Genomic DNA, 57,671 nt, shown 5'->3' on the forward strand with positions numbered 1-57,671 from the left:
ACTATAGGAAATACTTCAGACGGGGCAAAAGAACGAAAAGGGTAAAAACGGCATTTTGCATCATATATATATTCATTACTAAGTGAAAGATACGAAATAACGTGTGCCGACAATTCAGAATAGATAATTATGCTGGTGGTTTTTACAGTAGTTTTTGATTGAACATAAAACCACTATGCAAACGTTGTTTGGTTCTGTTTTCGGGTTGAAAATGTTATAACCATAGCGTTTCCTTTCACATCTAACATGTCCAAACCTGACAAACTCATTCTTTCAATTAAGACATTGTGCAAAAGACTTTCCGAGCAAATGGTTTTTCTTCGTTATAGGTATGTCTCTAATTAGTCTTCTTTGCTTTAAAATCAATCGGTAATATCAATATTGCATTTTTACATCATTAGACGCCAAACTCGTGAATGATACTTTTTCGCCATATAATCCGGGAGAACACAATGAGAACGTTGATTTACGCCATTTCCATTTTTTGCATGTCCTCAACTTTGGCACTAGCATGTTCGACACATTCAACTTTTTATTTTGAAAACAAAAATGCCAAAGTGAAATCATCACACATTTGCCCGAAGGGAGAACTCCCGTTCCATTCCCATCAACATCCACGAGTCATAGTTTCTGACCGAGATGGCGAACTTGATGTGGTTTATGAAAGCGGTAGAACTGACAAAATTATTTTGAAAAAAGGCATTCCTGTTTATTTGGATACAAAACAAGGTCTAGAGCCTCATAAGGACATTAATCCGGGGGCTCATCTCCTGAATATTACGGTTGTCGAACTGATGAGTGCACAATAAGAGTCAATATTTTTCGACCGCCCCAGAAGGAAAAGCGGGGCGGTTGTAAATCAGTCAGTACGGATTATTCCGTAGTTGCGTAACTAACCTTTAAGCTCTCTGGCGCATTGCTGAAGTCTCTGAAATGATGCAAAGCGAATATTATGATGTTCCCGATGGGATTCGTTCGGTTCGTATGTACGATCAATATTAGAAAAACGCGGCATCGCCTCACCAACACTCTTACATATCCCTCCGGCAACTGCCCCCAAAATAGCGGAGCCAAGTAAAACCGGTTCACTTGCCTGAGTTGCAATAACTGTCATACCACAGGTATCTGCAATGAGCTGTCGGACTAAAGGATGCTGACCCGCACCTCCGCTGATCACAATATTGTCAATTGTAGCGCCTGATTGCGCTTGTGCTTCGATTATTTGTCTTAGCCCGTAACCAATACCACATATACCGGCAATATAAAGTGAAAGCAGATTATCAAGGCTATCCTCCATCCCCAATCCTGCTATGACAGCGCGTACATGAGGATCAGCAAAAGGTGCTCTGTTTCCCAGAAACTCAGGAACAACATGTATGCCTTCTGCCAGTTCTACAGCTTGAGAGGCTGATTGTACTTTTTTCAGAATCCTATTGGCTAAAAAAACCGGCAAAGATTTGTGTTTTTCTTTTGCCATCGTTTTGGCTGCTATTGCGGCAGGGTGCAAAGACAATAGTTGATCAATGGCGGCCCCAGCTGCACTTTGCCCACCTTCGCTGAGCCACATACCGGGTACCATTGCAGAAAAGTATGGCCCCCAGACACCGGGTATAAATACCGGCTCCAGAGTTGTTGTCATCGTACAGGAAGAGGTGCCGAATACATAAGCCATATTAGGTGTTGCATCACCATTGATACCAACTGTCCCGATTCCTCCGGCATGCGCATCAATCATTCCTGTTGCAACCGGTGTTCCTGTCAGTAGACCCATTTGTTTTGCGGCACTTTCTGTCAGTCCCTGACCACAAGGCGTACCCGGTTCAACAATGTTCTGTCCAATACGATAAAAATTTTCATCTGCCAGTTCAGACAGACCAATTTTCCTGAAATAATCCTCATCCCAACGCTTTTCATGTGCAAGGTAAGTCCACTTGCAGGTGACAGTACAAGTAGAGCGGGAAAGGGAGCTGGTGGATTTCCAGGTCAGAAAATCCGCCAGATCAAAAAATTGCCATGCGCTATCAAATGATTCGCGGAGATTTTCTTTCAGCCAGAGAATTTTTGGTGTTTCCATTTCTGGAGAGATTTTACCGCCGACATAATCGAGAACAGAGTGACCTAACGCATTGATATACTCTGCCTGTGCTGTTGCCCGGTGATCCATCCAAACAATAATATTACGATTCGGATCATTACTCTGGCTGACGGAAATTGGTTCCTGATCTTTTCCCAGAACAACCAGTGAACAGGTGGCATCAAAACCAATACCAGCAACTTGTTGTGGGACACAGCCAGAGTGCGACATGACTTCCCTGATGCAATAGCAGACGGCATCCCAGATTTCACAACTGGACTGCTCGACAAAATGGGTGTTATCACGATAAAGCGTTATATCGCGTTTGGCAGATGACAGCATGTTACCGTTCATATCAAAAATACCGGCACGGGCACTGCCCGTACCGACATCAATACCAATGATGACTTTGCCATTGTCCGGTTTATTTTCTAGGTTAATGTTCATGGTTATCCTTACTATGTAGCTAGAGATCTACACTGTTCGGTAGAATAACCAAATCACGGATGGTGATATTTCTCGGGCGAGTTAGCATAAATAGCACCGCTTCTGCCACTTCAATAGGCTGCATCAGGCTACCATTTTCCAGTGCCTCTTCCATTTTCGCTTTAGGCCAATCATCCAGTAAGGCCGTGACTACAGGCCCCGGAAGTACGGCACCAACACGAACGCCATGCTCAGCCACCTGACGACGGGTAGAGTGAACAAATGCCTGAACTGCAAATTTAGAAGCGGTGTAAATAGGTTCCCAGACCACCGGAACCACACCAGAAATAGAACTTGTAAATAATACATCGCCAGATTTCTGCTCAATAAAATGGGGCAATACAGCACGAACACTACGGAATGCGGCATTAATGTTCAGGTTGAGTACCTTATCCCAAACATCGGGATCACCTTCAGCAACAGGCCCACCGATATAGGCACCTGCATTTGCATGGAAAATATCAAGACGCCCGGCTTTTTTCAGTATTTCATTAAGTATGCCGTCAACCTGTTCCGGCTTCATCAGATCAATAACCAGCGGGATGGCATTTTCACCGAGCTCAGAAACGAGTTGCATCAGGCGTTCTTCGGCGCAATCAATAAGAGCCACTTTAGCACCAGCCTTAATAAGAGTACGTGCACACTCAAGACCGATACCTGATGCTGCGCCAGTGATGGCAGCGACTTTATTTTCCAGCGAGATAGCCATAAAAGAAAACTCCAGCAATTTTTTGTAGGGATAAGAGGGTGTTGCTCAATCTATGTAGCAGTATTGCGACTTTCCCGCTTTAGTGTCAATCTGAGGATTTGAGATTCAAAGACGCACATACGGAATGGTAGTTCTGTTAGCTACATATCTTAAAATTCATTATGTAAGGAAGTACTGCCGATAGAAAAAGATAAGGGAGAGGTCATTTATGTTCTCTCCTTTATCTTTTGTATTTTTTATAGGAGAACAACAAATTAATTTCTTTAAAAAATATAGGATTCTCCATTTCTAATGGAAAAAATTATATTTTTACTCATTCATGCTATAATAAATAACGTGTGCTGGACTTAAAATTACACTATAAACATTGAATTCATCCATGCCATCATTTTAAAAAAATAACTTTTCATTATTTAAATTCATGGTGTAATCGTAATAACCCGCTTCATTCATATTTAAATAAATGAAATACAACAACTTTACCTTCCAATGATAGAGCTAATTTTCTCTAGCTAAAACTAATGTTTTCAAAACATTAAAGGAATTAATTATTATGAAAAGAATATCACTTAGGATATTGATTTTTTTATTATCGATATTTGTTTTTTCTGCAAATGCAGATCCTTCTGCAAGGTCAACAGACATTACCATTTATAACAATACAAGTAAAACTCTCACAATATCATCAATGGAGTTGCTTCATGGTCAGTGGGCACATAAACCACCATACAATATTTTCCCCAATGGTTCTGGCTATTTTCGATCAGAGTCTAATGGGTTTCTCACTGGTACAGAGGGAATAGCAAAGTACAGATTACGAGATAATAGTTCTATGTTTACTATTAATTGGGATATTCCGTATTGGGGATTCGTTTCCTATGAAATTAATTCATCTTCTCCTTTTTATAAGATATCCCGTGAAGGAGGAGATCATGGAGATAATGTTCACGTAAAAATTACAATAGAAAAATCTGCTAATTTAAAGTCCCTCTGATTTTTATGAATGTAGCTATTGATTTAAATACTAATTAAACAAACTGAGCTGACTAAAAATATTTAAAGTGATGAGTCAGCTCTTTCATCATTAACAATTGTTAATTACCAAAGGTAATGATAAGATTCACTAGATGATATTTTTATCACCATAAATCTTAAAGTTTTTTCAGGGGTTCCTATAATATGCCATGGACATTTTCACATCCCGCAGCTGTTTTCCCTTTGAAGCATCTTCCGGGAGGAAGATTATTAAATTTACCAGCGTTAATTACTGGTAGTTTGTCTCCTGATCTTTTTTACTCTGTTGGCTTATATGGTATTGCAACAACTGCGCATAGTTTAACTGGATGGTTTTATACTGCATTTCCCTTATGTTTATTGATATTATTAATTGTACACCTATTATCATCTCCTTTATCTAGCCTTTTCCCAATATCTTTTTCTCCGAATAAAATTTCGGGTTATAAGGATTGGCTTATTTTTGTGTTTTCGTTATTTTTAGGGGCAGTAACCCATATCATCTGGGATTCATTCACCCATGAGACAGGATTCCTTGTCGAAAAAATCTCTCTATTACAATTTCACCTTTTTCAATCTGTAACTAACGGGCCGGGGGTTGGTGTCTATAAGATACTGCAACACCTGAGTTCATGCTTAGGGTTGCTATATATTGCCATAATATACTGGCGCTATCAGAAAAGGTTGCATCTCACTGAACGAAAAGAAAACATAAAAAAGCTTTCTCGCCTGATCATTATTGGTTTTATTTCAGGTACCTTTGTATGCCCGATAGCATTGTTTTTATCATGGGATATATCAGGAATCAGTATAGGTAAATTTATTTTTAAGGAACTCACTTTATCTGTTCCTGTTTTTTCTATTGTTTTGGTGGCAATAGCATCATGGATAAAGTATCAGGAATGGTGTAGCCATCGGACCAAAAAATGGAAATAAGACCACTGACGTGTTTAAAATCTACGATACACTTCTTTTGTTAGAACGTTCACAAGAATGTTTGCACTAGGAATGCCGTCTCCAAAACGTTCACCGGGAGCAATTTCTTCAATTACCCGCCAGATTGTGTAAGAGCTATCACTAAGTGCTTTTTGTCCACATTATCTGTGGATAAGGTAGTAGATAAAAATGTGGATATACAGGCTATTCAGTGTGGGACGGAGGAAAAGGACAAGTTTATCATCTGTACAAAATTACACCAAAAAAGCAATAAGAGACGAAAGCGCTGTTTAAGGTTAATATAATCCCACTAAAAGGTTTGATTATTTGAAAATAGTCGGAATATTTTGAATTGAAAAAAGATGAAATTGAGAGGAGCCTGTTATGCCTATATGGGTAGATGCCGACGCATGTCCTAAGGTGATAAAGGAAGTATTATATCGTGCGGCAGAACGTGAAAAAATACAGGTTACATTCGTCGCCAATCAACGATTAAGCGTTCCTGCATCTGCTTTTCTACGTACTTTACAAGTTCCTGCGGGGTTTGATGTCGCTGACAATGAAATTGTTCGTCGCTCAGAAAGTGGTGATCTAGTGATTACGGCGGATATTCCTCTTGCTGCTGAAGTCATGGAAAAGGGAGCTATCGCACTCAATCCGCGCGGGGAGCGTTATAGTGATGCCACGATACGTGAGCGCCTGACTATGCGTGATTTCATGGATACGATGCGAGCAAGTGGAATTCAAACAGGGGGACCCGCTACGCTAAACCAACGTGATCGTCAGCGATTCGCCAATGAACTGGATAAATGGATATTGCAGCAAAAAAAATCCTGAAACGTAACTGCCTCCAGATAAAAAGGAAAAGACACAGACTATTATTAAAGGAATTATCACGTAGGCCTTTTATTATTTTTTATCATTGCCACTTAATAACCACCTACTAAAAGTAGGTGGAGCCTTTCGTATAGAAGAAAAATATCTGATAAACTTTATTTACACACAATTATGTGAATTAAAGCACATCAGCGTTAATTTTAATTACATTTTAACTTAATTAAAAATCGGAATGATGTAATCATAGAGAAATGTCTATTTTCGAATGAAAATAAAAGCACAAAGTAAATATATTCATAGTAATATTTTGTTAAAATCATTGATGGGTGCCACTTTATTTTTCACGGGATTTTATTTTCATGGTTTTTATGGGGTTAACAACTAATATAAAAGGGTGGTTAACATTTTTATCTACTATTTATATGATTGCTAGGTTACTTTTATGAAAAAAAATATTGCTAGTGTTATCGTTGATATCCTTCAAAATTCCGGTGTGAAACATTGCTATGGTATTGTTGGCGATACTCTTAATTATGTAACAGATGCTATTCATGCCAGTGATATGGAATGGATCCATGTTCGTCACGAAGAAGTTGGTGGTTTTGCAGCAGGCGCTGAATCATTCATTTCTGGGCAGATTAGTGCATGTGCTGGTTCTTGTGGACCGGGAAGCTTACATTTCATCAACGGATTGTATGAATCTCATCGGAACGGAGCGCCAGTAATACTAATCGCAAGCCAGTTAGCAACAGACGTGAATGATAGTTCTTTCCCTCAGTATGTCGATTTTAAAAAAGTTTATAGTGAATGCTCTGTGTTTTGTGAAGAAATTAGCAGCCCAGAAAAAGCGATTGAAATTACAAAGAATGCAATTAGTGCTGCACTGAGTCAAAAAGGGGTGGCTGTCATTATATTACCTGTCAATATTAGTAAATCGGAGATTGAATATCCATCAAAAATTGCTGTTAATTATCATCCACCACAAGTAATTCCTACTTTAGAAGATATTAAATCACTGGCTGATTTATTAAATAAAGGTAAAAAAATAGGCATTTATGCAGGGATAGGCAGTAAAGATGCAAGAGATGAACTGCTTCAGCTTGCTGAAAAATTGCAAGCTCCAATTGCACATACTTCTCGCGTAAAAGATTTCATTGAATATGATAACCCTTATAATGTGGGAATGACAGGCATGCTTGGTATAGAGTCTGGTTTTACTATGCTAAAAAATTGCAATGTTTTACTCTTGTTGGGTACTGATTTTGCTTGGCCTCAATTTTTTCCCAAAAAGGCGACTATCATACAAGTTGATATTAATTCAGCTAACATAGGGAAACGCCATTCTGTTCATTTAGGAATTAATGGTGGTGTTAAAGAAACCCTGTTAGAACTGCTTCCTCTCATCGAAAAGAAAACCGATGATGGTTTCTTGCATAAATCTGTCGAATTACATAAAAAGACATTGAAAAAAATAAATTGGTTGGATAAGGGTGCAAAATCAAAAATTATTCATCCTCAATATTTAGTTCAGTTGTTGGATAAACATGCTGATGAAGATGCTATTTTTACGGCAGATGGCGGTTCTGCGATGGTGTGGTTATTGCGTTATATTAATACCAATGGTCAGAGGAGAACATTAACTAGCTTAAAACATGGCACAATGGCGAACGCAATGCCTCAGGCACTAGGGCTAAAGAAAGCGTTCCCTGAACGTCAGATTATTTCTATTTCTGGCGATGGTGGTTTAGCGATGTTATTGGGTGATTTACTGACAATGACACAAGAAAAACTCGCTGTGAAAGTAGTGGTAATTAATAATAAATCACTTAACTTCGTAGAGCTGGAACAGAAAGTAGAAGGGCTTCTTAATAACTATACTAACTTAGATAACCCTGATTTTAGCAAACTTGCGACATCATTGGGGATCTTTGGTGAATCAATTGAATCACCTGAGAATTTAGAAGAATCCGTTATTCGTTTTCTAAATTATGATGGCCCAGCCGTGCTAGACGTACATACTTCGCCAAATGAATTGGTGATGCCACCAAATGTAGAATTAAATAGCGTAGTTGGAATGGGGTTATATACTGCAAAAGCTATTTTACATGGGCGTAGCGAAGAAGCGATTGGGTTGATCGTCGATAATTTTATTCGTAAGTAAGGTTATATGTTACTTATAGGATATCAAACAGACTTGATATCCTATAAGAAAACCGTTCCTGAAATATAATTTTCAGAGGGAAGGGGATGTACAGCGCAAAAACATTTCTTCTAGGGTTTCAATAATCAGCTCTGCATAATAACCATCTGGATCTAAATCAGGATCGAAAACGGAAACAGTCATGCCACAACATAATGGATTATTAATTAATTGTGCACCGATATTTTTTAACCAACTTAGTTCAATACCCGGGCTCCCGGGTGAATCAACCGCTGGCATGATGCTTTGGTCAAGCACATCAACATCTAAATGTACCCAAAAACGCCATGTTGGTTGAGCACCTAATATTTGCTCAATTTTGTTGAGGATCCCTTTTTCACCTATTGAATTTGCTGTAAATACATCAATCTGTGAAATAGCTGTTTGGTTAATATCAGGCCACGCGAAATCAGCATCACGGTTCTCGCGTTCGCCTAACTGGAGTACCTGCTGCTCTGGCACTAATGGGCTTTCTATATCTGGCCAATCTGTTAATAGCGCCTCACCGCGACCTGTTGCCAAAGCCAAATCCATCCCTGCCACTGCACCTAACATTTGATTTGTATCGTAGTTGTCTGGATGACGATAATCACTGTGTCCATCAATGTGGATGAGAGAAATAGGCCCTGTACGACGAGAACCAGCCAATGCGCCTAATAGAATTGAGCAGTCACCACCAATAACTAGTGGAAAATTGCCACACTCTTGTATCTTAGCCACTTCCTCCGCCAACTGTAAATTAAAGTCACGAATACCATAACCATTGCGTATACGTGTCCCAATTTGAGCTTCAAGCGAATATGCTGGAGGCATTAATTTACTGATAGTATTAGTTCGCAGCTTTTTCGCTAATCCATGTTCCATCAGTACTTGCGGAGCCCGCCATGTCCCGGGTATGTGTCCTTCCCATAAGGGACTTAATCCAAGATTGGTTGGTGCAAGAATGATATGAATCATGAAAGCCCCATTGATAAATAAATCATAAGCGAATGAATTAATATGGAATCATAGATAGAACAATCAGAAGAGTAAATACATTAGCTCCAGTGTACTAGAGGCGGTGCTTGTCGAGTCACCTGATTTCACAAATGTTGTTCTACTTACTTTACTGTACGGATAAAAAAAGAAGCGTTACGTATCTCAGAGGCTGTGCTCGGCAACCTCAGAGTTTTTGAGGTGGAAGAAAAAAGAGAGGGGTGAAACTCGTTACCCACCACCAAAATAATGCAGCGCTAGTTCACGATATTCTCTGCTTGGCAAATGTCATTCATGATGGAACCCGATATCTAATTAACTTCTTTAAGAGAAAATAAGAGGTAGGGTAATTGTATTATTGGTAGTGGAGTCTGACGTCAGTCATGACTAAATGAATGTCGACAAATATAATTTAACATAATATAGATTATGCGAACCCATGAAGCTTTTAAAAAAGTACTGAGGTTTGACCCTGAGTACCCGATCTTTCTTTCCCTAAAAACGCTCTCAATTGGCGTTGTATACAAATCACTAATAACATTATCTATAGATAGTAAACATATCACATGTTTCCTGTCAACATGTCGTAGGCAACTTGCACACAAATTTTATAGAATTAAAGATTATGGTGAACGGAGGCTGCTAATGAGTCATGCATCTACATTGAAAACTACCATCAGGTTGAAGAAGTCGGAATCTATCGATTTACAGGAAAAGGCATTCCTCTTAACAAAGAAAAATATCATGAGCGGACGGCAAAAAATTTACAGTGAGGCTGATTTGGTGCATTACGCAATTGAACAAATGCTGTCCATGATCACACTTGATGAACATGGTCACCTAATTTTGGAAAAAGACAGTTAGAATTTAATCTCAAGATCATGAATAGACTACTTTTTCACTCTGAGAAAGGATCTGAAATGAATAGTAATAAGAGTAATAACAATGAGTTATGCAACCTACTCCGTGAATATTCTACTCCTCATGTTAGAGATAAAGAATATGATCTTGATTCGTTATTAGCGGATGTGAATGATAAAAATATTCATGAAGAAGTGGATTTCGGTTCGCCTGTAGGCAAAGAGACTACCTAACTAAAAAACCGTTAGGTTTTGTTCAGGTTCACCGGAAAGCCCGGAGATAACCTTAGACTACCCCCGTAGTACAGCACGGGGGTTTTTCCACGCTCACCATCCGAGATAAAAACCATAACTGCTATAACTGTAAAAAGGATAAGAAATGAAAAAAGAGATTATAAAAAAATGGCTTCAAGAAGAAAGTAACGATAACCCTGTAGCAAGAGCCGAAATAGCAAGATTTTTAGTAAAAACAGTATATGACTTTGTGAAATTTGACAGGCCAGGAGGTGAAGGTTTAGATGGTTGTGATGGAATAGAAAGACAGAGCTTGGCAAAAATTGTTGATGCCGCTGAATATCATTATTCAGCAATGATAAAAGAAAAACATAAAGATAAATTGACAAATAAATAATCTGTTAAACGATAGTTCACTTTTAAAAACCACTACAACATTCTATTTTGTAGCGGTTTTTTAGCATGTGAGCTCAACTGATTGTAAACCATTATTCTGCCTTTTTCAGGTATGACCAGTACGCATATTAGACAACAATATTTGTTGTTTATTAGTATACTAATAATACATAGGAAATACTTTGAACCACATAAATAAAAACATATGCCCTGAAAATTTTGATAATTTTTATTCAGCCAAAGATGCAAAATATGAAGCTGATAAAGCTCAAAAGCAAATGCAACAAGCAAAATTAGCTGCGTTATCATTTCAATATATCCATGAAATATATTCGCTTATACATCAAGCGGCAAAACATGGTAAATATATATTAGATTATGATTTCAGAACGCTCCTGGAATTTGGTGTCGAGGAATATATAGAAGAATTTATTCGTTATTCTGGATACAGAGTTGAAAAATCCAAAGGTGAAAATAAAATTGGTTGCACACTAACCATTTCTTGGATTTCTGTACCAAATACTATGTAATCAAACGAGACAATTTTTTTCTTACCCGCTGAACATTTCTTTCGTCTATTCGACGGTCACACTTTCGTACTCTTTGATGGTTTAGTGGTTCGCTACGCTCACGGCTTTGCAGAGAGTGAGATGGTTTTCGCGCTCCCTGATTCAATCCCCCTTTTGTATCGGCGGATTAATAGCAGTGTCTCCATCGGCTTTCTCATGCCGCCTTACATGCCCTTACGGGCATTTACCAACAAAGTTTTGATACGGTGTCACATGAATTTTTTTGAAGAATTGAAAGCATCTTTTAACGAATCTATTGAAATTAAAAAGAGTAATAAAACGGCATTACGAATGATCCGATATGAATTATTCACCGAAAACAAAATGACGCTATCTGCGCCTGAAAAGCCTGCCTCCTCGCAACGCTGCGGGGGGCGGCTTTTCAATGCTCGATAACGTCAAATAACTTTTACCTGTAATAATACGATAATATCAGTCTTTGTATTAGCTTTTGACTTGCCCGTTAAAAAGCCTTTCGGCAGGAAACTGAATCCTGTTTCACCCTCTTCTACCTTATTTTCAGCCAAACCACCCAGCACAATAATTTCACCGCTTTTAACAGAAACGTCAGTGACAATGTCACGCTTAATTAGGGTTGGTGACTGGTTAACACCCGTATCTGTTTTGACAAAGTTGGATAATTGCTGCTGTATTTTTAAATCAATCGCCTGACTTTTAATCGTGGGTTGAATATCGAAAATCACCCCACTAGAACGATATTCAATCGACTGTACAGGCCGTCCATCCTGATATGTCACATTCGATAACACAGGCACATCAGACCCCACGCTAAAATTTCCTTTTGAACCAGATTTCACACGCAAAGTCGGACTGCTCACCACATGAAAACGTTCATCACGCCGGAACAACTCAACCATTGCATCAAGGCTACCCGTATTAATCGTAATGAAATTTTCATAGTTTTGTTTTACACCAATATTGATCCCTAATTTTCCTGAGAGTAATTTAGCCAACAGGTTAATCCCGCTACCCTCTTTTTCAATATCCTGAACCTCAAAAACATAACCGGTTACCACAACCTCACGAGAGGGCATATCTACCGAACTTAACACACTCTGAACCCGTGTAATTTCATCTCTAGAACCATAGAAAACCAATTTATCACCGCTGGCAGCTACTTCCCCTTCTGATTTTAGAAATCCCTGTAAATACTCAACATCCCGATGGACAGGGCTATAAACGAAACTTTGCTTAATCACCTTCGGTTCTGGCGGTTTCACCTTAACGAGATAAACGACACCGTGTTTCTCATGAACGTTAATATTCATGTTCTGGAAATAACGAACAATAAATTGGTTAAAATCCTGCTTATCGGTGGCATGAAAACTTATCAGGCTGGTATCACTGACAAGATTCGGATCAAGCATATAAGGCTTTTGTAAGACTTCATCATAAATGAGTCCAATCGCTTTGGGTAATGGTACGGCTTCCAGCTTAAAATCCACATTTTTAGCCTGTGCAGACAGGGCCAGTAAGGAAAAAATTAAACATAACCCTTTTCTCATTATTGTATTCCTCCAGAGTAATAATTCACGGTCTGCCCTTCAATATCCCCCTGCAAAAGTCGTCCGCTGTATTGGAACTGGCTTCTAGGCTCAAGGCGTAATCGACCTTGCTTGTCAGCCAGAATCACATATGCCCTGCCATCTTTAACTAACTCACCTGTAATGCGCCATTTATCCGATAAAGAGATCACTGGCTTTACAGGACTGATTACTGAGCTAACAGTCTTTGCTGTTGTCGATGTGGATTGACGAGTAGAAACTTCTTCCACCTTGCTTTCAGAATTCAAATATTGATTGAAATAGTTATAAACAACATAAGCTGATGCCAGAATAAAAACAGGGACAGTTAGAATAAGCATTCGAATCATTTTAGATGAAAAGATAGACTGACGTGCATCCGTTCTCTGCTGATTCGGGTTATTACCCTCGACCGATTTATATAACTCAAAAATAGCCTTATCGTATTTTTCCTGATAATAAGTCATCCGGTTAGACTTAGTGACCTTTGCGCCCTGAAAAACATCAACCCGATAACGATTATTTAATCCCAATGCAACATGCTTCTGCATCCGGTACGTGGTTTCTATACGCCCTTTGATAAAACGCGGAATGTCACTAATGGTCTGGTTAATCACGACTAAATCAGACATAATTCCCGTGTCTTTATCAACAAAATGACCATGTTCAGCAATAAATGAACGATGATTTTTAGGAATATCTTTATCACTACCCCAGACACGCCACACTTCATCAATAACAACTAAATCCCCCGCCCGACAAAATGTGTCCAAATTATCCATTGAAGGTAAAAAATCCTCATTCAGGCACTGATTATTTTCAACATAAATCAATTTCCCTAAATTATCAGGAGACATTTTTTTATTTTGTTTCAAACAATAGGCTTTGATTTTTTCTTCATTTAACCCGTAAATATTCGAAACTACGCGCCGACCGGACGCAATCGCCGGAACAATCACCGATTTAACGACTTCATAGGATTTACCTGAACGCGGTACACCCACATAAGCTGTAATAGGCATCCTGACTCCCTATTTAACCAATGATGGGTAAGCGGCGAATGATAAACCGCGTCACCATCGCAGAAATCACCAAAGGCACACCTAGCGGAAATTGCAATAAATTAAGGAAATACCAAATGGCATCGGGCAAAGCGCCAAAAAGATCCGCTAAATTGGTTGATTTAGGCAAAAACCAGTCAATGACAATGGGGATAAATTCAGTCGTAACATAAAATAACGCAAAGAACAGGAAAAACTTTGCGACAATGCCTTTAAATATGAAACTAAACGCCCCGCTAAATAATGTTGTGAGTAAACGTCCCATTTTATCTCCTATGCACTGAGTAACCTACGCAATGCGACAAACGCCCAAACCAATGAAAATATAGATTCAATCACCCCTCTGTTTTCCTCAATTAATGGGCAGTGGGAATCTATTTTTCCACGAAAATTCATATAAGGAATATTGATATCCCAAACAGGACACTGAGCACTGCGAGATGGCATAGTAAAATCCTGTAAAAAAGGAAAAAATAACTTATAAGGCGCTAATATTTGTTCTGCTGTAGGCATATCTAATTCAGGGTATTGAATGTTTTCTGCATCAAGATCAGTTTCTTCATCAGGTTTAGGACGTGGTTTTGGATTAGGTGAAGGCTTTGGATTTGGTGCTGGATTTTCTTCAAAATCAACTTTAATAACATTCCCTGCTCCTGCTTTCGCTAACAAATCCGAAAAAGTCACCCTATCAACACCCAATTCATTCAGTGCAGTCTGAATCTCAGTCTCAGTTATCGGATTTTCCTGACTGAAAGGAACGCCGTCATAACCCTGCTGTAAAGCAGCCTCCAACAACAAACCGTTAAATAATGTCGCAAGGTTCTGTAAAGGTAATGTTTTATTTTTATATAAATTCAAATTTAAATCAGCAATCGTACCAACCTGAGTGTCATCATCTTTTTTTTCAGTATATTCTCGATTTATTAATAACAAAGGAGATGAAACGCTAGTGTCTTTATAATAATCATAATCTTTTTCTAAATCAGGCTTATTAAATATTTTAATTGTTTCAGTGCCAGTGAAATATTCAGTTAACACGTCAAAATCATATTTGAATTCAGTTATATTCCTTGTAACCCGAACTTCTGCTTCAACATAAAACTCACCGATAGAATGTCTTAAGTATTTTGTTTCAATATCCACTCTCCTAATTAAATATTCATATTTTTTATCATCTATTTCAACGGTTTCGTTTGTTACTTTGTTACCAGTGTCATATTTAACCAAGTCTTGATATGCGTGATGTTCTGCTAACTTTGGTAAGTCATTTGACATAAACAAACCACCATCATTAGATTTGTAATAATATCTATAATCGTTACTTAACTTATCATTCTCATACACATCTACTTTTTCTATTGGATTAACGATATTATAACTATATGTATAAATAACAGGATTATTCAAAGATGGTTTATAAGAGACAATTTTTGTTTTACCATTTACATTAATAGCATAACGGCCATTCTTTAATTTAACCGCTGTCGGTTCAAAAAAAACACTAACCTTATCATTACCATTAACATTCAAATCAAGTAATGTTATTGCACCTGACGATAAAGCCAAAGAAACCCAAGAAATATCTTTCGCATGACGTAAAGAACTCACTTTCGCTAGTTTATAGACAGAATCATTTGCCGCAACACGTCCCACATAACGCATCGTACCTGAGCGCACTGTATTTAACATGACGGCATCATTCGCTGCTACCATACCTGCGCGGCGAGTAACAATAGACTGGAAAACACGAGTGATTATCGGACGGGCAACAATAGCCACAGCCGGATTAGCGTAAGAATGATAAAGAGGGAAAAATAATACAATAAACATCAAAGGAAAAATGAATATTTTCCTTTTCAAAGAATATGGATTCATGGAAATAACCTGTCATTAATAGCTATTAAACCCCTGTATTACAGCCCATGCACATAATACCCCTGTAAAAAAACTCATTAATTCCCACATAATCACCTCTAAAAAGGGGCTGTAAAGCCCCTCATTAAAACGCTTTTTAATTAAAACGATTTTATCATGGCTGATACTTTTTTTAGACCCATAATAGTAACAGAAATACCCATAACTATTGCCGCCACACCAACAACCCCCGTAATTATCGGCGCAACATCAATCTGTTTCAAAAGTACATCAAGATAGCCTGCTGATGGTTGTGAAGCATCATTAGCAAATGCCGCAGAACTCAACGCCACAGAAGCTACAACACTCGCTTTTAAATAACTCCTAGAAATAATATTTTTAATTTTCATAATAGACCTATAAGTTAACCATTTTTATCATGCGTCCTAATCCGTAACCTAATACATAAAAGACTAAGACAAGCCCTAATCCAGCCCCTAAGATATTCATATTAAATTCACCTAAAGGCGGACTGTTTGAAACCATCGAAGATTGAAATTTATTAAATTCTGATTTCGGTAATTTCAAAATCACATCGTTACAACTACTATTATCAGCCATCATATTTATATGAGGCTGACAAAATTTAGTTGTTATTTTGGTATAGTCATCCATAAAACAACTATTCCTGAAAATTAATTTATAATTTAATTAAATGCTTAACTGTTTCCATCGGAACATAAGAAACATTCCACTGGTTAAACTCAAGGCGAGGTGGATTATCGCCAAATGGTTTACCTGGATATAAACTAGAACCAGAAATTAGATATTTTCCCTCTGGTAACGGATTTGGCTCTGACAATGTGATAACTGTCTCTGACATTGAGCGTGGCCCCATATGTGCAATAACACGCTGTGTATAATAGGGAGTGATTTCGCCCGTATTTTTATTAGTACGTGTCTTTTGTTCTATTTTCACATCAGCGGCAGTAACTTCTATATAAAATGGAATTTTTTCTAAAACGGACATTGTGATACTCCTAATTTCTCATTTATGAGTGTTTGATATATTGGGGGCAAATCTAATTTCAGGTTTAAATCAGAAATGTGATCATCACGTACTATCATTGATAGAACGGCTTGAGTGTCCCCTTCAAAAAAGTGAATAAGTTTTGCGATAGAAGAAGAAGCCTGTTTCCTAAGCCATTTAACTTTAGATTCAATAGCATCAATGGCCTTGCGACCTAAAAGAATCGGAATTGGTGCAGGCTTCGTCGGATTAATGGAAGCTGCATAAGGGCACAACCCTGTATAAGTTCCTTGTGTATTTAAAAGTACCTCAATTGGTACGCCTTTTAATTCAGCCTCAGAACGATACCAAGTGCCGGAAACTTTTTGCTCAAGGGCTTTATTGTAAACGCGCCAATAAACACGAGATTGCCGAGAACCTACCGTTACTATTTCTTTGGTATAGCACCCTGTTGCATCTATTTCATGAGCATTGCCTAATTTTGGCTTTGGACCCATACCACCATAAAAAGCATCATCTTTATAGGCTGATAATGCATGATGGCAAGTGAACACACCGTCGTAATCATCAGTGGCGAGATCCAAGCGTTTTAATGATGTTATATCTAAATGTTTAAGCCACTTATAGATTTTTTCCGGTGTTGTGCCACTCATAACATGTGTACAGCCCTTTCCGCCGATCTGAACGTAAAAAGTGCCATTGTTCCCACCCCAGTAGATCATGCCGAAATGCTCATATCCACCATCTTCAGAATAAAGAATGGCTGAATCTTGATAAGCAAAACCACCTGCACCGCGAGCAGGACCAACAAATAATCCAAATACAGCAGCGATAAAACGTCTCAGGCGTGAATGTAAACAGGACAATAATTCTCTGTTATAACGTTCAGCCTTACGGTTGATATCTTCAATCGAAGAAGAAAACACCTCACCTGAATCAGGTAACGCTTCGTAATCCCTGCCTAATACTGATTCAGTAAATTGGCTGTGTTGATAATGTCGATAAGATGGCAAAAATTCATATTTACGCCATTCATGCCCTTTTTCCTGAAAAGTATGAACATCTTTCATACATGAAAGCGGCGCAGAAAAGGCCAGATAATCGATAATAACGCTCCTATCAGTCATCATTTTAAAGATTCCTGATAGCCAGTGAAATTACCAGAAGTAGCCGCCGTAGAGACGAACACGATTTGATTGCCGTAAAGGGAGGTGCATTCATACATCAATTCATCAACAGACGGGTAAAAATCCCATTCATCGGCAACAAGAGCATTGATGCCAAAACCTGCGATGTAATCGAAATAGATGATCTTCATAGCCCCTCTCTTGTAACCAAGAGAGAGCGAAAGTTAGGGGTTATAACTGTATGATCGGCGTGGGATTCGCATAATCCACGTTATGTCTAAATTACTGGGCTGCCATGCGATATTTTGGCAGCCCGCAATTCAACATAACGCGGTTCGAGATTATGCGAATCTTTACCACTAGACGAAAAATCAGATGGTCTGGGCTTAGTCTGCATCCTTTATATCTCTCAAAAGAAACCTCTTGAACACTCATAGTTAAAGCTGGCCTGTGAATCCTGCATAAACAATGCGTACTGAAAATGCAGCAACCTCGTTATCAATTCCGATTTGTAAAATCGGAATCTACGTTTAGCTAATTTGAAGCGACGCGGGAATATTTGAAAAAAAGATTCAATAGTCATTACATGGCTACTGGAAGATATTATTTTTTATCGCAGTAAAAAATATTTCTTTTATATCATTTGGATAAATAATTTCCACCGTATTGGCAAGCTGGTCAATTTCCCACCAATGATGGTGTTTAATAACTGATTTTTCATTTTCAATCCACTCAGTGGTGTTGATGTCTTCTTTATCAAACTTGACGATATAAAAATGTTCTTTTGCTAAAACAGCCTCTCCACTAGGGAGAATCATTTCAAATGTTCTTTGAGCAACACATTGTCCAACGTTATCTTTTCGGATACCTGTTTCTTCACGCAGTTCTCTAATCGCGGCTTGTTCAAAAGATTCTCCTTTTTTAACGCCTCCTCCTGGCGTGGCCCAATATGACCGACCGGCTAATGCACCTTCATTATGTACAAAATTAAACAATAATACTCGATTAGACGGGCTAATGATCAGTAAACGCGCTGAACAACGAATACGCATATCTTATTTCCTTTTAGTTATGATACACCGGTCACTGAACCAGAAATGCACCTTACATGGGGTGTACTGGATATTTACTTTAAGTAAGAGATTTAATTCAATTAATTCATTTTAGCTTATAATTTTGTACAATTCTAAATAAATATAGCGAATATCAACTTTATTATGGAATAACGGCGTATTTATGATGAGGTTTTATGATATGTAATTACAAAAAATCAGATGACGAGGAAAAGAACTAAGCGGCATAGTAAAATCATCTGTATATCGAAAACTCATTACCCTGTTCTATCAAAACACTATTAACTAAATAGTGTTACTTTTGTAGTTGCAATAATACTTGAAATTATTATGGGTTTAATATAATCTAATTAAGCTAATGATTTAATTTAGCTTAATTTTCATAGGAACTAAAAAAGACAAGGTGTTATTAAACATTATGGAAAAATTAATTAAAATTGTATTAGTAGGGACTGTTTTGGCAACATTGACTGCATGTACTGGTCGTGTGGAAAATAAAAAAAATAATTGTAGCTATGATTACTTGCTGCATCCGGCAGTATCTATCTCCAAGATCATTGGCGGCTGTGGCCCAGCAGCAGATCAATAAGATTACGAGTAATAGTAAGGTCGGATTTTCCGACCTTATTTTATCCAAGTCCACTCACGAACTATGGCATATCTGAACCAAATATTTTTAAGCAATCCTGTGTAAACTCTGGTATTTCCTCCTTATGAGATATGCACTTATCAACAGTCAGTAGACAACCTCAGCCTTCCCTTCATTCATTACGTCTTTTCAATCCCTAACTTTTTACTTAATCAACGCACATTTGCAAAACTATCAAAAAATACATTAATGTCTGACGCAGCTTTTATAGAAAATAAATTCCACTTAACAAAGAAAAACATCATGATCGGGCAGTAAAAATTTACAGCTAGTCTGATTCGATTTTATTATGTAATTGAACAGTTCATGGACAATAATACGGAGAAGTTTAAAAACGCTATGACAAATTCAGCTAAAAAAGACTACTACTACAACCCTAAAGAATTCCGAGGCCGAAACAAATGGCATGCCAGCCAACATAAGCAAAAAGGAGAATGCAAATACAAGATAATGTGGTTTTTAGCGGGTATTATTGTGGGAATTGTCATTGCAATCCTGTTAGCAATTAAAGAGCCTGATATGATAAATGCGATACTTAGACAAGTTCATCACTGGTTATTGCTCGGATAATAGTGTCATTTTTTATAAATTGGTGGCACCCTATTTAAGCTCACCAATTTAATATAATGCCTTACTCCATATATGCAAATTGAGTATTAATTATGAGTAATGGCTGGACTTTAACAAAAAACGCTCAATATTTAGCCCAGCCAAATTATTTACAGCAGCGCTTTATCGAGTTTATTTTCCAACACTTTTAGTGGCGAATTTTCTGGCGAAGCCATTTTAGATATTGGCAATAGATAAGTCTGCTCCAGCATAAATTGCCCTGACATCGCCGCATGGGGGGTCTGATCTGAGTAGCAAATCCAGGTACTACCAGCAGGAAATTGAACTTCTAACTGAGCCCCCTGCTGCTGATATTGCTGGTTGGCTTTCATCGCATCATGCAGCCCAAGCATCAGATGATCATAATGGGTACGGCGGCTTTTGGTTATCCCCAGTTTGTGCTGTAGCCAGCTATTAATACGGGAATAGCTACGGGTCGCAGGAAGAAATTGATCGGCTATCTGAGGGAATTTATCACCAACTCGCCATACCCTAGGTTCGCCGACTGGGTTAATGTTAGTGAATATGCGAAGAATACGCTGCCCCTGAATCGGTCTGGAAGGAAATGCATCTACATGTAACCGGCTATCATCTTTACGCCAGGAGTTACCTTTTTTCCATGTAGTTACCGGATGAACTCGCAGCGAATTGACGGGTGTATGCAGTACTTTCGTATATATTGGCAACAGATGTTCAATCAATTGTTGACAGTGTTCATAATAACGTTGCATCAGCACATGCACCAGTTGTTCATCAGACTGCACCGCTACTCCTGCTATTTTATGTTCATCCGGGCGGTAGCTGATATTCTTACGCCCTGCTTTTACCGCGTCTTCTCTGAGTAACTTCTGTTCTTCTGGCATCAAAGAGAAACTCAGTTCTGGCAGATAGAGAACCTTACCCAGTTCCAGAGAAGTAAGCGCATTCTGCTGTACTGGATGAGATACGTTTTCCGACCAACTGTGCAATGGCAGCGTTTCAATCACTTCATCAAATTCAAGCTGCTGTTCAGCCATCATATACTCCACTTTGTAAAATTTTTCGGAATGATAAAGCCTTTTTATTCAACCAAATCCACGATGAATTGAATGCTTTACAGTTTAGTCGGTTTATTCATTTATATGGCTTAATGGCTTTTATTTTTCATTCCTAGGGTACATCCCATTTAATGGTGGCATTTGCAGCAAGTTCGTTATTCTCAGTAAGAAGGATTAAGCGGTTATTGTGGTCGCTGTATTGAGCAATTATATTGATACCAGCTCGTGCAATAGCATCAGCTACTTCACCCAGTTCACCTGACCGTTCCTGATTTAGTTTTCTGATTAAAGGCTTAACTACATCGCGTACATCTAAACCAGCAGCCATCAGAACCTGACGGGCCAGCTCTCCATCTTCAACTAAAAAATGGGCGTGGCTTTCATTGTCAATCGTAAAAACTCCACCACCTTCCAGGCTAACGCCATTTTTACCAAGTAAAGAACCGAGAAAAGCAAGAGCGCCGGGAGTATTACTGAGAACAACATGAATATCATACATACGAATATTTTCCTTTTTCAGATTAATAGCCACAAAAGGCATGGGAAAATAATATAAGGGAAGGTATTGCGATGCTTCGGTGGCAAACGAAATGTCAATATTTACTCGTCGGTTTCCGGTAACAGTCCCCTTCTATGCCTTATGAGCAATTTTTGAGATCTGCTTCAAAAATCCACATTTCTGCATCATGACCAAGTCTTTTAAAGATGCTCTCTCGGTGACATAGTAAGGCGATTAAGGCCTACGGCTATAGAAAGCTTTTACCTCCTCAACCCTATCTAATTTAAAAATAACATTTATCGATTTTGTGATTAAAAATTATGACCAGAATAAATCTTATCCAGCCAAGTGAATTGTGTGATCAACACTTACTTGCCGAACATAGAGAATTAACCAGAATTCCCAATGAGATAGTTAGGAGGAAAGGTAATGTGACCTTGAGTACATCGGAAAAATACCTGCTAGGAAAAGGACATGTGATTTTTTTCAGAGATAAGCTGTTCTTTTTGAAGAAAAGATATGAAGCTATACATCAGGAATGTTTGAATCGAGGTTTTTCCGTAATAAACAGATGGCCAGAGAGTGTCAGTGTTTATCACAATTTATGGAACGATTATCAGGTAACTGAGGAAGATATCAGCGTTAATATGGCAAGAATTAAGGAGCGAATGCCCATAAAGGCTCGATTCTCTCCTTATTTTGATAGAAAAATTAATGAATAAAAACCACATACATCTTCTGTTATGGAATTAAATTATGGCATTTGCTATTACTTATACCGCCATATAAAAATTATCATTAAGACGATTAGCATTTACACTCACATCAATTTCAAGGCATAGATTAACATCAGCTTCAAACCCTCTTTCTTTCAGCTCAAGTGCAGATGAACAGTTATAAAGTGATGATAAACCATGCAGCCGTTGTTGCTCATAGACAGCAACGGCTGCGTATGCTTCAGGGGATAATTTACGATCGCCAAGAAACGCAATAATTCCACCAGCAGCAACATAGTCTTCAATAGAAAAACGGATACTCCCATCAGGCCAACGCTCTCCGCTTGGGATAACGAGAATGCGTTTAAAATCCTCACAAGCTCTTGCACACGCAGTTATGTTCCTAAAGCAACCACTAAAAACCGTAACACCATAATCTTTTGCTTTGAATGAAATTGATGAGCCATTAGGTGATGGTAGAACCAGTTTAGTACCTTCAGGAATTGCCTGAAGAGAAGCTGGTGAAAGGCTGAATTGACTGTCAGCACATTTTCTGTTGTAGCTGGCAGAAAGTGCCCCTAAATTTCTTGCATACTGAATAGCTGTCTCGTCTTTCCACGAGTAAGGATAAACATAAGCATTATTGTCGCTTGCTATACTGACACAGGTTGAAAACGACATAACATCAACAACAACCACACAATCAACATATTGCGCCAGATTTTCAGCAGCGTGTAATCCCCATTCCAGACGAACTTCAAATTGATTCTGACAATACCAGCTCATGCGTTTTCCCAAAGTTAAAAATTAGGTTATCAAGAAATACATTTATCAGGCAGCCGTATATTTCCAATATGTAGAGTCGGCGAGCGGATCAATAAAAGTATCTGTCAAATTTAATTCAATAGTCAGTGCCGTTTCCCTTAAAGATAAAATAATCATGATTAAAAAACTTTAATGATTAAAAAAATTATAATGATGTTTTTTAATATGGGTATCAATCAGTTTTTCATTATTTTATATCGAACTGGAATAACAAATCGTTCCTCTTGCTAATTGTTTGATATGAACGTAGCGTAAGATTATGTCGCTCTATATGCTGGGTGAGAACTTTACCGACTCAATATTTTCGGGTTAAATTTCCTTCGCATAACTTCGCCTGTTATTTTTTGTCATAGAACAAATATTAAAACATACCAATATATTTTAATATCACAGCACAACGATAACAAAGAACATAATTCATTTTGTTAAGTAAACACCGCCAATAGAGCCGAAACTTGGAAGATGAAAGACATAAATAACCTACCGCTACTTTTTATATGGAATATCAAACATGCCTGAAAATAAAATTTATAAAAAACCGAATGAAAATATTGAACCCACAGTAACAACCATCAGTGATCTCTTATTACAAGCGGTACAACAGTATCCTCATTCCGGCCTCCGCTTTATTTCCGGTGATAAAGCCAACGAGAGTACATGGGTTACGTACCCCGATTTGATAAAAGAAGCACAGCGGGTACTGGGAGGATTGCGTGCTCATGCGCCCAAACCTGATGTTCATGTCATTCTGATCCTCGAGCATGCCTACGATTTCGTTTCCGCCATATGGGCTTGTATTCTTGGGGGATATGTTCCTTGCCCTGTTATTCCTATTCGTAATGACCCTGAACGTTGGGAAAAACATCTTAATCATGTTAGCTCTCTACTCGGAAACCCACTGCTGATTTCCACCAAATCACTGCAGAGGGAACTGGTTGGGCTCTCTGATGCTATCGATGTGAATAAATTACGCACGGCAATGCCGGATGATAGTATTCATCAAGCGAGTATTGATGATCCTGCCATATTTATGCTGACTTCAGGATCAACTGGTAATTCAAAAGCCGTAGTGCTAACACATGGGAATCTACTGTCGGCAATGAAAGGGAAAAATGAGCGTCAACGCCTGACGGCAGAAGATATCACGCTCAACTGGATTTCTTTCGATCATGTAGCCGCTTTTTCAGAAGCCCACCTATTACCTTTATCTGTTGGAGCTGAACAGCTCCATGTCCCACCCGAGACCATTCTTGCTGAACCTCTATTGTTCCTGCGCCTTATCAGCGATTATAGAGTCGCTATGACCTTCACACCTAATTTCCTTTTAGGCCAAATTAATGCTGCATTGAAATCAGGACGAACAGTTGCTCTAGAGCTTGAAAACAAACCGTTCGATCTCTCCTGCTTGCGGCAAATCATTTCAGGCGGAGAAGCTACTGTTGTTGAAACAGGAAGAAATTTCCATCATCTCCTTGCCCCTTACGGACTGGCAAACAATGTCATCTGGCCCGGGTTTGGCATGACAGAAACTTGTGCAGGCTCCATCTATTCATGCGAATTCCCTGATATTGATGCCAATAAAGAATTTGGTTCACTTGGTTTTCCTATTCTCGGCTTGCAAATGCGTGTTGCTAATGAAGATGGTCCTCTGTCACAAGCCGATGAAGTAGGAGAACTACAGTTGTACGGCCCGATGATCTTCACCCGGTACTATAATAATGAAGAGGCAACTCGGGAAGCGTTCACTGAAGATGGCTGGTTCCGAACAGGTGATCTTGCCTTGATCGAAAATGGGCGACTGAATCTAGTCGGAAGAAATAAAGACAGTATTATTGTGAGTGGAGTGAACTATTTCAGTCATGAACTTGAAACTACACTCGAGCAGCTCTCAGGCATTGAAAAATCATTTGTTGCGGCATTCCCGATACGGTCTGTGGGCAGTGATACCGAACAGCTTGTTGTTGCTTTTTCCGCCTCATTCCCACATTCCGACGATAACAAGCTGTATCACTTGCTCACTGCTATCCGCAATACCACTATCCTGCTTTGGGGCTTCCGTCCCACACTAATTTTGCCTCTACCACAAGAAGCTTTTCAGAAAACCAGTCTGGGTAAAATACAACGTGCAATTATGCGCAAGCGTCTGGAATCGGGCATATTTGCCGATGAAGTTCGTTATATCAAAGAGGTGAGTGATAAGCATACGGGCGGCTATATTCCACCAGCAGGTGAAACAGAAGAGATAATTGCCAATATCTATGCTGAACTGTTTAGTATTGAAACCGACCAGATAAGCGCAACAGAAAACTTTTTTGATGTGGGAGGTACTTCCCTCGATATCGTCAGACTTAAACAAGCTGTTCAACAACAGTTCAACATTAAAGATGTCCCTATCGTCACTCTTATTCAGAATCCAACAGTACGAACACTAGCGGCTCGTCTAGCTTCCCACGATAGTGGTATCTATGATCCTGTGGTTACCCTACAAGCCACAGGTAATAAAACACCAGTTTTCTGCATCCATCCCGGAATTGGTGAGATACTGGTTTTTGTCAATCTTGCAAAATATTTTATCAATGATCGTCCTTTCTACGCATTGCGCGCCCGCGGTCTTGAAGAAGGTGAAGAGCACTTCACATCATTCGAAGAGTTGGTCAACGTGTACCTTGAAGGGATCCGCTCACGTCAGCCACATGGTCCGTATGCAATCGCAGGATATTCCTATGGTAGCCCTGTGGCTTTCGAAATTGCCAAGCGCCTTGAGTCACAAGGTGAGCGTGTGGCTTTTGTTGGTAGTATTGATATGGCTCCATTGCTTATGCATCAGATGGCCGCAGTTGACGAAGCCGATATCGCCACCACATTAGCCTTTTTCCTCTCCTTAGTTGACAAAGAGGAAAAAGATGGATTAGCAGCCAAGATCCGTGCAGCCGCAGGGAACCAAGAAGCTTGTGAATATCTACTGAAAGATGTGTCATCTGAACGTCTGCAAGAACTGGATTTAAATTTAGAGAAATTCAAAGCATGGGCAACATTAACCCAATCATTATTGAATATTGGGCGTTCATATGTACCAACTGGTAATGTTGAATCAATTAGTGTCTTTTATGCCGATCCACCTCGCGGATCAAAAGAGGAGTGGTTTACTCACCTCAAATGCTGGGATGCTTTTTCCCGTCAGACAAATAATTATATCCCGGTAGCAGGTGACCATTACGACCTGATGGGGCCAAAAAATTTAGCAACATTTCAGGCGATCTTACGTAATGAACTTGACCGTAAGTTAGGTGATAAATAAACGATTGGGTGAAAGTTACAAATGAACATGAACACTCATATAAAAGCAACATTGGCCATTGATGTCAAAAACACAATAGGAGAAGGACCTTTGTGGGATGCCAGAGGAAATCGCCTTCTCTGGTGTGATAATGCGCTTGGTATCGTGCAGGAAGCCCAATCGAATAACAATATAGACTGGCATATCGGCAGGCGCTGGACATTAAACCGTCATATTGGTGGTGCTGTTCCCCGTAAAAATGGTGGCATCATTGTTGTCGCGGGTATTGATATTTTAGCGCTGGATGGTGACGGTCACATCACACAATTTGCTCAACTCGACGCAGACCCCAAAAAAGTACGGGCGAACGATGTGAAATGTGACGCTAAAGGCAGGTTGTGGGTTGGCACACTCGGTAATGATATTCTCACTTCTACCGGTGAGGTTATTGAAGGCCAAGGAGCACTCTACCGGATCGATCCTGATGGAACAATCACGACCATACTGAGCCATGTGACTCTCTCTAATGGACTGGATTGGAGTCCTGATGGCACAACGTCTTTTTATTATGTTGATTCACACACGCTGGCCGTGGATATCTTCGATTTTGATGCCACTGAGGGCACACTTCACAACCGGCGTTGCTTTAAAGCATTCGCTAAAGGTGAAGGAATACCAAACGGTTTAGTTGTTGATCATGAAGGGCATGTCTGGCTTGCTTTAATGGGCAGCGGAGAAATACACCGTTACTCTCCTGCAGGGGAGTTAATAGCGAAAGTCAGAGTATCCACACCGGCGGTCACAAGTTGTACATTTGGTGGCGTTCACGGTGACAACCTGTTTATCACTAGTGCAGGCCGAAAATTACCGGATATCACTAATAATTTGTATGGTCTTTCTCAGGAAGTTGTGGAACATTCTGCCACAGCCCCCGGAGCAGGAGGACTGTTTATTTGCCAACCAGGTGTTTCAGGGCCAGCCGCAACACCATTTGCAGGTTAGCTATTAGATAAGCATCATGGAGTTAATCTTCGCCATGGGGAATCGAGTCTCCATGGCGATAATTCATTGTATATCACCTTACTACTACAGATTTTTTATGGCTCATTCTCCCAATAATCAACACCCTCGCCCATAAAATTCATGGCACGGAATTGTTTCATCCCATTTACATCAGATTTTGCTTTAGCTAAGTATTTATTTGAATCGGGGTATTCGCAGATTTCAGGACTTTCCATTGTACTGATGGAAACATAACGCAGCATTTCATTGGATGTATTAATAATCTGATGGGGATACTTATCTCCCGGAGGAATGCAGATAACATCTCCTTCTTTTATCGGTATCATGTCACCAGCAATACGAAGTGTTCCAGATCCGTTGATAACAATGAACATTTCTTCTTGTGAATAATGGAAATGATATGGTACTGCGCGTTTTCCGGGAGGAACGCAGTCAATAGAAGCGCCTAGTTTAGAAGCCTGAGTCCCCTCTGTGAGAGAGCCACCATGAGATGCATACAATGGAGAACGTTCAAAATTATCCAGCTCAATTTCATTTATATTTCTGATTATAAAATTTTTCTTTGGACTATTATCTGTCACTCGTTTTTCTCCCAAATATATACACAATGGATTTGTAGCTGATGGTGTTGCTGACACCAGATAGCATCAATATCTCTATCACGTGCAGTATCTCTTTCTTCTGAAAATGCAACTGTCCTGTTACAAATTTCAAATTCTTACTACGATGATAACTTGTCCGTACTATCAACGATTCGTTCTTTTACCTACTAACCAGCGTGCTTTCTGGAAGGAATTTTCCATGAAGCTCTCTCTTTTTTATTCTCATATAAAAATAATGAATAAGTTTACCGTATATAGATAAAAGAATGCCAGATTAGACAATTAAACATATAGTTATTTCTATCTTTCTTCTCAAAAAGAACAATAAAATCAATAGAGGCAATATCAACTAAATGCTATTTAGATTGATATTTTTAATAAAATAAAAAATTCTAACATTAGTTTCAGTGGATACTATTAAAAAATGATTTATTTTTTTTAGTTTCTACATTTTAATGACTATATTTCACAGAATGAAAATTAGGATATAATATTGGTTAGATGACAATAGGAGGAAGATATGACTGAGTCATTGCAAAAAACCAAGCTAAATAAGACTGAACATGATGTACTGGAAATATGTCGTGAAGTGCTACTTGTTGAATCAATGGATATTTATGATGATTTTTTCAGCCTTGGCGCAGATTCTATTTCTTTAGTTGAAATACAAATCTTTATTGAGGATAAGCTAGGAAAGAAAATAGACTGGAGCGATGTTCTACGATTCAGAAATGTTCAATCACTCGCTGCTTTTATTGATTCCAGTTTTCGCATTCCGCCTCATGACAGAAAGGAAATCACATGGAACGGAGTAAAATATGCTTTTCGGGTTATTGGTGACATCAGTGACCCCCAAGTAGTCCCCATATTTATTATCGTTGGTGGTTTTCAGGATATGTACTCCTTACCTCACCTTGAATACCTCCTCAAAGAAGACAGTCCTCTCATCTTTGTCGACCTGCCCGGTACGGGTTCTGCTGACGATATTCCCCCAAATCAAAATTTTGAGTTTCTGGCTGAATGCACACGACACCTTTTAGATACCTTGTCTTTACAAACAATAAATCTCATCGGTATTTCATACGGCGGAGCGACAGCACTTGAGTTTACGTACAAATGGCCTGAAAGAGTGAATAAAACAGCATTTATAGGCACTGCACTCACCCAGCCACTTCATATTCAAGATAAACTGGATACAGCATTAAAGGCACTGACCGAAGGGAATTATGAAGAATTTACAGAAAATACCATTGCAAGTATTCTTTGCCTTGATCCGGATGTCGACATACTAGGCAGAGAAACAACATATAAACTTGTTAAGAAAACATTACTGGAATCAACACGCCATCATGCAGAAAGATATAAGTATCTCCAAAAACGCCTTTTAAACCAACGAGAATATGAGAAAGCAAACGGCTTTAACAAAGCCACTTTATTCATAACGGGTGAATACGATATCATCACTCCACCAGAAATTACTAAACGTTGTGCCTCTATTTTCCCTAACTCTATATTTACGACAATAAAAAAATCAGACCATCTTGTAATGATAGAACGGCCTGATGTGCTGACTGATATTCTTATTCAATTCTTTGATGGAAAGTCTCCAATCCAAAATAGTGACTTAAACGATATTGAGTTTATCAGTTAATATTCTAACAATATGAGAGAGAAAAGGAGTTCATATGAATGGCCCTGCTCCCTACGACAAGCACCCAATGAAGGGTTTTCCTCAAGTTTGCTATATCAAAAATACGGTGAAAAATCCGAACATTATTATTGGAGATTACACTTATTACGATGACCCGGAAGATGCTGAAAATTTTGAACGTAATGTCCTATACCATTTCCCGTTTATTGGAGACAAACTGATAATTGGTAAATTTTGCGCTTTAGCAAAAAGAGTGCAATTTATCATGAATGGTGCAAACCATAAGCTATCTGGTATTTCAACTTACCCTTTCCAGATCTTTGGTCATGGATGGGAAAAAGTTACGCCTTCCCTTAAATAACTTCCCATTAAGGGAGATACCATGATCGGAAACGATGTTTGGATAGGTTATGATGCATTAATTATGCCTGGTGTAAAAATAGGCAATGGTGCAATTATTTCATCCCGTGCTGTTGTCACTACCGATGTGCCAGCATATACCATAGTTGGCGGTAATCCGGCCAGAATCATAAAAACCCGTTTTCCCCCTGATGTCATAGTCAAACTGGAGAAATTAGCATGGTGGGACTGGCCGGTAGAAACAATAACTCGCCACCTATCTCTGATTGTTTCAGGTGATATTGACGCCTTACTCCGACTTCAGGATATCTAAAACTCCCCTTAACAAACCTGAAATACCTTGCACTTCATATGTAAGGTATTTCAGGTTAATGAAAAAACGCCTGAGTCGCCATCCACAGATACGTAATTAAACAAATAAGCATTTCATCTACAGATAAGTGAAGTTTGCTAAGGTGAGTGATATTTGAAGAAATCAGGGCGAAAAATCATGACAGCGATATCATCATGGAATAACAGATTGATTAATATTTTATTTTTTGTATTAACAATCAATCCTGTGCTTGCTTTTGCCGGGGCTCCAATAAGCATCGGAGAGCATAATCTACCCACATTTTATAATTGGTCAGGGAAAACACCAGAACAAGCCGGTCAATTACTTCGCGTCGAACCATTAGACTCTGTACAAAGCCTGTCGAATGCCGATCAAAACATTCGTATTCTCTATAGTTCGACCGACGGTATCGATAATCACTCTCCAATTACGGTTTCTGGCGCGCTATTTTTACCGAAAGGAACACCACCAAAAGGGGGATGGCCATTATTAGCCTGGGCACATGGCACCGTCGGTATCGCGAATATTTGTGCTCCATCGTTTGCAGGCCGAAGTAAACGTGATATTGGCTACCTCAACTACTGGCTCAAACAAGGATATGCCATTGTTGCTACAGACTATCAAGGATTGGGAACCCCGGGATTACACCCATATTCTGACTATCGGGCTACAGCTTATAGCCTGCTTGATAGTATCCGCGCAGTTCAGCAAGGCCATTTTCATCTATCAAAGAAAACAATACTCATTGGGCAATCGCAAGGCGGAGGAGCAACGTTTGCCGCTACCTTATACGCAAAAAGCTACTCACCTGATCTCGATATTGTCGGTGCTGTAACAACGGGAACCAGTGTGCCTGACGCTATCAAGAAAATAGTAAAACGAGATGATATTGTCAGACATACGCTTGCTTACCTTCTGTTAGCAATAAATACCGTATCGTTAGTCGAACCATCATTATCGCCAGAGGATTATCTGAGTGACAAAGCAATCCCGGCTTTTCGCCTTTCACAAACTCACTGTCTGCGTGATATAGAAAAACAAATATTTTCAGATAACCTAACCGGCGCAAATAGCTTTAAGAAAGATCCATCACCGCTTATACAAGCTATCATGGACATTAGATATTACCCCGCCATAAAAACCGACATTCCTATTTTCTGGGGAACAGGTGGGCAGGATGTAGACTCACCAAAAGCCGGTCAAGTTCAGCTTGTTACTGCTGCGTGCAAACGAGGCAGCCATATTGAGTGGCATCTCTATCCCGATTTGAGCCATTCGGCCACAATGAAAGGTTCTTTGCCCGACTCTACCATTTTTGTTAAACGCGCTTTTTCAGGTGAACATATCGACGGGAATTGCGCTACGAGCACAGAGTAATCATTGTTGAATAATAACGGGCTGTATTTTTACTTTAAACACAGCCCATTGCAGATTTTTACGACAAAAACGCTTTAACCAAAAGAGTCGTTATAGGGTCTGGAGAGTAAGATCTCCCACCGGAAAGTGTAAGAATCTTTCAAAGTCTTGTCTGAGCGCTGTCTCTGGTAAAGACTGTAAAGTTAACTCCCTCTGCTGACAATCAAAAATACCATCTTCCTGTCCAAGGTCACTTTGTATCTTTGATTCATTAACAAATAATTCAGCTCTTGGGATACGAACTTTCTCGTATTGGCGCAGAGCGGCAATTGGATCAGGCTGCTGCTTCAACATATGCCCCAAAACAGCAGCATCTTCAATCGCCATCCCGGCACCTTGGCCCAGTGTCGTAAGCATAGGATGAGCGGCATCACCTAAAAGAGTAATTCTTCCTTTTCCCCAAAGCGGGGAAAAAGGCCTGTCCTGCGCAGATACGGAGATAATATCTTCCGATGGCGTTTGTGAAATAATGTCGGAAACAATTGTTGGCCAACCCTCAAAATAGGCCAGAACATCCTGATTACTCCCTTGCCAGTGACAGGCCTGCTCGTTGCTCATGTTTGCAGTTCCCCACCAATAGACTTCCCCTCCGCCTATATCGATTAAACCGACTCGTTTTCCCTGCCCCAAATAATGGACAACGTAGCCGGGGGTAATTTGCGGATGCTGATAGCGGGTAATTGCCAGCCAGCAGATATAATCAGAAGCGCGGAGTGGCTGATTCCCCTGTAGATATTCCCGGACAACAGAATGAATACCATCAGCACCAATCAACAGATCACCCTGTGTTTCTCTGCCGTCAGCAAAACGGACAGTAACAGCATTATCACTTTCGATAATTTCATCTACTTTCGCATCGACATGGATAATGCTCTGATCTAATTGCTGTAACAGGGCTTCCTGTAGTGCCTTACGTGATAAACAGACACTATCAAATCCATTGGAAGACGAGATTTCAGGTACAGGCATTCTGCGTATAAGCTGATCCTTAACGTTCCTGATTTCGAAATTCTTAACCGGAGCACCAAAGTTTTCCAGTTTCAAATTAACCCCAATAGAGGATAACGCCGCAACAGCATTAGTTATCACAGAAAGGCCAGAACCTGCCGTTCGTAAAGTCGTTGCCTGTTCGTAAACTTCAACCTCATAACCAAGCCGCTGTAAAACAACCGCCGTCGTTAATCCGCCAATACCTGCACCAGCTATAATAACTTTCAATGGACGGGACATATTTTCTCCGAATCCGATATGACTTGTTTTGTAGACGATTTTTCCATTTCCTGAAGAATGACCTTTGCCACTTCCTGTACATAAGGTTCTTCCATGATTTCCAGATGATCCCCGGGCACATCAATGACATTGATATAACCGCTTGTTTTGCTCTCCCAGCCATTTTTCGGATCACGATACTCACTTCGTACCGCATCATGCATAGAGCGCAGAATGACAGGTAACGGCCGTGTTGCATGTAATAAAGTCATATTGATATTAGCTTTATAAGCAACATGGTCTGTAGCCGCTTTCCAGTTAGCTTTATACACATCGAATAACCGCTGTATGACTGCACGGGAACTGCCCTGAGGAATTGCACCTGTTGCGATAGCATGCTCGGTGATATATTCGAATTGTTCCTGCAAAGAAGTAATCTGCTCCGGTAACGTCTGTTCCGGAAGTGTGGCACCTTCATTCAACCACAATAATTCCCAAAAGAACCATCGCAGCAAAGCACCTTCATTTATTGTTGTCTGAGACGATGCGTTAACAGCAACCGTGTCTAAAATGAAAAGGTCTGTCACATCTTCACCCTGCTCCTTCAATTGTCTGGCCATTTCGAATGCGACAAATCCGCCATAAGACCAACCTCCGATTGAATATGGGCCATGTGGCTGTATTTCACGTATAGCTTCCAGATAATTTGCAGCCTGTTCCTGTATGCTGTTCAGCGGCATAGATCCTGCGTCTACGCCATGCGCCTGTAATGCATAGAAAGGCTGGTCGTCAGGGAAATACTTCACTAACCGCAAATAGGACAACACATTTCCCCCCATAGGATGGACAAAAAACAGTGGCTGTTTATGTCCTGTCGTTCGCATGGGGACAAGCGGACTAAATTTGGGATACCCTCCCTCTTCCCTGATATGTGCAGCTAACTGAGCAACCGTCGGGTAACTGATAAAAAGAGACAAAGGCACGTTGGTGCTGAAATGCTTTTCAATCAAGACCACCATTCTCATGGCAGTTAATGAAGTAGCACCGATATCAAACAGATTCTGGTGAACAGATACAGCAGGAATTTTCAGCAAATCAGCGGCCAAATCACACAGAACCTGTTCATAATTGTCTCGTGGCGCAATATCTCCTGCGTTGTTATGGCATTGCATGATCTTCATACTGCGTAATGCTGCATCATCACGCTTACCACTTAACGTTTTGGGCAGAGTACTCAGCCACTCTATTCGCGAAGGCACCATGTATTTAGGCAATTTTTCGGACACATGTTGCTGTATACGCCCAATTAATGCTTCATTCTTTTCTCCGATCAAAAATGCCACCAGCAGGCTATCATTTTCCCCAATTTGCTGAACGACAACAGCGACGTCTTGCAGAACCTTGTCAGCACCGGGCGTACTCGATATCGCTAATTCTATTTCTGCCAGTTCTACACGATACCCACGTACTTTCACTTGAGTATCTTTTCGTCCTAAGCTGAGGATATTGCCATCCTTGAGTTTTACGCCTAAATCACCGGTTCGATACAGTGTCTCTCCGCTGCCTTTAAGGGTAATAAATCGTTCTGCGGTTAATTCTGGCTGGCGGTAATAACCCTGTGCGACAGGTAAACCACGGGCATAAATCTCCCCCTGTTCACCAGTGGCGACCTCTTCTAACTGGCTATTAAGTAAGATGATATCTGCGTTGTTGATACTTTTACCAATGGGAGGAAGTGCCGGAAAAGCGGCCGGATCACCCTGCATGGTAAATGCCGTGATAACATGGGTTTCCGTCGGGCCGTACTGGTTCTCAAGAATACCGTTATTAATCTGACCGATAAGCAAACGAATATCATCCGTCACCCGAAGTTGTTCACCTGATGAAATAACAACTTTCAGGTTTTTCGGGTAGGTTTCCAGTGCAACGGCGGTTTCAGCTAATTGCTGAAGCGCAACATAAGGCAGATAAATTCTTTCTGTCCGGTAATTATCAAGAGTACGCAGTAGTTGCAAAGGATCGCGTCGCTCATCTTCACTGATAAGATGTAGCTCGCCACCAGCAGCCAACGTAGAGAAAATTTCCTGAAATGAAACGTCAAAACTCAGTGGCGCATACTGTAAGGTAGAACAAATATTTTTACCGGGATGGGTTTCATTCTGCCAGATAACCATATTTGACAGGCTACGGTGCGGCATTGCCACGCCTTTAGGTTTTCCCGTTGAACCGGAGGTAAACAGTAAATAAGCCAGTTGCTCAGGCGCTATGTCTGTTTCTGGTTCCTCTGTATCTGATAAAAGCTCATCTCTGTGTATCAGCGTATCAGCCCTTACGGTTGGAATTTCCGCCACGTTAAATAACTGACTGGATTTATCATCAACAATGGCAAGTGCTGGCTGAGCTTGTTCCATCATGGCTTCAATACGCTGAGCCGGATAGCTTAAATCCAACGGAAGACAAACTCCGCCTGCTCTCATAACACCAAGCAGTGATGCAACCAGTATCGGAGAGCGTTCAAGCGCAATCGCAACAGGTGTATTTTGTACAATGCCACCCGCAATCAACACGGAAGCAATTTTCCCGGATTCCGACCAGAGTTTTCTATAGCTCCATTGCAGATCATAATAACGGATTGCAATTGCATCCGGCTGTTCCCATACATTTTTGGCCATCATCGCCAGCACAGAGATAAATTCCTGAGAAGATATTTCTTTATTGCTTTGTGTAAGCGGCTGGCTCAGCGTTGCCGGTTGATCATGATGGCTGACCATTCTGTTCAATATGGACATATAGATATCCATATATGTATCAGCCTGAATCTGTGAGAACACCCTGCCATCAAAATCACATCGCAGATAATGTTGGCCAGTACTGAAATCGGTCATGACATTGAGCAGTAATTCAAAATTCGTCTCTTCCCACGGATCAAATGCAGTGAGAGATAAATCAGGAGTGTCAAAAACGTCCTTTAATACGTGAAAATGTATGTAATTAAACGCGGAACTTATTTCAGCGCCTTCTCCGGCCACTTGCCGGATAGCATTAAGCGGATATTTACGATATGGGGCATGACGCTGTTCAGCGCTAAATACAGCATGGATACACTCTTTCCATGTTTTATTCTGCGCAGAAAAACGGACAGGTAATGTATTGAGAAACAAACCCAGTATTTGCTCTGAATTCTGTGCATCCGGTCTGCCATGAGTGACTAATCCGGTTGCAATTTCATCCTGAGCTGTAATTTTAGCCACAGTTAAACAATGGGCGGCAAAGAATACTGATTTAACTGAAACACGTTCACGTTGGACTAACGTCGTCAGCTTTTCTTCCGTCTCTTTGGGAATGATTGATTTTTTAGTGAAGATCCGATCTTCTGGCCCACTGTCGTACAATCGGTAGGCAGGTAATTGGGTTCTGGAAAGCCCGCTGAACATGCTTTTCCAGAACAACTGGTGTTCCTGACACTGTAATACGTGGATCTCATCCTGAACATATAGAGCTGGTGATGGTAATACATCTGCCTCAGAAGAATACATCCCCTCATGCTGGTAACGAGAAAAGAGTTCACGTATCAAATTTGCCACACTGCCACCATCCAGAATGGCATGATGAAAACTGAATACCATATCGATAGTATCTGCCGTTCTGAATAAGCTGATTCGATACAATGGCGCACAATCAAATTGGTAGTTATGACGACGTCCTTTTTCCATGCACTCTTTGATCGTTATTTCGGAGTCATCATGTGTCAGTGAGCTGATATCACGAATCTCTACAACATCATCAAGCCTGATATTGTGGTTGATAATTTGTAATGGTTCACTGAAATCCGCCAGATTAAAGTGGGAACGCAGGACAGGATGCCGCTGGATTATCGCTGATATACTTTGACGAAAAGTTTCAGGCTCCCACTTTCCTTTCAGCGTATAACGGAAAACATCTTTATAAGTGGCTGAATGTTTACTCTGCTGGCTGTGATATATCAAACCAAGCTGAAGTTGAGTGGCAGGAAACGCATCTTCATAGTGTGAAAGTGCTGCACGCTCTTTTTCTTTGATCAAGGAAAACGGAGATAGCTCAACATGTTTTTGAACTTTTCGGCCAGCGTCAATTTGCTGGCTCAACTCAGCTATTGTCAAATATTGTGATAACTCAGAAAGCGTGACATTCATTCCTGCTTTTTCAGCCTCAGAACGCACTTTCAACATCAGGATTGAATCACCGCCTAATGTGTAAAAATTATCCTGCACGCTGAGCTTCTCAATCTTTAATACCTTTTGCCATATTTCAGCCAATTGATATTCAGTTTCAGTCTGAGCATCATCATAGATAGCCGAAACCTCCGTTTTTACCAATGAGCTATTTACCAGCGTAATAAGTGCCTGACGATCAACTTTTCCGTTTGGAGTAAGAGGAATATAAGAAACAGGGATAAATTGCTGCGGGATCATGAAATCAGGCAAGCATTCCAGTAACATCTCACGCAGTTTTTCGGAAGTAAAATACTGGTTGTTGATGACATTCGGGTTAATAACATAATATGCACACAGGTAAGTATCCCCATTACTGTTTACCTGTGGTAAAACCTCCGCACGGCTGATCCCCTGAATACGCTCAAGCGTATTTTGTATTTCCCCCAGCTCAATACGGTTACCTCTGATTTTTACCTGATTATCAATTCGCCCCAAATATTCAATGCTGCCATCAGCTAACCATTTAGCTAAATCCCCTGTGCGATACCAGCGTTTATCACCATCCAGAATGAATTTCTCGTCTGTTAATTCAGTTTTATTGTGATAACCACGGGCTAACCCAATGCCACTAATCTGCAACTCACCCGCAATACCTATTGGTTGCCGGGTGCCATGCTGGGACACGATTCTCAGTGTAATATTGTTGATCGGGAATCCAATAGGAACCCGATTGATAACACTGTCATTTTCGGGAAGAAACTCAAAATATGACACATCTACGGTTGCCTCTGTCGGGCCATAGAGATTGATCAAAGCCGGTGCATTTAAACCAAGAGCGGAAAAAATATTACGGAACTGATTAACTCGTGCCGGAGGCAAGGCTTCACCGCTGGTGAATACACGGCGTAAGCTAGTTAGTTGATTCACTAAATCTGGCTCAGCTTCCAGAATATCGAGGAAAGGCTGAAGCATAGAAGGAACAAAGTGCAATGTTGTTACGTTGTGTGTACTTATTGCTTTTATTATCTCCCGCGGATCTTTATGAGCACCGGGAGGTAATAAGTGAACAGATGCTCCGGAAATCGACCACCAGAATAATTCCCAGACAGATACATCAAATGAAATGGGTGTCTTTTGTAATATCACATCCGTGTTATTCAAGGGATAACGTTCCTGCATCCACTCAATCCGGTTTACCGCTGAATTATGGTTGATCATTACACCTTTAGGCTGTCCGGTAGAACCTGAGGTATAAATCATATAAGCCAGCGAATCTGCGTCAGATAAATTGGGCTGCTTTATATGCTCATGAGAAATGCGACTTCCGTCAATAACAACATACGATTGCTCACTCAAAGATGGATTAACCTCATCGGAAATGATGACTGTGACACCACTGTCCTTCAGCATATAGTTAACCCGCCCTTGCGGATAATTGGGATCTACAGGCAAATAAGCAGCACCAGCTTTCAATACCGCGAAAATCGCTGTGAGCATATCCGTACTACGATCCATCAAAATAGCAACCATGTCCCCTTTTTTCACGCCAGCCTTCAGTAAAACGGCCACCATACTGTCTATACGGTTTTGGAACTGGAGATAAGTCAGGGCTGGTTTCGCGCCAGAACTTGCAATAGCGATTGCTTCACCGTCTAATGCAACCTGAGTATCAAATAGCGTTGATAAGGTTTCTTGTTTTGAGAATTCAGTAAGCGGCCCTTGCTCAAAAAGAGCAAGTCGTGCCATTTCTTCTATTGAAGAGAAGTTCACCTGAGCAACAGTCTGCTCCGGTGATGCAACCATCTGCTCAATGATATGCCCTAAAGATGAAGTAAGGGATTCAAATGAATAATCTTCATCGAAAATATCCTCAGCCCCGGTAATATCAATCGCAACTTCCCTATTATTCCCACAGCTATGAACATGAATCGCAATAGCATCATCTTCATGGGCCGTTGCTGCGGCATAAATCTCTTCGTCGCTATAGATATCACTGGAAGCCGCAGTTAGGGGTGAATAGTTATAAGATACAGTGACATCAAAACACTGACGTTTCCCGGCGCCTATAGATTTAAGTAAACGCCCAAGAGGAATATGTTCAAACGTTTTTAGATTTGAAATATCTACTTTAATACGCGCCGCCAGTTCAAGAAACGTATCCTGTGCGTTGACTGTAACAGCCAATGGCAGTGTATTAGCCCACTCCCCTGCAATATCAAGCTGATTCATACGACGATTAAGGAATGGAACACCAATTGTTAATCGGGTGTTATTGTGTATTCGTGATAACAAGATAGCCACTGAAGCCATAACAACCTGATAAGGATTGATTCCCTGAGAAAGCATTTTTTCTACTTTAGCAGGCGCTAATAGGTGTCTATGCTGTATAAAGTGAGACTGATGCGTTTTCTTTTTCCGATTAAAAAAAACCGGTTCATGACGTTGTGTAAGCTCAGCCAGTTTTGTTATTTGCTGTTCTGTTTCTGGCTGTGACAGTATTCTTTCCTGTTCAAGGATCGATGAAATATACTTTTCAGTGTTGAGGGATAGTGATTCTGTATTATTTTTAGTATTCCGATAATATTTGGCAATTTTTTTTGTTAGCTGATTTATTCCCCAACCATCACAAACAATATGATGAGCACGAATAAAAATAGCCGACTGGTTATTTTTCAAATTGCGCAGTAAGGCAACTTCAAGTAATGATTTGTCATTCAGAGTAAAAATGTGTTTTGACCATTCTTTGAAGAGCACAGAAATATCTTTACCTTCAGCATCAATAATTTTCACTTGATTAACAGCACTGTTTTTTATCTGCTGATTCAGCACTCCATCCTGTTCAAGGATACGTAATTTATGTGTTACATCGCGACTTATAATGTTATTAACCACATGAAAATATCTTTCAAAGTTAATGTTTTCTTTTAATTTTCGCGCGATGGCTATAGTAAATTGATTACTTTCTGGATTACGTTGAGTTTCATAATAAATTTCTTTTTGGTACTGGGTAAGAGGTACTAATTGTGAAGTTTTCATAACGGTTTACTGCTTACATCGTAATTCGGGTGTTTTATTTTATGAACCACGCTTTACTCAACACAAGGAGTATTATTTTACATTGCATTACATTTTTTATTAAACACATAATAAAATTATACCATATGATAATTACTTGATAATTAATTGATAGTTGTCAAATATGAATAATTTAATAAACAGGTTTCCATAAAGACCATGTGATAATATTTGATCTTTTTTTCATGGAAATAATTATTGCTCTTATGTCATTATTTGATAATGTGAGATTTATTAAAAGAATATATTTTAACCCTAAATATATATACATGTAGGAGAAAGTAATGCTATCAGAAATGACTGTGTCTTATCGTAAGTCTGCTGCACTGTTTGCCTTTGTGGAAAGTAAAGCGCCATTATATTTAACCACCCAAGAGGGTAAAACAGCGAAACATCTTGCTCAATTATGTCATGTTTCTGAGGATAGGTTTCATAGGTTGTTGAATTATATGCAAACACTCAATGTGTTAACAAAAAAAGAAGATAAATTTTATCTCACTGAACAATGTTCAACTCTCAGCGATCCAAACAGTTTTGAGACATTACACATAAAATTCGAATTAAACCCAGCCATTTGGAATGCATGGTCACAATACAGCACATCTCTGAATGAAATGAGCGACAAACCGGCGTTTGAAATACAAAATCATCAATCATTTTTCGCTTATGCTGGTCATGAAAGTAATAAAAACTTCAAAATGATTTTTGATGCTTCTATGGCAAAAGCAACTGAATCAAAGAGTGATCAAATTATTGAAAATATACCTCTAAATGGCATTAATTCATTTATTGATATCGGTGGAGGTCTTGGTGCTTTAGCAAAAAATATAAAAATCCGATATCCTCATATCCAGTGTCACGTCATGGATCTGTATGATTTTGACAAAAAAGAATCTGAAGGTGTAACTTTAATTAATGGTGATTTTTTTGCTGATATCCCTTCAGGATACGATGCTTATTGTATACAAAATGTATTACATAACTGGCCAGATAAAAAAGCCGTTGACATTCTCAGAAATTGCCATAAAGCAATGAGAAAAGATTCTGTTTTATATATTATCGAGATGATTAAAGAGAAAAATAATGCGACCTCAGAGTCTTTTGATTTATATATGGACGTCACAGTATCGGGTAAATCACGATATCGCTCAGAATTCGAATCAATAGCAGGACAAGCTGGTCTCACCATAACAAATGTATACAATCTTAATTTCTCCCTGATAGGAAGTCATCACTATATTATTGAAATGAAAAAGTAAGCAGTCAATAACACGAATCACGACTATTCAGGAAAATAACATGCAACAAACATTAACCACTCAAACCTCTCGTCTCGAACTGACTGAACGTATTATCACAGCCAAACTTGCTAAAAACCTCTCATGGGAAGACATTGCGCGTGGCACAGGGCTGAGTGTGACTTTTGTTACCGCGGCCTTACTTGGGCAACATTCATTACCGGTGGAAGCAGCCAAAAAGGTTGTCGAACAATTGGGGCTGAAAGATGATGCGGTAAAACTTCTACAGGCAATTCCTATGCGGGGTTCAATCCCAACCGGAATACCGACTGACCCAACGATTTATCGCTTCTATGAAATATTACAAGTCTACGGGACAACCTTAAAAGCGTTAATTCATGAGCAATTTGGCGACGGTATAATTAGTGCGATTGACTTTAAATTAGATATCAAGAAAACCGAAGATCCCGCAGGCGGAAGCCGGGCTGTAATCACTCTGGACGGTAAGTATTTACCGACAAAACCATTTTAATCATGTGAAACCCGTGTGCTGGTGGATGTTTTCCTGTGAGCGAAGAAGTGTTCGGGGTGATGAATGAAAAAGGAATTCAACTCGATTAAAGATTAGCTGGCACACTGTGTGGTTACTTTATCCTATACACAAATCGGATGTTACGGGATTAGACAAGTAACCCACTTTTTGACTAAAAATATTTTTCCAGTTGTATTCGTACTTAATATCTCAGCAACAGAAAATTTAACGAATGCAGTATAGCTGGGGTTTTGGTAGTTACAAAGTTGCATAGCAAACTTCATATTGCTGCTTTACAAAAGCGTTAATGATGAGGGATATTTTTGTGAAGCATGGAAAAAAGCTGTTGCTCTGTCTTACACAGAGACAAACCACCTTCAGTGTGTACTTTCACCAGCCACGGTTGTACCAATCCAGCCTGCTCAAGCTGAGTTTTTTGCAGGAACACGGTTTCAGTGCTGCCGGAACTGATCATTTCTCCATTTGCCAGCACATATAAGCCATCGCAGATTTGATAGATTAAATCTATATCATGACTGGAAATAATGATCCTTTTACCTTCAGCTGCAATAGCGTGGATAATATCTAGCATTTGTTGGCGCCCTGCCGGATCAAGCCCTGCTGTTGGTTCATCCAGCAATAAATAATCAGCATCCATAACCAGCGCACCCGCAATAGCGACTCTTTTTTTCTGACCAAAACTCAGGTATTGAATAGGCTTATCGCGAAAAGTGTGTGCATCTACCTGTGTCAGTGCATATTCTATCCGGCGCTGAATTTCAGTTTCATCAACACCCAGATTACGCAAACTAAAAGCAAGATCGCTGTTGATATCGGTATAAAAAATTTGTTGGTCGGGGTCCTGAAAAACTGTCACAACACGCTGGCGTAGAGCCATCAAACCTTTTTTACTGTAATCCAGCGGTGTGTTATTCCACCAGACTGCGCCTTTTTGTGGGCGCAGAATACCGGAAAGATTCATAAATAAGGTGGATTTGCCACAGCCATTTGCACCAATAATGCCAGTAACCTGAAAGCGACTGAAATCAAGTGTGAGATCTTTTAAGACCGGATCATCCTGATAGCTGAAAGACAGTGCCCGAGTTTCTAACATATTGTTTATCCTTATTTCATTGTTTTTCTGCTGATAAATGGAAATTCCCCTGATATAGCTTGAGTTCTAATGCCACGCTCATTTGCTGATAACGGTTCATTACCCGCACAAATAACATACTGATTAGCATTGCCAGTGAGTGGTAACTCGTTCGCAAAGTGCGGTAACCGAACTGTAATGATTGCGCATGATGAATGGCGGCGGTTTCCTCCAAAAAGATAAAAATAAAACGCCATGTCAGCAGGAGTTGTTCGATTAGCAGATGAGGAACGCGGAAAAATTTCAGTAATCGGATTATCTGCTCAAAGGGCATGTTCATCATGAACCAGAATGTTGCAGATAGCGCAGCAAGGCTGCGCCAGAGAGTTTGATTAGCTATCTGAATTCCCTGCGTATCAATACCAAGCCAATATTGCCCGATACGAAATCCCCACAGCATTTTTTCCGGCTGCATACCAATGGACAACACAATAGCAATTAGGCCGAATACCAAAAAACTGCAAGGAATTAACAGCCATTTCAAATAACGCAGCAGGCTGATCCGCAATAGATAGCAGCTAAGCATCACAAGCCCGACCAACAATACGGCCTGCCACAATGGCGAAAGCACCATTGCCAGAGTCATGAACAGGAGATACAGGGCGAATTTCGCCCTGGGATCTTTATCACGCCAGCGGCTCTGGTAACTGAGTTTATCTATTCCGATCATGATCTTTCCGATTACGGTGATAATAACCAAAAATGTAGAAAATCACGGCAGTACCCAGGCTTCCCTGTAAAGTAAACAACAGGCTTTCAATCTCACCACTGGCAGGTTCATAGAGGGACTCAAACCACGGTGTATAATCCGGCGCTATTTCCATAATCTGGGCTTCTGCCTGTCCATCTGCTCCACCAAATTCTCCGCCATGCTCAATGAAAAACGGGATAATGCACAGTGCTGCAACGAGGGACAGTAATATCAAGGTCTTTTTCATTTGTTGTTCTCCTCAGAAACTGCGGGCCTGAATTAATTGTCTTTTTACCAACTGGTCGTAAATCAGTACGGTTAGTAACCCTTCAGCCACGGCAATGGGAAGCTGAGTTATGCAGAAAATACCCATGAATTTAAGGATCGCCGCCCCCATACCGAGTTGCGGATCAGGAAAAGCAACACCCAACTGAATGGAGGTAATGGCGTAAGTGACGATATCAGCGACAAAAGCACACAAAAAGACGCTAATATCTTTGCGCATTCCCATCTTGCAGGAGAAACGCCAGATCAAATACCCGGCCACTGGGCCAATGACTGCCATTGACATTCCGTTAGCACCCAGCGTTGTGATACCGCCATGCGCCAGCAATAACGCCTGAAACAACAAGACAATTGCGCCCAGTATCGCCACAACAGAAGGGCCAAATAGAATCACCGCCAGCGCCACGCCAGTAGGATGTGAGCAACTTCCGGTAACCGAAGGAATTTTCAGAGCTGAAAGGACAAAAATAAATGCACCACACAGTGCCAGCAAGACTTTCTGATTCCCCTCATCCTGCACAATCTGGCGTAACTTTACCAACCCGACCGCCAGACAAGGCAGAAAAGCCAGCCACCATCCAATCGCCCACATGGGGGGCAAAAAACCCTCCATGACATGCATAGCAAAAACTTCCTGCGGTGCCATCACCAACAACAGTGCGATAATTGCACTCAATAACGTAGAGTTCGTTAGTTTCTGTTGCATAACTCACCTCGATAATTGCCAGTTTTTATTAATTAAAATCGTTGAAAAATAAGATAACTCCTGTCTGCAATCTTTTTCACTGAACGGCAGTGTGGTAAGGTCGCGCCAGCATTGTTCACCCGGCAATGTGGCATCAGCCATCATTAATGCATGTTCCAGAAGATTGTGACGTTGTAACAAGTTACGGATCAGGGGGAAATGCGAATAGACTTTCATCAGGACAAGGCAATCGTGATTAAGCAATGCCTGTTCTAAAGTGGTTTCAGAAGCAGTACAGGAAATAACAGCCAATGTTTGGTTTTCCATTGCCAATGGCATCGTACCGGCAGCGGCGATAGCAGAAAATGAAGTTATTCCCGGCACAATTTCCAGCCACGGCGGAATGACCATTTGAGTCGATACCAGCCGCTGCAAAAGGTATACCCATGTGCTGAACAGCATAGGATCACCCAAAGTGATAAAACCGACTTTTCTGCCATTAGACACTTCATCTTGCAATGAGTGAGCAACTTCATCCCACACTGCGTTTTTAGCGTCTATATCGGCTTTCATTAAAAAGTGGTAAGTGAAAACTTTGGTTTCCGCCAAAAGATATTCTTCAATAATGGAGTGAGCAAGGCTTTTGGCTCCCTTTTTGCCCGTTGGGGTATAGATCACATCAAGTTCAGCAAGAATGCGGGCTGCCCGTACCGTAATCAGATCACTGGCTCCCGGCCCCACGCCAATAACATACAGTTTCCCCATATTATCCGACGATTTTTCATCCATCAGATTTTCTCCTGACAGTTCAGCGCACAAGTCAGGTGGTCGACAAACATCTGCCGAATTTTCGGATTTTCTCCCAATCCCTGTAGCCAGGGGATTGCGGCTATTCCGGCTTTTTCCAGCTGTGATTTCCACGAACCGTCTTCACTTGAAGCCATGTCATTGATGGCATGATCTCCGGCCACCAGCATCAATGGCATCAGATATACTTTGCGGATCCGTTGCTCTTTTAATCCTTTTATAATCAGGGGAAGTTCCGGATAACTTTCAACCGCACCTACCCGTGCCGGAAAGTGATAATGATTCATCAGATGGTCAAGACAGGAGTAAGCAGAAAAAGCATGGTGTTCTGTGCCATGTCCCATAAAGATGACACGTTCGTTTTCTGTCAGTACAGGAAGCTGGTGGTGTAATGCCCGCATCAGTTGCAGATAATCATCAAAATGGCTGAGTAACGGAGCGCCGAGCACTAATCGTCTAAAGCGAGGACGAAATTTTTCAACTTCATGTAACACCTTTTCATATTCATCGCCCTTGATAATATGCAAACACTGAACGGCAACATCGTTATAACCGGCGTGGTGTAATCTGGTTAACGCATCATGGGGGTTATCAATATGAATATCATCGCGCTGGCGCAATTTGCGAATGATCATACCGGAGGTAAATGCCCTGAAGAGTTCCCTGTCCGGAAATACGGATGCCAGTTGTTGCTCACAGGCTTCAATATTATTTTTCAGTGTTTCGTGATAACTGGTTCCGAAACTGATCACCAACAGTGCTTTTTTCATTTCGTTTTTCCTTATTGGTTTGTTTTAATTTGCCAACAAGCACGCCATCTCTTCTAATCCATGAATCTGAGTGATCCCCTCACCTTCAAATTGTTGTTCTGGGCGACAAATCACAATGCAGGGCAGCCCAAGAGAAAGACACGGTTCCACTTTTTCCCTGAAGCCCCCCTGTTCACCAGACTCTTTGGTAATCACAACATCTGCCCGGCAAAACTGGTAAAAAGCCCGATTAAAATCAGCACTGAACGGGCCTTTCAGGGCAAAAATCTGATCGACAGATAAGCCGCAGGATTCACACATTTTCAGCACTTCTGCGGTTGGTAATACCCGGGCCAGTACCGTTTTCTCTTTCAGGTACGTCATATAATCGGCCAGCTGTTTACTGCCGGTTGTCAGCAAAACCCGTGTACCCAGCCTGACCGCTGTTTCGCATGCCTGTTTGATGGTTGTGACTTTATGAATAAGCGGGTTATCGACGGTATCAATATCGCTGGGTCGGATATAACGAATGAGAGGAATACCTAACTTCTGGCAGGCACTGACAATATTCTGGCTCAGTCGTTCAGCATAGGGATGCGAGGCATCAATCACCCTTTCCATTTCCCGCGTTTTCAGATAATCAGCCATCTCTTCCGCTTCCATTCTGCCGGTAATTATCTCGCCACAGATCCCCATCGCCTGTTGTACGCCTGCGGAAGTCGCCACTGACAGGCAGTAATTGATACCGACAGTATCCATCATCTGACAAATCTGACGGGCATCGCTGGTTCCGCCAAAAATGAGAGTCGCTGGCCGTTTCATAACCGGTATCCCCTTGGTGTGATCATCAGCCCGTCACGTACATATGTTGACTGATTACCCACTATTACCAGACTACGCATATCAACACGGGAGAAATCCATTGAGCCAAAAGTGGTCAGCCATTTATCTTCATGTTTACGTCCTGCTGCTTTCACCACTCCTACAGGCGTATCTGCTGATTTCCACGGTTCCATCAGGGCAAATGCCCGGGCCAGATGTTCTTCTCGTCCACGGCTGCGCGGATTATAGAAACAGATGACAAAATCGGCTTCTGCCGCGGCCTTCACCCGTTTTTCGATCAATTCCCACGGCGTCAGCAGATCACTCAGGCTGATATGACAAAAGTCATGCATTAACGGCGCCCCAAGCAAAGCAGCACAGGCGGTACTTGCCGTCACTCCGGCCACCAGCCTGACTTCTACATTACGTTTTTGCTGACTGACCAGTTCCAGAATCAGACCGGCCATGCCATAAATACCCGCATCACCACTGCAAACCACCGCCACATTTTTACCCTGTTCTGCCAGTTCAATCGCTGTCTGACAACGTTCTATCTCCTTACACATGCCAGTTTTAATAATTTCCTTGTCGCCAACCAACGTTTTCACTAAATGGGTGTAGGTTTTATAACCCACCACGATATCAGCGGCTTTCAGGGCTGTTATCGCTTCCTGCGTCATCATGGCTTCGCTACCAGGACCAATTCCAATAACAGTTAACATGGACTCAATACTCCTAATGTGATGGTGACACCTTGCTCTCGCAGAGTATGGCCAACTAAGTGCCCTTTACTCATTAACCAAGCCACAGGCTGGGAGACACTGCCGATGCCTACCGTTTTCCGGACAAATTCAGACGTGGGAAATACTTGCTCATAGCGGGAAAGCTGATTAACAGAAAAAGTTTGAAAGGGAATTTGATGCTGCTGACTTAATTGGATTAATGCTGGCTCGTCTTTTTTCAATTCAATACTGCCGATGGCTTTCAGTGCCAGTGGTTCAAGGTTGAGTTCTAACAGATGGCGTTCTAAGAGTTCGGCGCATTGCTCAGGTTCTACCCCTCGCCGGCAACCTATTCCTGCCACAATACGGCGAGGAATTAATTTAAATACAGGGATTGCCAGCATTATATTAGTTCGTTCATAACTGACATATACCAAAGCATCCAGCTCAGGGCGCTCTTCAAGAGAAGCAACGGGAATGAACCCACGTATATCGTAACGATTTTTTTCACCACTCAAATCAGGGTGAAACCAAATTCCAACCCGTTTACCATTAACCAGCATTTGATTAACGGTTTTAACGCTCTCCCGGAAATTATCCATCTTTCCATCTAATTGTTGGGATAAGAGATCCAGCGCCGCGACCTGATTGACATCCGTTGCTGTCGTAATGACAGCCTGACCATCAAGGATATCGGCAATCTGCTGTGCCAGTTTATTGGCGCCTCCCATATGCCCTGACAATAAACTGATAGCAAACTGCCCTTTTTCATCCAGCACAATAACCGCCGGATCAGTCATTTTATCCCGGAGTAAAGGCGCAATAACCCGAATGGCGATCCCCGTTGCACCAACCATGATCAGGGCACTATACCGTGTGAATACTTTGCGTACCGTATTGGAAAAACTACCGTCAAATGTGAAAAATCCACTTTCCACCAGCTCAGGGGAAGTAAAGCAATCTATCGCTAAATAGGACTGCAAACGACGAGCCAGTGCGATGCCTCCCGCTGTCAGACAAAACAAGGCATATTTGTTATCAGGAGTGACTGCATGAAGTGACATTGTCACTTCATCTGTTATTGTGTCAGCAATCATTATGTCAGGCGCTACGGTATTCATGGCTGAACCTCGCATCGTACAGTTTTGAATAGTGGTACTCTTGCCCAAGAAAAGCACCCACCAGAATCAGAGCCGTTTTACGAATACCGGCACTGCGTACCTGTTCAGTAATGGTTTCCAGTGTTCCCCGCACAATCTGTGAATCAGGCCACGTTGCCTTATAAACCACAGCAACCGGTGTTCCCTGTTCATAACCGCCCTGAATTAACCGAGCAACAACCTCCCTGATGTTCTGTACCGAAAGGAAAATCGCCATTGAGGTTTGATGAGCGGCAAAGGCTTCCAGTGTCTCCTGCGGGGGCATGGGTGTTCTGCCTTCCATACGGGTAATAATTAAACTTTGGGCAACTTCGGGGACCGTGTACTCCACCCCTAATTGCGCGGCTGCGCCAAGAAATGAACTCACGCCGGGAACAGAGATAAAACTGATCCCGTGGTTTTTCAGCTCCTCCGCCTGTTCACGAATAGAACCAAACAGCGATAAATCTCCCGTTTGCAGACGAACCACCAATTTTTTCCCTTTCACGCCATTCACCATTAATTCGGTGATCTCTGATAACGTTAATCCGGCACTGTCATGGCATTCAGCATCGGGTCGGCTATAACTCAACAGCTCGTGATTAATCAGTGAACCGGCATAAATCACTATCTGAGCCTGACGTAATAATTGATATCCCTTTAGGGTAATCAGGCTCTTATCTCCCGGCCCGGCACCAACAAACCAGACTTTTTCGGTGTCAAAGCTGACGTTATCCATTCTGTACCTCCTGACCAGAACTCTTCAGGCAGGACAATAGATAAGTCGGATTGTTAGGCTTGAAATAATGCCCCTGTCCTAATGCTGTCAGTTCCCCCACCTGAATTTCACGCCCGTCCAGCTCAGCTACAGAACACGCTCCCAAATAGGATAATGCCTGTGTGAAGTTTTCTAACAGAATGAAAGTCATGACCAAACGCCCGCCTGAATTCAGATTGAGCAACGCCCAATCAATAATTCCGGTCAGATGCCCACCCGTTCCGCCAATGAAAATAGCATCTGCACTGATTTCCAGTGGCACAGGGGCTATCCCCGATTTAATACGAACCTGATGGCAGGAAAAATGCTGAACATTTTCAACCAGTAGCCGTAGTGCATCTTCTTTGCGCTCAATGGCGATAATATCCAGTGCGGGATAACGCAGTGCTGCTTCAATACTGACGCTTCCCGTACCTGCACCGACATCAATAAAATGGCGGGCGTTTTCCAGTTGCAAACGTTCCAGTGCCAGCGCTCTAACCACTTCTTTGGTCATTGGAATGCGATGACCACGCAAAAACAGTTCATCTTTCATCGAAATCACCATTCAGGATAATCACGACATTCAGACCATAATGAATGTCGCCACGTTGCTCGATCTGCTCTGCGGTCAGGCAACGAATGTGTTCATGTTTGTGGGATAAATTTTCACCAATCACCATGCAACGCTGTTGCCCTCGCGCCAGAATTTCCTGTGCGATCTGGTAAGGGCCAATAATGTTATCCGTCACCATGGCGATCTTTTCGTGTTGGAGTAACCAGTCAAAATCTGGCTTGCGACCATGACTGCTGGTGAGATAAATGTCATTCATATCCAGCAACATTTGCGCGCACAAATACTGGACTGAACTGATACCGGGAATAATGCGGATATTTTTTCTACCATTATGCTGGTCATCAGCATTTGGTTTTTTTATAAAAGATAGCTTTGAAAAATGCTGGCTAATCCGTTTACCGATGCCATAGAAAAGCGGATCACCTGAAGCCAGTACAACAACTTTCCGATGCTGATTCTGTTCCAGCCACTGCATTAACGTATCCATATCAGCATTTATAGGATGGGTTTCACCATCGAAGTAAGGAAATTCGGCAAGATGGCGTTTTCCTCCAACCAGTACATCGGCCTGACTGATAACATCCAACGCAGACAGTGTCTGATTTTCTAAAGCACCCGGGCCAACTCCCACAACTGTGATCATCGGCTGCCCTCCATAAAAGTCCGCGCTATCTGGTCTACAGACCGGTTACAACCTAATACCTGATTATCAAAGGAGAATAAAATGGCGTCACACTGTGGCTTACTCTTGGCGAAACGCAGCATTTGGTCGATACGCCAACATATTTTCTGCGCTATCTGCTGATACACTCCCTGCCAGCCCTGTTCAGCGATCAATTCAATGGCTGCTTCAGTGGTGTCACACTGATCCACCGCCTGAATCAGTTCGAAAGGGGCACCCATTAAGGCCAGATTGGCAATCAGCGTCTCCATGCGTCCATCGGCAATATGGCTGTGAGTATGAAAAATACCCGCGGCAATTTTCACTAATTTGCCGACATGCCCGACCAGTACGATATGGCGGAATTCCAAACGTACTGCTTCCTGTAACATGTAACCGACAAAGTTACTCATGGTGACGACATAGCTGGTATCAATACCCAACTGCTGGCTGACAAAACGTTCCCCATGATTACCCGGCACAAAAATAATGCGATCCAGCCCACTGGCACGTTTCGTTTCTAACTCCAGCGCCAGTGAGCGTTTCCAGCTCTCTTCTGACATCGGAGTTACAATGCCTGTTGTACCGATAATCGAAATTCCGCCCTTAATTCCCAGTCGGTCGTTATAAGTTTGCTTCGCTCGCTCCTCACCTTCAGGTGCAAAAATGATGATATCTGCCCCCCGATTCGGACCGATTACCTCCCGTACCGTCTCTTCTATGGTCTGACGCGGGGTTTTATTGATTGCCGCCCAGCCTATAGGCAACCCGACTCCCACCCGCGTTACCCTGCCAATACCGCCACCGCCATCCAGTGTGATAACACCGCTGTCGTTCAGGGATACCCGGGCAAAAATCAGCATCCCATGAGTTGCGTCTACGTCATCACCACCATCTTTGCGGATAGCCGCGACAGCTTGATCGCCTTCAATCAAGGGTTGTTCAATATTCAAAGCCAGAGTGATGCCGGAAGGTGTGACAATTGAAACCTGATGGATAATCTGCTGACGCAGGATCATTAACGCAGCCACCTTTGCCGCAGCGGTCGCACAAGAGCCGGTTGTATAGCCTTTACGATACTGCTTTCCTCTGTGCCAGACTGTACCGAGTTCAATGAGATCATTCATAGTTTACCTCTGGCATCCGGTACAGAATCGCGTTAATTATCGCAGCCGCAATATTACTGCCTCCTTTACGGCCTTTTGCTGCAATACAGCTTATTCCGCTATGGATCAGGGCATTTTTTGATTCTTCTGCCCCAACAAACCCAACCGGTACACCGACGACAGCAATGGGGGCAATTTGATGTTCCATTAAACGAAACAAGGCTGTCGGAGCATTGCCAAAGATAAAAATCTTCTCTCCCGGTTCTTGCAGAGCCAGATCGACAGCCGCCATCGAACGCGTAATTTGCTGCGCTTTTGCCATGTGAATAGTACGGCAATCACTGACATAGCAACGGCATTTGCTTCCATACTGAGCCAGACGGGTTTTATTGATGCCAGACAGCGTCATAGTTGTATCGGTGTATAGGGTACAGCCACGCAATATGCCGTTACGAATAAGCTGAAAAACATCAGGGGAAAAGTAGAGAAGATTAAGCCAGTCAAAATCAGCAGTGGTATGAATGACCCGTTTGATGACCGCTTCCTGCTCCTCATCGGCAAAGTGAAAATCAGGATATGATTCGGAAATAATCCGGCTGATGATATCGAAACTATTTTTTTCGATCTGTTGAGGCTGTCGGATGTAATCACTCATGTTGTTCCCTCCTTATATCATCACGCTGAACAGGCTATACAGCAGGGCAAAAAGCAAAAGCGCCATGACTGATGCTACTTGCATTATTCGAACAGACTGAGGTATATCGTCTGGTGTGACTTCGCGCTTTTCATCACCAATCCACGGCTTTTCGACCAGCTGGTTAAAGTAGACATTCGGCCCACCCAAGCGGATACCTAATGCTCCTGCCATCGTTGCCTCTGACCAGCCGCTATTCGGGCTGCTGTGCTGGTAGCGGTCACGCCAACCAATACGCAATGCCTGCCGAAAATCCAGTCCCTGCCATTTTGCGGCCATTGCCAAGAGAAGCCATCCAAGACGCGCAGGTAACCAATTCGCGACATCATCCATACGGGCTGAAAACATTCCTATTGCCTGATAACGGGGCGTTTTATATCCCACCATTGAATCAAGGGTATTGATTGCCTTATAAGCCATAGCAAGTGGAACGCCGCCAAGCATTAAGAAAAATAAAGGAGCAATCACGCCATCCACGCTATTTTCAGCTACAGTTTCAATCACAGCGCAGCTGATTTGTGGCGGTTGTAATTGAGAAGTGTCACGGCCAACAATTTTGGCAAGCTCCTGACGGCTGATATCCAAATTATTGTGATCTGTAGCTTCCTTGCACAATGCCTGATAAACAGTATTTGCTGCATCGCTCAGGCTACGTCCTGCCAGCATGGTATAGATCAGCCAGATTTCCGCTACACATCCCAGCCAGAACATCAGCCCATAGGCCAGTTGCAAAAACCAATAGCTCGCCAGCCAAGTACTCCCCACAACGACAAGCCATAGCAGCACACCACCCCATTTCAGACTGGCTTCGGTCTGACAAACCCGACGAATAAATTGCTCAGACCGGCTGATAAGCTGCCCTATCCAGCGTACGGGATGAGGCCAATGAAGAGGATCACCCAATTTCATATCCAGAATAAAAGCGGAGAACCACAATAAGACGGTCATAACAGCCTCCGGGCCAGCATTAACCAGCGATGGAGCAAATGAGGCCGTTGGGAAAAATGGATATGCAGATAACCCGCCAGTGTATTGCCATTCAGGTAACTGCCCTGCCAGCTTTTCTGGATTTTCTCTGAGGCTTCTTTGGTATTTGTTTTCTTAATACATTGAAAAACCGCAGGCTGAGCCGTAATAAAATCTGAGTAATGAAATTCATGCCCACGCAATGTTTCTCCCTTCGCAATTAAAGGCGTATCGCACATTGCCGTGGCTTCGCAGTAACCAAAGCGTTTCAGGTGATCATCCATCCGGCTTTCACCAGAAATCAGCCCCACCATGCTATGCCGTACACCATCCGTATCAATCAGGGCATCACCGAGGTACATCAACCCCCCGCATTCTGCATAAATGGGAATACCTTTCTGATGTGCCTGACGTAATGCTGTATGCATGGCGTAGTTGGCAGCTAAAGTGCTGGCATAAATTTCAGGATACCCTCCCCCCAGATAAACCATCTGACATTCAGGGAGTTGGTGATCATGCAGAGGACTGAAACGTTTGATTGATACACCGGCCTTTTCCAATAACAACAGGTTATCCGGGTAATAAAAGTGAAATGCTTCGTCTTCTGCCAGTGCCAGCGTTAAACCCCGCCCTAGAGTAGGATCAACCAAAGAGCCTATATCGCCTTTTGGCAGCGAAGATAACCGGGTTAAATCCAGCAACTTATCCAAATCTATCGAGTCTGTAACCTGCTGAGCAAGACGGGACCAGCGTTCAGCATGTTGATCTCGCTGTTCTTGCGCTGGAAGCAACCCTAAATGACGAGAAGGAAGTGTCACTTCAGGCATAACGGGAAGCCGCCCCAAAACAGGAATACCGCAGTAATTTTCAATTGCCTGTTTTAAAAGCTGAAAATGACTATCCCGATTAACGCGATTAATCAGTACACCTGCAATATTCACTGCCGGATCAAATAGCTGAAATCCCATCACTGTTGCAGCAATCGAGGTGGAAACAGCCTTACCATCCACCACCAAAATTACCGGACAACCCAATTGCTTTGCCATCGCTGCACTGCTGCAATAGTCAGGATCTGTACCATAACCATCATACAGCCCCATCACGCCTTCAATGACGGCAACATCGTAATCAACTATAGCTTCGTTAAATAAACCATTCAGGATAGGTTCCGGGAGCATAAAAGCATCAAGATTCCGTGAAGCAACTCCCGTTACTGCACAATGCCATCCACCATCCAGATAATCAGGCCCGATTTTGAACGGTTGTACCCGTAGTTCTCGGTTTATCAAGGATCGCATAATGCCCAACGTTACCGTCGTCTTACCACATCCGCTGCCTGTACCTGCGATGATAAAAGCATATTTCTGTTGCATGTGCTTACCCCAAAACATATAAATTCTGATTTGATATTAAAATCAGATTTAGTTTTTAAGACTTTCTTAGTTTTAATCTTGTATTAGTAATAGGATGTTAAATTCATGCATTCCTAATCATTGACATATATCAAACAAAATGACTTTTAATTAACCCGCCATATAACAATTAATATTCCACTGATAATATTAATGACAACCTCTAATAATTATTTATAGTGAGATAAAATGAAAAATGACACATAACAACAATGAGGTGGCAATAACAACCAGTAGTGCATTGATATTTTTAGTTTAAAAATAAATACCGTTTATCTTTAATTAAATTAACTTCACATAAAACACTTTAATTTAAAACGATAACATCTAATCTGAAAAATATTCATCATCAAAAAATACGAAAGTTGATTTGAATCAATTTCAGTTGTTCAGCATTGCAGTAATAATTATCAACATATTTATATTGTGTATAGTAAAAACCCTGAGATAAAGAAAAATATAATTTCATTATATTTTACATCCATAGAGGTCATCTCATGAATAAAGGATGTGTATGGTTAGTCGGTGCAGGTCCCGGCGATGTGGGTTTAATTACAGTCAAGGGATTACATTGCATTCAATCTGCTGATGTCATTGTTCATGATCGTCTCGTTAATCCTGAACTTATTGCTCAAATACCCGATCACTGTGAAATTATTAATGTCGGTAAAGAACATGATTATCACCCTATTCCACAAGAAGCGATTAACGAAATTCTGGTAAAACATGCTCTGGACGGAAAACGAGTCGTGCGCTTAAAAGGCGGCGATCCTTATGTTTTCGGTCGTGGGGGAGAAGAAGCAGAAATTCTGGCGCAATATGGTATTAAATTTGAAATTGTTCCGGGGATCAGTTCCTCAATTGGCGGATTAGCCTATGCAGGGATCCCGGTCACTCACCGTAATTACGCATCCGGTTTTCATATAGTGACCGGGCACACCTCTCAGGAAGACAAACAACAAAACTGGAAAATACTTGCTCAACTGGAAGGCACTCTGATCATTTTGATGGGAATGACCCGCCTGACAGATATCTGTCAGCAATTAGTTCAGCATGGTAAACCCTCGACAACGCCAGCGGCAGTCGTTATGTATGCCAGCCATCCGAAGCAGGAGAGCGTTATCGGCACACTGGAAACACTGGCAGCAAAGGCAGAAGAAAAGGAACTGCATGCACCTGCTCTGATTGTGATCGGTGATGTGGTTAATTTAAGTGAAATGCTGGCCTTCTCTCCCTCTTATCTGAATCTTTCTTCGCTTTGCCCTACACTGGAAGGTTCTATTGACGGAGTAATACCATGAGTGAACATGGCGGCAATATTATCGGCATTTCTCAACAATATGGTCTTTCAGCCGATGCACTCATTGATTTCAGTGCCAATATTAACCCGCTAGGCCCGCCGGAAAGCGTTAAGACGTTGATAAAGAATAGTCTGGCCGATATTGAAAAATATCCCGATGTGGAATATCGCTATTTACATCAGGTAATTGCAAAAACGCATAAATGTGATGTGACAAAGGTTATTGCAGGCAACGGTGCAACAGAGCTGATTTATGTCATTGTCCGTTATCTTAAACCCAAACGCGCTCTACTTCTTACTCCGGGGTTTGCCGAATATCGACGGGCTTTGCAGCAAATCGGAACAAAAATCATCGACTATCCATTAACAGAAGAAACTGGATTTCAGCCTGATTTACGTCTACTGGATATGCTTGCTGCGATTAAACCCGATTGTTTGTTTATTGCCACGCCCAATAATCCCACGGGGTTAATGCCGGATAATCAAGTCATACAGGCGCTGGTGGAATATTGCGAGAAAAATGGAATTTCGCTGATTGTCGATGAATCCTTTATTGATTTTTTACCTGATAACCGAGGATTGAACCCTCAAATTTCGACCACAAAACATCTCTATATATTGCGTTCAATGACAAAATTTTTTGCTATTCCCGGGCTACGCTTAGGTTATTTAATCAGCGGAAATACAACCGTTATTGCAGAGATGAAAAACAGACGTGAGCCGTGGTCAATTAACGCTTTTGCCGCAAAAGTCGGTGAAATTTTATTTGATGAGCATGACTATATTGCTGCGACACATCAATGGCTTAAATCACAGCAACATTATTTATGGAACCAACTTTCAGCTTGTTCTGAACTGACAGTCTGGCCGCCATCAGCCAATTTTTTGTTTTTTCGTTGTGAGCGACCTGAGATTGATCTG

General features: G+C 41.3%; 56 protein-coding genes and 1 pseudogene (1 of these 57 only partly in view). 22 read left to right on the forward strand and 35 right to left on the reverse strand.

The features are described from left to right. Positions 1-452: 452 nt before the first annotated feature. A complete protein-coding gene (locus AACS92_RS04905) occupies positions 453-809 on the forward strand; it encodes a hypothetical protein (protein ID WP_153044763.1) in 357 nt (118 codons plus the stop codon). Positions 810-892: 83 nt separating this feature from the next. Here AACS92_RS04905 and AACS92_RS04910 read toward each other — a convergent pair whose 3' ends face one another. Together AACS92_RS04910 and AACS92_RS04915 are read right to left on the reverse strand one after the other, a co-directional pair. Beyond that, on the reverse strand, positions 893-2,521 hold the full coding sequence (locus tag AACS92_RS04910; protein ID WP_099110222.1) for an FGGY-family carbohydrate kinase: 1,629 nt from the start codon (positions 2,519-2,521) through the stop codon (positions 893-895). A gap of 19 nt (positions 2,522-2,540) precedes the next feature. Then, positions 2,541-3,269 carry an SDR family oxidoreductase gene (locus tag AACS92_RS04915; protein WP_099110223.1) on the reverse strand — a complete coding sequence of 243 codons (729 nt, stop codon included), beginning with the start codon at positions 3,267-3,269 and terminating at the stop codon, positions 2,541-2,543. A gap of 553 nt (positions 3,270-3,822) precedes the next feature. Here AACS92_RS04915 and AACS92_RS04920 point away from each other — a divergent pair. The 4 genes from AACS92_RS04920 to AACS92_RS04935 all read left to right on the forward strand — a co-directional run bounded on the left by AACS92_RS04920 (position 3,823) and on the right by AACS92_RS04935 (position 8,217). Beyond that, a complete protein-coding gene (locus AACS92_RS04920) occupies positions 3,823-4,263 on the forward strand; it encodes an aegerolysin family protein (protein ID WP_099110224.1) in 441 nt (146 codons plus the stop codon). Between the two features lie 185 nt (positions 4,264-4,448). Beyond that, on the forward strand, positions 4,449-5,219 hold the full coding sequence (locus tag AACS92_RS04925) for a DUF4184 family protein (RefSeq protein WP_099110225.1): 771 nt from the start codon (positions 4,449-4,451) through the stop codon (positions 5,217-5,219). A 384-nt stretch (positions 5,220-5,603) separates the two neighbouring features. Then, positions 5,604-6,056 carry a YaiI/YqxD family protein gene (locus AACS92_RS04930; protein WP_099110226.1) on the forward strand — a complete coding sequence of 151 codons (453 nt, stop codon included), beginning with the start codon at positions 5,604-5,606 and terminating at the stop codon, positions 6,054-6,056. Positions 6,057-6,498: 442 nt separating this feature from the next. After that, on the forward strand, positions 6,499-8,217 hold the full coding sequence (locus tag AACS92_RS04935; RefSeq protein WP_099110227.1) for a thiamine pyrophosphate-dependent enzyme: 1,719 nt from the start codon (positions 6,499-6,501) through the stop codon (positions 8,215-8,217). Positions 8,218-8,289: 72 nt separating this feature from the next. Here AACS92_RS04935 and AACS92_RS04940 read toward each other — a convergent pair whose 3' ends face one another. Further along, positions 8,290-9,213, reverse strand: a complete 924-nt coding sequence (locus AACS92_RS04940; RefSeq protein ID WP_241537948.1) for an arginase family protein — start codon at positions 9,211-9,213, stop codon at positions 8,290-8,292. Positions 9,214-9,876: 663 nt separating this feature from the next. On the opposite strand from AACS92_RS04940, the gene AACS92_RS04945 reads away from it, so the two are divergent. The 5 genes from AACS92_RS04945 (at position 9,877) to AACS92_RS04965 (ending at position 11,686) form a co-directional block, all read left to right on the forward strand. After that, positions 9,877-10,095, forward strand: a complete 219-nt coding sequence (locus AACS92_RS04945; protein WP_099110228.1) for a hypothetical protein — start codon at positions 9,877-9,879, stop codon at positions 10,093-10,095. A 56-nt stretch (positions 10,096-10,151) separates the two neighbouring features. Beyond that, positions 10,152-10,325, forward strand: coding sequence for an AbrB/MazE/SpoVT family DNA-binding domain-containing protein (locus AACS92_RS04950; protein WP_193756935.1), 174 nt, complete (start codon positions 10,152-10,154; stop codon positions 10,323-10,325). A 145-nt stretch (positions 10,326-10,470) separates the two neighbouring features. After that, positions 10,471-10,722 carry a hypothetical protein gene (locus tag AACS92_RS04955; RefSeq protein WP_099110229.1) on the forward strand — a complete coding sequence of 84 codons (252 nt, stop codon included), beginning with the start codon at positions 10,471-10,473 and terminating at the stop codon, positions 10,720-10,722. Positions 10,723-10,903: 181 nt separating this feature from the next. Continuing rightward, positions 10,904-11,251 (forward strand): hypothetical protein, encoded by a 348-nt coding sequence (locus AACS92_RS04960; RefSeq protein WP_099110230.1) that lies wholly within the window; start codon positions 10,904-10,906, stop codon positions 11,249-11,251. A 252-nt stretch (positions 11,252-11,503) separates the two neighbouring features. Beyond that, positions 11,504-11,686, forward strand: a complete 183-nt coding sequence (locus AACS92_RS04965) for a hypothetical protein (RefSeq protein WP_099110231.1) — start codon at positions 11,504-11,506, stop codon at positions 11,684-11,686. A 2-nt stretch (positions 11,687-11,688) separates the two neighbouring features. On the opposite strand, the gene AACS92_RS04970 is transcribed toward AACS92_RS04965, so the two are convergent. From AACS92_RS04970 to AACS92_RS05015, 10 genes are all read right to left on the reverse strand, one after another. After that, a complete protein-coding gene (locus AACS92_RS04970) occupies positions 11,689-12,816 on the reverse strand; it encodes a type II secretion system protein GspD (RefSeq protein ID WP_099110232.1) in 1,128 nt (375 codons plus the stop codon). After that, a complete protein-coding gene (locus tag AACS92_RS04975) occupies positions 12,816-13,856 on the reverse strand; it encodes a zonular occludens toxin family protein (RefSeq protein ID WP_099110233.1) in 1,041 nt (346 codons plus the stop codon). Before AACS92_RS04975 ends, AACS92_RS04970 begins: the two co-directional genes overlap by 1 nt. A gap of 13 nt (positions 13,857-13,869) precedes the next feature. Next, entirely contained in the window at positions 13,870-14,160 is a 291-nt protein-coding gene (locus AACS92_RS04980) for a DUF2523 family protein (RefSeq protein WP_099110234.1), read from the reverse strand. An 8-nt stretch (positions 14,161-14,168) separates the two neighbouring features. Beyond that, a complete protein-coding gene (locus AACS92_RS04985) occupies positions 14,169-15,770 on the reverse strand; it encodes a hypothetical protein (RefSeq protein ID WP_153044764.1) in 1,602 nt (533 codons plus the stop codon). A 140-nt stretch (positions 15,771-15,910) separates the two neighbouring features. Next, positions 15,911-16,159, reverse strand: a complete 249-nt coding sequence (locus tag AACS92_RS04990) for a hypothetical protein (RefSeq protein WP_099110236.1) — start codon at positions 16,157-16,159, stop codon at positions 15,911-15,913. 7 nt (positions 16,160-16,166) lie between these two features. Beyond that, entirely contained in the window at positions 16,167-16,424 is a 258-nt protein-coding gene (locus AACS92_RS04995; protein WP_099110237.1) for a hypothetical protein, read from the reverse strand. A 25-nt stretch (positions 16,425-16,449) separates the two neighbouring features. After that, positions 16,450-16,779, reverse strand: a complete 330-nt coding sequence (locus tag AACS92_RS05000) for a hypothetical protein (protein ID WP_099110238.1) — start codon at positions 16,777-16,779, stop codon at positions 16,450-16,452. Next, positions 16,767-17,909 (reverse strand): replication initiation factor domain-containing protein, encoded by a 1,143-nt coding sequence (locus AACS92_RS05005; protein WP_099110239.1) that lies wholly within the window; start codon positions 17,907-17,909, stop codon positions 16,767-16,769. Before AACS92_RS05005 ends, AACS92_RS05000 begins: the two co-directional genes overlap by 13 nt. Beyond that, positions 17,906-18,097 carry a hypothetical protein gene (locus AACS92_RS05010; RefSeq protein WP_099110240.1) on the reverse strand — a complete coding sequence of 64 codons (192 nt, stop codon included), beginning with the start codon at positions 18,095-18,097 and terminating at the stop codon, positions 17,906-17,908. The genes AACS92_RS05005 and AACS92_RS05010 overlap by 4 nt, the downstream gene beginning before the upstream one ends. A 399-nt stretch (positions 18,098-18,496) precedes the next feature. After that, positions 18,497-18,958 carry an NUDIX hydrolase gene (locus tag AACS92_RS05015; protein WP_099110241.1) on the reverse strand — a complete coding sequence of 154 codons (462 nt, stop codon included), beginning with the start codon at positions 18,956-18,958 and terminating at the stop codon, positions 18,497-18,499. A 439-nt stretch (positions 18,959-19,397) separates the two neighbouring features. On the opposite strand from AACS92_RS05015, the gene AACS92_RS05020 reads away from it, so the two are divergent. Both AACS92_RS05020 and AACS92_RS05025 read left to right on the forward strand, forming a co-directional pair. Continuing rightward, positions 19,398-19,568: a YhfL family protein gene (locus AACS92_RS05020; RefSeq protein ID WP_099110242.1), complete on the forward strand. Its 171-nt coding sequence runs from the start codon at positions 19,398-19,400 to the stop codon at positions 19,566-19,568. A gap of 366 nt (positions 19,569-19,934) precedes the next feature. After that, a complete protein-coding gene (locus tag AACS92_RS05025; protein ID WP_099110243.1) occupies positions 19,935-20,198 on the forward strand; it encodes a hypothetical protein in 264 nt (87 codons plus the stop codon). Positions 20,199-20,347: 149 nt separating this feature from the next. Here AACS92_RS05025 and AACS92_RS05030 read toward each other — a convergent pair whose 3' ends face one another. Next, on the reverse strand, positions 20,348-21,253 hold the full coding sequence (locus AACS92_RS05030; protein WP_099110244.1) for a Kdo hydroxylase family protein: 906 nt from the start codon (positions 21,251-21,253) through the stop codon (positions 20,348-20,350). 133 nt (positions 21,254-21,386) lie between these two features. Beyond that, on the reverse strand, positions 21,387-21,773 hold the full coding sequence (locus AACS92_RS05035; RefSeq protein WP_099110245.1) for an amino acid-binding protein: 387 nt from the start codon (positions 21,771-21,773) through the stop codon (positions 21,387-21,389). A 320-nt stretch (positions 21,774-22,093) separates the two neighbouring features. Here AACS92_RS05035 and AACS92_RS05040 point away from each other — a divergent pair, with 320 nt between their 5' ends. Further along, positions 22,094-22,495 carry a pyrimidine dimer DNA glycosylase/endonuclease V gene (locus AACS92_RS05040; protein ID WP_099110246.1) on the forward strand — a complete coding sequence of 134 codons (402 nt, stop codon included), beginning with the start codon at positions 22,094-22,096 and terminating at the stop codon, positions 22,493-22,495. A gap of 51 nt (positions 22,496-22,546) precedes the next feature. Here the strand turns inward: AACS92_RS05040 and AACS92_RS05045 are convergent, their stop codons facing one another. Then, positions 22,547-23,275 (reverse strand): 2-phosphosulfolactate phosphatase, encoded by a 729-nt coding sequence (locus tag AACS92_RS05045; protein WP_099110247.1) that lies wholly within the window; start codon positions 23,273-23,275, stop codon positions 22,547-22,549. A 550-nt stretch (positions 23,276-23,825) separates the two neighbouring features. Between AACS92_RS05045 and AACS92_RS05050 the strand changes: the two genes are divergently transcribed. Next, a complete protein-coding gene (locus AACS92_RS05050) occupies positions 23,826-26,612 on the forward strand; it encodes a non-ribosomal peptide synthetase (RefSeq protein ID WP_099110248.1) in 2,787 nt (928 codons plus the stop codon). 21 nt (positions 26,613-26,633) lie between these two features. Beyond that, positions 26,634-27,593 carry an SMP-30/gluconolactonase/LRE family protein gene (locus tag AACS92_RS05055; RefSeq protein WP_099110249.1) on the forward strand — a complete coding sequence of 320 codons (960 nt, stop codon included), beginning with the start codon at positions 26,634-26,636 and terminating at the stop codon, positions 27,591-27,593. A 95-nt stretch (positions 27,594-27,688) separates the two neighbouring features. Here the strand turns inward: AACS92_RS05055 and AACS92_RS05060 are convergent, their stop codons facing one another. Beyond that, positions 27,689-28,195, reverse strand: a complete 507-nt coding sequence (locus tag AACS92_RS05060) for a cupin domain-containing protein (RefSeq protein ID WP_099110250.1) — start codon at positions 28,193-28,195, stop codon at positions 27,689-27,691. A gap of 541 nt (positions 28,196-28,736) precedes the next feature. Here AACS92_RS05060 and AACS92_RS05065 point away from each other — a divergent pair. The 3 genes and pseudogenes from AACS92_RS05065 (at position 28,737) to AACS92_RS05075 (ending at position 31,938) form a co-directional block, all read left to right on the forward strand. Then, positions 28,737-29,867 (forward strand): alpha/beta fold hydrolase, encoded by a 1,131-nt coding sequence (locus tag AACS92_RS05065; protein WP_099110251.1) that lies wholly within the window; start codon positions 28,737-28,739, stop codon positions 29,865-29,867. A 34-nt stretch (positions 29,868-29,901) separates the two neighbouring features. Beyond that, a pseudogene (locus tag AACS92_RS05070) lies at positions 29,902-30,540 on the forward strand (Vat family streptogramin A O-acetyltransferase). A 177-nt stretch (positions 30,541-30,717) separates the two neighbouring features. Next, positions 30,718-31,938, forward strand: a complete 1,221-nt coding sequence (locus AACS92_RS05075; protein ID WP_099110252.1) for a lipase family protein — start codon at positions 30,718-30,720, stop codon at positions 31,936-31,938. 90 nt (positions 31,939-32,028) lie between these two features. Here AACS92_RS05075 and AACS92_RS05080 read toward each other — a convergent pair whose 3' ends face one another. Further along, on the reverse strand, positions 32,029-33,207 hold the full coding sequence (locus tag AACS92_RS05080) for an FAD-dependent monooxygenase (protein WP_099110253.1): 1,179 nt from the start codon (positions 33,205-33,207) through the stop codon (positions 32,029-32,031). After that, positions 33,192-40,415 carry an amino acid adenylation domain-containing protein gene (locus tag AACS92_RS05085; protein WP_099110254.1) on the reverse strand — a complete coding sequence of 2,408 codons (7,224 nt, stop codon included), beginning with the start codon at positions 40,413-40,415 and terminating at the stop codon, positions 33,192-33,194. Before AACS92_RS05085 ends, AACS92_RS05080 begins: the two co-directional genes overlap by 16 nt. A gap of 323 nt (positions 40,416-40,738) precedes the next feature. On the opposite strand from AACS92_RS05085, the gene AACS92_RS05090 reads away from it, so the two are divergent. Beyond that, positions 40,739-41,713, forward strand: a complete 975-nt coding sequence (locus AACS92_RS05090) for a methyltransferase (RefSeq protein ID WP_099110255.1) — start codon at positions 40,739-40,741, stop codon at positions 41,711-41,713. Between the two features lie 40 nt (positions 41,714-41,753). Continuing rightward, on the forward strand, positions 41,754-42,224 hold the full coding sequence (cynS, locus tag AACS92_RS05095) for a cyanase (protein WP_099110256.1): 471 nt from the start codon (positions 41,754-41,756) through the stop codon (positions 42,222-42,224). A 304-nt stretch (positions 42,225-42,528) separates the two neighbouring features. On the opposite strand, the gene AACS92_RS05100 is transcribed toward cynS, so the two are convergent. Genes AACS92_RS05100 through AACS92_RS05175 form a run of 16 tightly spaced genes read right to left on the reverse strand, consistent with a single transcriptional unit; the run spans position 42,529 to position 55,411 of the window. Continuing rightward, a complete protein-coding gene (locus AACS92_RS05100) occupies positions 42,529-43,338 on the reverse strand; it encodes an ATP-binding cassette domain-containing protein (RefSeq protein ID WP_099110257.1) in 810 nt (269 codons plus the stop codon). A gap of 16 nt (positions 43,339-43,354) precedes the next feature. Continuing rightward, the gene (locus AACS92_RS05105) at positions 43,355-44,047 is read right to left on the reverse strand and encodes an energy-coupling factor ABC transporter transmembrane protein (protein WP_099110258.1); all 693 of its coding nucleotides are present in this window, start codon (positions 44,045-44,047) and stop codon (positions 43,355-43,357) included. After that, the gene (locus tag AACS92_RS05110) at positions 44,031-44,315 is read right to left on the reverse strand and encodes an energy-coupling factor ABC transporter substrate-binding protein (RefSeq protein WP_099110259.1); all 285 of its coding nucleotides are present in this window, start codon (positions 44,313-44,315) and stop codon (positions 44,031-44,033) included. Before AACS92_RS05110 ends, AACS92_RS05105 begins: the two co-directional genes overlap by 17 nt. A gap of 12 nt (positions 44,316-44,327) precedes the next feature. After that, the gene (locus tag AACS92_RS05115; protein WP_099110260.1) at positions 44,328-45,059 is read right to left on the reverse strand and encodes an energy-coupling factor ABC transporter permease; all 732 of its coding nucleotides are present in this window, start codon (positions 45,057-45,059) and stop codon (positions 44,328-44,330) included. Positions 45,060-45,062: 3 nt separating this feature from the next. Next, positions 45,063-45,827: a cobalt-factor II C(20)-methyltransferase gene (locus tag AACS92_RS05120; RefSeq protein ID WP_099110261.1), complete on the reverse strand. Its 765-nt coding sequence runs from the start codon at positions 45,825-45,827 to the stop codon at positions 45,063-45,065. After that, on the reverse strand, positions 45,827-46,615 hold the full coding sequence (gene cbiK / locus AACS92_RS05125) for a sirohydrochlorin cobaltochelatase (protein WP_099110262.1): 789 nt from the start codon (positions 46,613-46,615) through the stop codon (positions 45,827-45,829). The genes AACS92_RS05120 and cbiK overlap by 1 nt, the downstream gene beginning before the upstream one ends. A 24-nt stretch (positions 46,616-46,639) precedes the next feature. Then, complete coding sequence (locus tag AACS92_RS05130) at positions 46,640-47,416, reverse strand: cobalt-precorrin-6A reductase (RefSeq protein WP_099110263.1); 777 nt, start codon at positions 47,414-47,416, stop codon at positions 46,640-46,642. Continuing rightward, positions 47,413-48,138 carry a precorrin-3B C(17)-methyltransferase gene (locus AACS92_RS05135; protein ID WP_099110264.1) on the reverse strand — a complete coding sequence of 242 codons (726 nt, stop codon included), beginning with the start codon at positions 48,136-48,138 and terminating at the stop codon, positions 47,413-47,415. Before AACS92_RS05135 ends, AACS92_RS05130 begins: the two co-directional genes overlap by 4 nt. Further along, entirely contained in the window at positions 48,132-49,202 is a 1,071-nt protein-coding gene (cbiG, locus tag AACS92_RS05140; protein WP_099110279.1) for a cobalt-precorrin 5A hydrolase, read from the reverse strand. The genes AACS92_RS05135 and cbiG overlap by 7 nt, the downstream gene beginning before the upstream one ends. 37 nt (positions 49,203-49,239) lie before the next feature. Beyond that, positions 49,240-50,016, reverse strand: a complete 777-nt coding sequence (locus AACS92_RS05145; protein ID WP_099110265.1) for a cobalt-precorrin-4 methyltransferase — start codon at positions 50,014-50,016, stop codon at positions 49,240-49,242. Next, the gene (locus AACS92_RS05150) at positions 50,009-50,590 is read right to left on the reverse strand and encodes a decarboxylating cobalt-precorrin-6B (C(15))-methyltransferase (protein WP_099110266.1); all 582 of its coding nucleotides are present in this window, start codon (positions 50,588-50,590) and stop codon (positions 50,009-50,011) included. Before AACS92_RS05150 ends, AACS92_RS05145 begins: the two co-directional genes overlap by 8 nt. Continuing rightward, positions 50,580-51,254 carry a cobalt-precorrin-7 (C(5))-methyltransferase gene (locus AACS92_RS05155; protein ID WP_099110267.1) on the reverse strand — a complete coding sequence of 225 codons (675 nt, stop codon included), beginning with the start codon at positions 51,252-51,254 and terminating at the stop codon, positions 50,580-50,582. The genes AACS92_RS05150 and AACS92_RS05155 overlap by 11 nt, the downstream gene beginning before the upstream one ends. Next, positions 51,251-52,399 (reverse strand): cobalt-precorrin-5B (C(1))-methyltransferase CbiD, encoded by a 1,149-nt coding sequence (gene cbiD, locus AACS92_RS05160; RefSeq protein WP_099110268.1) that lies wholly within the window; start codon positions 52,397-52,399, stop codon positions 51,251-51,253. The genes AACS92_RS05155 and cbiD overlap by 4 nt, the downstream gene beginning before the upstream one ends. Further along, positions 52,392-53,033 (reverse strand): cobalt-precorrin-8 methylmutase, encoded by a 642-nt coding sequence (locus tag AACS92_RS05165; RefSeq protein WP_099110269.1) that lies wholly within the window; start codon positions 53,031-53,033, stop codon positions 52,392-52,394. Before AACS92_RS05165 ends, cbiD begins: the two co-directional genes overlap by 8 nt. Before the next feature lie 12 nt (positions 53,034-53,045). Next, positions 53,046-54,020 (reverse strand): adenosylcobinamide-phosphate synthase CbiB, encoded by a 975-nt coding sequence (cbiB, locus tag AACS92_RS05170; protein WP_099110270.1) that lies wholly within the window; start codon positions 54,018-54,020, stop codon positions 53,046-53,048. Further along, positions 54,017-55,411: a cobyrinate a,c-diamide synthase gene (locus AACS92_RS05175; protein WP_099110271.1), complete on the reverse strand. Its 1,395-nt coding sequence runs from the start codon at positions 55,409-55,411 to the stop codon at positions 54,017-54,019. The genes cbiB and AACS92_RS05175 overlap by 4 nt, the downstream gene beginning before the upstream one ends. Positions 55,412-55,947: 536 nt before the next feature. Here AACS92_RS05175 and cobA point away from each other — a divergent pair. Continuing rightward, the gene (gene cobA, locus AACS92_RS05180; RefSeq protein ID WP_099110272.1) at positions 55,948-56,751 is read left to right on the forward strand and encodes a uroporphyrinogen-III C-methyltransferase; all 804 of its coding nucleotides are present in this window, start codon (positions 55,948-55,950) and stop codon (positions 56,749-56,751) included. Further along, positions 56,748-57,671: the 5' portion of a threonine-phosphate decarboxylase CobD gene (cobD, locus tag AACS92_RS05185; protein WP_099110273.1), read on the forward strand. Its footprint extends 150 nt past the window's final position; 924 of the gene's 1,074 nt are visible here — the first part of the coding sequence; its start codon is at positions 56,748-56,750; its stop codon lies beyond the right edge, outside the window. The genes cobA and cobD overlap by 4 nt, the downstream gene beginning before the upstream one ends.

It is taken from the genome of Xenorhabdus sp. KJ12.1 (assembly GCF_963876495.1).
GTDB lineage: Bacteria > Pseudomonadota > Gammaproteobacteria > Enterobacterales > Enterobacteriaceae > Xenorhabdus > Xenorhabdus stockiae.

Coding starts and splice junctions, on each gene's coding strand:
- AACS92_RS05005 (WP_099110239.1), bottom strand. CDS start 17,909: ATGATGACTGATAGGAGCGTTATTATCGATTATCTGGCCTTTTCTGCG.
- AACS92_RS05020 (WP_099110242.1), top strand. CDS start 19,398: ATGGAAAAATTAATTAAAATTGTATTAGTAGGGACTGTTTTGGCAACA.
- AACS92_RS05155 (WP_099110267.1), bottom strand. CDS start 51,254: ATGATCACAGTTGTGGGAGTTGGCCCGGGTGCTTTAGAAAATCAGACA.
- AACS92_RS05115 (WP_099110260.1), bottom strand. CDS start 45,059: ATGCAACAGAAACTAACGAACTCTACGTTATTGAGTGCAATTATCGCA.
- AACS92_RS04910 (WP_099110222.1), bottom strand. CDS start 2,521: ATGAACATTAACCTAGAAAATAAACCGGACAATGGCAAAGTCATCATT.
- AACS92_RS05120 (WP_099110261.1), bottom strand. CDS start 45,827: ATGGATGAAAAATCGTCGGATAATATGGGGAAACTGTATGTTATTGGC.
- cbiG (WP_099110279.1), bottom strand. CDS start 49,202: ATGTCACTTCATGCAGTCACTCCTGATAACAAATATGCCTTGTTTTGT.
- AACS92_RS04935 (WP_099110227.1), top strand. CDS start 6,499: ATGAAAAAAAATATTGCTAGTGTTATCGTTGATATCCTTCAAAATTCC.
- AACS92_RS05000 (WP_099110238.1), bottom strand. CDS start 16,779: ATGTCCGTTTTAGAAAAAATTCCATTTTATATAGAAGTTACTGCCGCT.
- AACS92_RS05015 (WP_099110241.1), bottom strand. CDS start 18,958: ATGCGTATTCGTTGTTCAGCGCGTTTACTGATCATTAGCCCGTCTAAT.
- AACS92_RS05145 (WP_099110265.1), bottom strand. CDS start 50,016: ATGGATAACGTCAGCTTTGACACCGAAAAAGTCTGGTTTGTTGGTGCC.
- AACS92_RS05040 (WP_099110246.1), top strand. CDS start 22,094: ATGACCAGAATAAATCTTATCCAGCCAAGTGAATTGTGTGATCAACAC.
- AACS92_RS05165 (WP_099110269.1), bottom strand. CDS start 53,033: ATGAGTGATTACATCCGACAGCCTCAACAGATCGAAAAAAATAGTTTC.
- AACS92_RS05010 (WP_099110240.1), bottom strand. CDS start 18,097: ATGAAGATCATCTATTTCGATTACATCGCAGGTTTTGGCATCAATGCT.
- AACS92_RS05050 (WP_099110248.1), top strand. CDS start 23,826: ATGCCTGAAAATAAAATTTATAAAAAACCGAATGAAAATATTGAACCC.
- AACS92_RS05175 (WP_099110271.1), bottom strand. CDS start 55,411: ATGCAACAGAAATATGCTTTTATCATCGCAGGTACAGGCAGCGGATGT.
- AACS92_RS04985 (WP_153044764.1), bottom strand. CDS start 15,770: ATGAATCCATATTCTTTGAAAAGGAAAATATTCATTTTTCCTTTGATG.
- AACS92_RS05085 (WP_099110254.1), bottom strand. CDS start 40,415: ATGAAAACTTCACAATTAGTACCTCTTACCCAGTACCAAAAAGAAATT.
- AACS92_RS05100 (WP_099110257.1), bottom strand. CDS start 43,338: ATGTTAGAAACTCGGGCACTGTCTTTCAGCTATCAGGATGATCCGGTC.
- AACS92_RS05045 (WP_099110247.1), bottom strand. CDS start 23,275: ATGAGCTGGTATTGTCAGAATCAATTTGAAGTTCGTCTGGAATGGGGA.
- AACS92_RS05105 (WP_099110258.1), bottom strand. CDS start 44,047: ATGATCGGAATAGATAAACTCAGTTACCAGAGCCGCTGGCGTGATAAA.
- AACS92_RS04925 (WP_099110225.1), top strand. CDS start 4,449: ATGCCATGGACATTTTCACATCCCGCAGCTGTTTTCCCTTTGAAGCAT.
- AACS92_RS05030 (WP_099110244.1), bottom strand. CDS start 21,253: ATGGCTGAACAGCAGCTTGAATTTGATGAAGTGATTGAAACGCTGCCA.
- AACS92_RS04905 (WP_153044763.1), top strand. CDS start 453: ATGAGAACGTTGATTTACGCCATTTCCATTTTTTGCATGTCCTCAACT.
- AACS92_RS04995 (WP_099110237.1), bottom strand. CDS start 16,424: ATGGATGACTATACCAAAATAACAACTAAATTTTGTCAGCCTCATATA.
- AACS92_RS04965 (WP_099110231.1), top strand. CDS start 11,504: ATGAATTTTTTTGAAGAATTGAAAGCATCTTTTAACGAATCTATTGAA.
- AACS92_RS05080 (WP_099110253.1), bottom strand. CDS start 33,207: ATGTCCCGTCCATTGAAAGTTATTATAGCTGGTGCAGGTATTGGCGGA.
- AACS92_RS04950 (WP_193756935.1), top strand. CDS start 10,152: ATGAATAGTAATAAGAGTAATAACAATGAGTTATGCAACCTACTCCGT.
- AACS92_RS05065 (WP_099110251.1), top strand. CDS start 28,737: ATGACTGAGTCATTGCAAAAAACCAAGCTAAATAAGACTGAACATGAT.
- AACS92_RS04940 (WP_241537948.1), bottom strand. CDS start 9,213: ATGATTCATATCATTCTTGCACCAACCAATCTTGGATTAAGTCCCTTA.
- cobA (WP_099110272.1), top strand. CDS start 55,948: ATGAATAAAGGATGTGTATGGTTAGTCGGTGCAGGTCCCGGCGATGTG.
- AACS92_RS05135 (WP_099110264.1), bottom strand. CDS start 48,138: ATGTTAACTGTTATTGGAATTGGTCCTGGTAGCGAAGCCATGATGACG.
- cbiD (WP_099110268.1), bottom strand. CDS start 52,399: ATGAATGATCTCATTGAACTCGGTACAGTCTGGCACAGAGGAAAGCAG.
- cynS (WP_099110256.1), top strand. CDS start 41,754: ATGCAACAAACATTAACCACTCAAACCTCTCGTCTCGAACTGACTGAA.
- AACS92_RS05025 (WP_099110243.1), top strand. CDS start 19,935: ATGGACAATAATACGGAGAAGTTTAAAAACGCTATGACAAATTCAGCT.
- AACS92_RS05090 (WP_099110255.1), top strand. CDS start 40,739: ATGCTATCAGAAATGACTGTGTCTTATCGTAAGTCTGCTGCACTGTTT.
- AACS92_RS04980 (WP_099110234.1), bottom strand. CDS start 14,160: ATGGGACGTTTACTCACAACATTATTTAGCGGGGCGTTTAGTTTCATA.
- AACS92_RS04930 (WP_099110226.1), top strand. CDS start 5,604: ATGCCTATATGGGTAGATGCCGACGCATGTCCTAAGGTGATAAAGGAA.
- AACS92_RS04955 (WP_099110229.1), top strand. CDS start 10,471: ATGAAAAAAGAGATTATAAAAAAATGGCTTCAAGAAGAAAGTAACGAT.
- AACS92_RS04945 (WP_099110228.1), top strand. CDS start 9,877: ATGAGTCATGCATCTACATTGAAAACTACCATCAGGTTGAAGAAGTCG.
- AACS92_RS05075 (WP_099110252.1), top strand. CDS start 30,718: ATGACAGCGATATCATCATGGAATAACAGATTGATTAATATTTTATTT.
- AACS92_RS04970 (WP_099110232.1), bottom strand. CDS start 12,816: ATGAGAAAAGGGTTATGTTTAATTTTTTCCTTACTGGCCCTGTCTGCA.
- AACS92_RS05150 (WP_099110266.1), bottom strand. CDS start 50,590: ATGAAAGATGAACTGTTTTTGCGTGGTCATCGCATTCCAATGACCAAA.
- AACS92_RS04975 (WP_099110233.1), bottom strand. CDS start 13,856: ATGCCTATTACAGCTTATGTGGGTGTACCGCGTTCAGGTAAATCCTAT.
- AACS92_RS04920 (WP_099110224.1), top strand. CDS start 3,823: ATGAAAAGAATATCACTTAGGATATTGATTTTTTTATTATCGATATTT.
- cbiK (WP_099110262.1), bottom strand. CDS start 46,615: ATGAAAAAAGCACTGTTGGTGATCAGTTTCGGAACCAGTTATCACGAA.
- AACS92_RS05110 (WP_099110259.1), bottom strand. CDS start 44,315: ATGAAAAAGACCTTGATATTACTGTCCCTCGTTGCAGCACTGTGCATT.
- AACS92_RS04990 (WP_099110236.1), bottom strand. CDS start 16,159: ATGAAAATTAAAAATATTATTTCTAGGAGTTATTTAAAAGCGAGTGTT.
- AACS92_RS05035 (WP_099110245.1), bottom strand. CDS start 21,773: ATGTATGATATTCATGTTGTTCTCAGTAATACTCCCGGCGCTCTTGCT.
- cbiB (WP_099110270.1), bottom strand. CDS start 54,020: ATGACCGTCTTATTGTGGTTCTCCGCTTTTATTCTGGATATGAAATTG.
- AACS92_RS04915 (WP_099110223.1), bottom strand. CDS start 3,269: ATGGCTATCTCGCTGGAAAATAAAGTCGCTGCCATCACTGGCGCAGCA.
- AACS92_RS05055 (WP_099110249.1), top strand. CDS start 26,634: ATGAACATGAACACTCATATAAAAGCAACATTGGCCATTGATGTCAAA.
- AACS92_RS05130 (WP_099110263.1), bottom strand. CDS start 47,416: ATGAAACGGCCAGCGACTCTCATTTTTGGCGGAACCAGCGATGCCCGT.